The sequence below is a fragment of the Cellulomonas soli genome, assembly GCF_052036975.1.
Taxonomy (GTDB): domain Bacteria; phylum Actinomycetota; class Actinomycetes; order Actinomycetales; family Cellulomonadaceae; genus Cellulomonas; species Cellulomonas soli_A.
Genome location: NZ_JBQIAR010000005.1, coordinates 1 through 56759 on the forward strand (window position 1 = coordinate 1; position 56759 = coordinate 56759).

53 protein-coding genes (1 of these 53 running past the window's edge) are annotated in these 56759 nt (G+C 73.5%); 16 read left to right on the forward strand and 37 right to left on the reverse strand.

What is annotated here, in order from left to right; translation table 11 throughout:
• The 5 genes from ACTHAM_RS06765 to ACTHAM_RS06785 all read right to left on the reverse strand — a co-directional run.
• Positions 1-451: DUF1801 domain-containing protein (locus tag ACTHAM_RS06765; RefSeq protein ID WP_440685665.1), on the reverse strand; the 451-nt coding region annotated here is incomplete at its 3' end.
• Between the two features lie 19 nt (positions 452-470).
• Positions 471-1340 carry an aminoglycoside phosphotransferase family protein gene (locus ACTHAM_RS06770; protein ID WP_440685669.1) on the reverse strand — a complete coding sequence of 290 codons (870 nt, stop codon included), beginning with the start codon at positions 1338-1340 and terminating at the stop codon, positions 471-473.
• A gap of 1 nt (position 1341) precedes the next feature.
• Positions 1342-2022 (reverse strand): NUDIX hydrolase, encoded by a 681-nt coding sequence (locus ACTHAM_RS06775; RefSeq protein ID WP_440685671.1) that lies wholly within the window; start codon positions 2020-2022, stop codon positions 1342-1344.
• Complete coding sequence (locus tag ACTHAM_RS06780) at positions 2019-2714, reverse strand: type 1 glutamine amidotransferase (RefSeq protein WP_440685673.1); 696 nt, start codon at positions 2712-2714, stop codon at positions 2019-2021. Before ACTHAM_RS06780 ends, ACTHAM_RS06775 begins: the two co-directional genes overlap by 4 nt.
• 54 nt (positions 2715-2768) lie before the next feature.
• Positions 2769-4223 carry a GuaB1 family IMP dehydrogenase-related protein gene (locus ACTHAM_RS06785; RefSeq protein ID WP_440685675.1) on the reverse strand — a complete coding sequence of 485 codons (1455 nt, stop codon included), beginning with the start codon at positions 4221-4223 and terminating at the stop codon, positions 2769-2771.
• Between the two features lie 214 nt (positions 4224-4437).
• Here ACTHAM_RS06785 and dxs point away from each other — a divergent pair, with 214 nt between their 5' ends.
• From dxs to pflA, 3 genes are all read left to right on the forward strand, one after another.
• Positions 4438-6321 (forward strand): 1-deoxy-D-xylulose-5-phosphate synthase, encoded by a 1884-nt coding sequence (gene dxs, locus ACTHAM_RS06790; protein ID WP_440685677.1) that lies wholly within the window; start codon positions 4438-4440, stop codon positions 6319-6321.
• 159 nt (positions 6322-6480) lie between these two features.
• On the forward strand, positions 6481-8754 hold the full coding sequence (gene pflB / locus ACTHAM_RS06795; RefSeq protein WP_440685679.1) for a formate C-acetyltransferase: 2274 nt from the start codon (positions 6481-6483) through the stop codon (positions 8752-8754).
• Positions 8755-8797: 43 nt separating this feature from the next.
• Entirely contained in the window at positions 8798-9679 is an 882-nt protein-coding gene (pflA, locus tag ACTHAM_RS06800; protein ID WP_440685681.1) for a pyruvate formate-lyase-activating protein, read from the forward strand.
• Positions 9680-9796: 117 nt separating this feature from the next.
• Here pflA and ACTHAM_RS06805 read toward each other — a convergent pair whose 3' ends face one another.
• From ACTHAM_RS06805 to ACTHAM_RS06825, 5 genes are all read right to left on the reverse strand, one after another.
• Entirely contained in the window at positions 9797-11998 is a 2202-nt protein-coding gene (locus ACTHAM_RS06805) for a 3-hydroxyacyl-CoA dehydrogenase NAD-binding domain-containing protein (RefSeq protein WP_440685683.1), read from the reverse strand.
• Positions 11995-13254 (reverse strand): thiolase family protein, encoded by a 1260-nt coding sequence (locus ACTHAM_RS06810; RefSeq protein ID WP_440685685.1) that lies wholly within the window; start codon positions 13252-13254, stop codon positions 11995-11997. The genes ACTHAM_RS06805 and ACTHAM_RS06810 overlap by 4 nt, the downstream gene beginning before the upstream one ends.
• A 203-nt stretch (positions 13255-13457) precedes the next feature.
• Positions 13458-14732: an HRDC domain-containing protein gene (locus ACTHAM_RS06815; RefSeq protein WP_440685687.1), complete on the reverse strand. Its 1275-nt coding sequence runs from the start codon at positions 14730-14732 to the stop codon at positions 13458-13460.
• A gap of 125 nt (positions 14733-14857) precedes the next feature.
• A complete protein-coding gene (locus ACTHAM_RS06820; protein ID WP_440685689.1) occupies positions 14858-15379 on the reverse strand; it encodes a response regulator transcription factor in 522 nt (173 codons plus the stop codon).
• Positions 15380-15496: 117 nt separating this feature from the next.
• A complete protein-coding gene (locus ACTHAM_RS06825) occupies positions 15497-16081 on the reverse strand; it encodes a DUF3000 domain-containing protein (RefSeq protein ID WP_440685691.1) in 585 nt (194 codons plus the stop codon).
• A 175-nt stretch (positions 16082-16256) separates the two neighbouring features.
• On the opposite strand from ACTHAM_RS06825, the gene gndA reads away from it, so the two are divergent.
• A complete protein-coding gene (gndA, locus tag ACTHAM_RS06830) occupies positions 16257-17699 on the forward strand; it encodes an NADP-dependent phosphogluconate dehydrogenase (RefSeq protein WP_440685693.1) in 1443 nt (480 codons plus the stop codon).
• A gap of 97 nt (positions 17700-17796) precedes the next feature.
• Here the strand turns inward: gndA and ACTHAM_RS06835 are convergent, their stop codons facing one another.
• Positions 17797-18852 carry a lipid II:glycine glycyltransferase FemX gene (locus tag ACTHAM_RS06835; protein ID WP_440685695.1) on the reverse strand — a complete coding sequence of 352 codons (1056 nt, stop codon included), beginning with the start codon at positions 18850-18852 and terminating at the stop codon, positions 17797-17799.
• Positions 18853-19014: 162 nt separating this feature from the next.
• Here ACTHAM_RS06835 and ACTHAM_RS06840 point away from each other — a divergent pair, with 162 nt between their 5' ends.
• Both ACTHAM_RS06840 and ACTHAM_RS06845 read left to right on the forward strand, forming a co-directional pair.
• Complete coding sequence (locus ACTHAM_RS06840; protein WP_440685697.1) at positions 19015-20184, forward strand: DegT/DnrJ/EryC1/StrS family aminotransferase; 1170 nt, start codon at positions 19015-19017, stop codon at positions 20182-20184.
• A 1-nt stretch (position 20185) separates the two neighbouring features.
• Complete coding sequence (locus ACTHAM_RS06845) at positions 20186-20521, forward strand: sulfurtransferase TusA family protein (protein WP_440685699.1); 336 nt, start codon at positions 20186-20188, stop codon at positions 20519-20521.
• Here the strand turns inward: ACTHAM_RS06845 and ACTHAM_RS06850 are convergent.
• The 10 genes from ACTHAM_RS06850 to ACTHAM_RS06895 form a co-directional block, all read right to left on the reverse strand.
• Positions 20511-21743, reverse strand: coding sequence for a carboxylate--amine ligase (locus tag ACTHAM_RS06850; RefSeq protein ID WP_440685701.1), 1233 nt, complete (start codon positions 21741-21743; stop codon positions 20511-20513). The genes ACTHAM_RS06845 and ACTHAM_RS06850 overlap by 11 nt on opposite strands.
• A gap of 58 nt (positions 21744-21801) precedes the next feature.
• Positions 21802-22539 carry an aspartate/glutamate racemase family protein gene (locus ACTHAM_RS06855; protein WP_440685703.1) on the reverse strand — a complete coding sequence of 246 codons (738 nt, stop codon included), beginning with the start codon at positions 22537-22539 and terminating at the stop codon, positions 21802-21804.
• A gap of 64 nt (positions 22540-22603) precedes the next feature.
• A complete protein-coding gene (locus tag ACTHAM_RS06860) occupies positions 22604-23089 on the reverse strand; it encodes a hypothetical protein (protein ID WP_440685705.1) in 486 nt (161 codons plus the stop codon).
• Entirely contained in the window at positions 23086-23892 is an 807-nt protein-coding gene (locus tag ACTHAM_RS06865; protein WP_440685706.1) for a dihydrofolate reductase family protein, read from the reverse strand. The genes ACTHAM_RS06860 and ACTHAM_RS06865 overlap by 4 nt, the downstream gene beginning before the upstream one ends.
• A gap of 9 nt (positions 23893-23901) precedes the next feature.
• Positions 23902-25191: a uroporphyrinogen-III C-methyltransferase gene (gene cobA / locus ACTHAM_RS06870; RefSeq protein WP_440685708.1), complete on the reverse strand. Its 1290-nt coding sequence runs from the start codon at positions 25189-25191 to the stop codon at positions 23902-23904.
• Positions 25188-26657: a sulfate adenylyltransferase subunit 1 gene (locus tag ACTHAM_RS06875; protein ID WP_440685710.1), complete on the reverse strand. Its 1470-nt coding sequence runs from the start codon at positions 26655-26657 to the stop codon at positions 25188-25190. The genes cobA and ACTHAM_RS06875 overlap by 4 nt, the downstream gene beginning before the upstream one ends.
• A complete protein-coding gene (gene cysD / locus ACTHAM_RS06880; RefSeq protein ID WP_440685712.1) occupies positions 26657-27577 on the reverse strand; it encodes a sulfate adenylyltransferase subunit CysD in 921 nt (306 codons plus the stop codon). Before cysD ends, ACTHAM_RS06875 begins: the two co-directional genes overlap by 1 nt.
• Complete coding sequence (locus tag ACTHAM_RS06885) at positions 27574-28284, reverse strand: phosphoadenylyl-sulfate reductase (RefSeq protein WP_440685714.1); 711 nt, start codon at positions 28282-28284, stop codon at positions 27574-27576. Before ACTHAM_RS06885 ends, cysD begins: the two co-directional genes overlap by 4 nt.
• Positions 28281-28472 (reverse strand): hypothetical protein, encoded by a 192-nt coding sequence (locus ACTHAM_RS06890; protein WP_440685716.1) that lies wholly within the window; start codon positions 28470-28472, stop codon positions 28281-28283. Before ACTHAM_RS06890 ends, ACTHAM_RS06885 begins: the two co-directional genes overlap by 4 nt.
• Positions 28469-30127, reverse strand: coding sequence for a nitrite/sulfite reductase (locus tag ACTHAM_RS06895; RefSeq protein WP_440685718.1), 1659 nt, complete (start codon positions 30125-30127; stop codon positions 28469-28471). The genes ACTHAM_RS06890 and ACTHAM_RS06895 overlap by 4 nt, the downstream gene beginning before the upstream one ends.
• A gap of 404 nt (positions 30128-30531) precedes the next feature.
• Between ACTHAM_RS06895 and zapE the strand changes: the two genes are divergently transcribed.
• Entirely contained in the window at positions 30532-31545 is a 1014-nt protein-coding gene (gene zapE, locus ACTHAM_RS06900) for a cell division protein ZapE (protein WP_440685720.1), read from the forward strand.
• Here the strand turns inward: zapE and glgX are convergent.
• Complete coding sequence (glgX, locus tag ACTHAM_RS06905; RefSeq protein ID WP_440685722.1) at positions 31482-33671, reverse strand: glycogen debranching protein GlgX; 2190 nt, start codon at positions 33669-33671, stop codon at positions 31482-31484. The genes zapE and glgX overlap by 64 nt on opposite strands.
• 696 nt (positions 33672-34367) lie before the next feature.
• Between glgX and ACTHAM_RS06910 the strand changes: the two genes are divergently transcribed.
• On the forward strand, positions 34368-35696 hold the full coding sequence (locus ACTHAM_RS06910; protein WP_440686141.1) for a DUF6421 family protein: 1329 nt from the start codon (positions 34368-34370) through the stop codon (positions 35694-35696).
• Positions 35697-35908: 212 nt separating this feature from the next.
• Entirely contained in the window at positions 35909-36130 is a 222-nt protein-coding gene (locus ACTHAM_RS06915; protein WP_440685724.1) for a hypothetical protein, read from the forward strand.
• 7 nt (positions 36131-36137) lie between these two features.
• Here the strand turns inward: ACTHAM_RS06915 and ACTHAM_RS06920 are convergent, their stop codons facing one another.
• From ACTHAM_RS06920 to ACTHAM_RS06935, 4 genes are read right to left on the reverse strand one after another with little or no spacing between them, the layout of a single operon-like run.
• Positions 36138-36818, reverse strand: coding sequence for an ABC transporter ATP-binding protein (locus ACTHAM_RS06920; protein WP_440685726.1), 681 nt, complete (start codon positions 36816-36818; stop codon positions 36138-36140).
• Positions 36815-37657, reverse strand: coding sequence for a molybdate ABC transporter permease subunit (modB, locus tag ACTHAM_RS06925; protein WP_440685728.1), 843 nt, complete (start codon positions 37655-37657; stop codon positions 36815-36817). The genes ACTHAM_RS06920 and modB overlap by 4 nt, the downstream gene beginning before the upstream one ends.
• A gap of 2 nt (positions 37658-37659) precedes the next feature.
• A complete protein-coding gene (modA, locus tag ACTHAM_RS06930; protein WP_440685731.1) occupies positions 37660-38487 on the reverse strand; it encodes a molybdate ABC transporter substrate-binding protein in 828 nt (275 codons plus the stop codon).
• Positions 38484-38876 (reverse strand): TOBE domain-containing protein, encoded by a 393-nt coding sequence (locus ACTHAM_RS06935; RefSeq protein WP_440685733.1) that lies wholly within the window; start codon positions 38874-38876, stop codon positions 38484-38486. The genes modA and ACTHAM_RS06935 overlap by 4 nt, the downstream gene beginning before the upstream one ends.
• A 227-nt stretch (positions 38877-39103) precedes the next feature.
• Here ACTHAM_RS06935 and moaC point away from each other — a divergent pair, with 227 nt between their 5' ends.
• Positions 39104-39679 carry a cyclic pyranopterin monophosphate synthase MoaC gene (gene moaC / locus ACTHAM_RS06940; protein ID WP_440685735.1) on the forward strand — a complete coding sequence of 192 codons (576 nt, stop codon included), beginning with the start codon at positions 39104-39106 and terminating at the stop codon, positions 39677-39679.
• 19 nt (positions 39680-39698) lie between these two features.
• Here the strand turns inward: moaC and ACTHAM_RS06945 are convergent, their stop codons facing one another.
• Both ACTHAM_RS06945 and ACTHAM_RS06950 read right to left on the reverse strand, forming a co-directional pair.
• Positions 39699-40925: a ThiF family adenylyltransferase gene (locus ACTHAM_RS06945; protein WP_440685737.1), complete on the reverse strand. Its 1227-nt coding sequence runs from the start codon at positions 40923-40925 to the stop codon at positions 39699-39701.
• A 14-nt stretch (positions 40926-40939) separates the two neighbouring features.
• Positions 40940-41713 (reverse strand): ABC transporter ATP-binding protein, encoded by a 774-nt coding sequence (locus tag ACTHAM_RS06950; RefSeq protein ID WP_440685739.1) that lies wholly within the window; start codon positions 41711-41713, stop codon positions 40940-40942.
• Positions 41714-41931: 218 nt separating this feature from the next.
• Here ACTHAM_RS06950 and ACTHAM_RS06955 point away from each other — a divergent pair, with 218 nt between their 5' ends.
• The 5 genes from ACTHAM_RS06955 to ACTHAM_RS06975 all read left to right on the forward strand — a co-directional run bounded on the left by ACTHAM_RS06955 (position 41932) and on the right by ACTHAM_RS06975 (position 47522).
• Positions 41932-43728, forward strand: a complete 1797-nt coding sequence (locus tag ACTHAM_RS06955) for an FAD-dependent oxidoreductase (RefSeq protein ID WP_440685741.1) — start codon at positions 41932-41934, stop codon at positions 43726-43728.
• A complete protein-coding gene (locus tag ACTHAM_RS06960; RefSeq protein WP_440685743.1) occupies positions 43725-44102 on the forward strand; it encodes a rhodanese-like domain-containing protein in 378 nt (125 codons plus the stop codon). Before ACTHAM_RS06955 ends, ACTHAM_RS06960 begins: the two co-directional genes overlap by 4 nt.
• 52 nt (positions 44103-44154) lie before the next feature.
• Positions 44155-44529, forward strand: a complete 375-nt coding sequence (gene trxA, locus ACTHAM_RS06965; protein ID WP_440685745.1) for a thioredoxin — start codon at positions 44155-44157, stop codon at positions 44527-44529.
• Positions 44530-44577: 48 nt separating this feature from the next.
• Entirely contained in the window at positions 44578-44874 is a 297-nt protein-coding gene (locus ACTHAM_RS06970) for a metal-sensitive transcriptional regulator (RefSeq protein WP_440685747.1), read from the forward strand.
• Positions 44875-44987: 113 nt separating this feature from the next.
• On the forward strand, positions 44988-47522 hold the full coding sequence (locus ACTHAM_RS06975) for an FAD-dependent oxidoreductase (protein WP_440685749.1): 2535 nt from the start codon (positions 44988-44990) through the stop codon (positions 47520-47522).
• 70 nt (positions 47523-47592) lie between these two features.
• Here the strand turns inward: ACTHAM_RS06975 and ACTHAM_RS06980 are convergent, their stop codons facing one another.
• From ACTHAM_RS06980 to ACTHAM_RS06990, 3 genes are all read right to left on the reverse strand, one after another.
• Entirely contained in the window at positions 47593-48282 is a 690-nt protein-coding gene (locus tag ACTHAM_RS06980; RefSeq protein ID WP_440685751.1) for a response regulator transcription factor, read from the reverse strand.
• Positions 48279-49628, reverse strand: a complete 1350-nt coding sequence (locus tag ACTHAM_RS06985; protein WP_440685753.1) for a sensor histidine kinase — start codon at positions 49626-49628, stop codon at positions 48279-48281. Before ACTHAM_RS06985 ends, ACTHAM_RS06980 begins: the two co-directional genes overlap by 4 nt.
• A gap of 116 nt (positions 49629-49744) precedes the next feature.
• Positions 49745-50191, reverse strand: coding sequence for a methylglyoxal synthase (locus tag ACTHAM_RS06990; RefSeq protein WP_440685755.1), 447 nt, complete (start codon positions 50189-50191; stop codon positions 49745-49747).
• Between the two features lie 190 nt (positions 50192-50381).
• Between ACTHAM_RS06990 and ACTHAM_RS06995 the strand changes: the two genes are divergently transcribed.
• Positions 50382-50597, forward strand: a complete 216-nt coding sequence (locus tag ACTHAM_RS06995; protein WP_440685757.1) for a hypothetical protein — start codon at positions 50382-50384, stop codon at positions 50595-50597.
• Between the two features lie 60 nt (positions 50598-50657).
• Here ACTHAM_RS06995 and ACTHAM_RS07000 read toward each other — a convergent pair whose 3' ends face one another.
• The 6 genes from ACTHAM_RS07000 to ACTHAM_RS07025 all read right to left on the reverse strand — a co-directional run.
• Complete coding sequence (locus ACTHAM_RS07000; RefSeq protein WP_440685759.1) at positions 50658-51065, reverse strand: rhodanese-like domain-containing protein; 408 nt, start codon at positions 51063-51065, stop codon at positions 50658-50660.
• Positions 51066-51109: 44 nt separating this feature from the next.
• A complete protein-coding gene (locus ACTHAM_RS07005; protein ID WP_440685761.1) occupies positions 51110-51748 on the reverse strand; it encodes a hypothetical protein in 639 nt (212 codons plus the stop codon).
• Positions 51703-52569, reverse strand: a complete 867-nt coding sequence (locus ACTHAM_RS07010) for a CHAD domain-containing protein (RefSeq protein ID WP_440685763.1) — start codon at positions 52567-52569, stop codon at positions 51703-51705. Before ACTHAM_RS07010 ends, ACTHAM_RS07005 begins: the two co-directional genes overlap by 46 nt.
• Complete coding sequence (locus ACTHAM_RS07015) at positions 52566-53984, reverse strand: hypothetical protein (protein ID WP_440685765.1); 1419 nt, start codon at positions 53982-53984, stop codon at positions 52566-52568. Before ACTHAM_RS07015 ends, ACTHAM_RS07010 begins: the two co-directional genes overlap by 4 nt.
• A 102-nt stretch (positions 53985-54086) precedes the next feature.
• The gene (locus ACTHAM_RS07020) at positions 54087-55385 is read right to left on the reverse strand and encodes an APC family permease (RefSeq protein ID WP_440685767.1); all 1299 of its coding nucleotides are present in this window, start codon (positions 55383-55385) and stop codon (positions 54087-54089) included.
• A gap of 59 nt (positions 55386-55444) precedes the next feature.
• A protein-coding gene (locus tag ACTHAM_RS07025; RefSeq protein ID WP_440685769.1) for a M20/M25/M40 family metallo-hydrolase crosses the window boundary here: on the reverse strand, positions 55445-56759 show its 3' portion. It continues 41 nt past the right edge of the window; the window shows 1315 of its 1356 coding nt (coding positions 42-1356); its start codon lies off the right edge, out of view; the stop codon is at positions 55445-55447.

The window sequence follows — 56759 nt, forward strand, 5'->3', positions numbered from 1 at the left end:
GGGGGGCGCGGGCGCTCGCGCCCGCGCCCCCGTCGTCGTCCGAGGTCATCGTCGCGTAGGAGCGGCGGACGGCCTGCTCGAGCACGGACAGGTCGACGTCGTCGAGGTCCTTGACGTACAGGCAGCTCCTGCCGACCGTGTGCGGGCCCAGGCGGGCCAGCAGCTCGGCGTGCGCCTCGACGCCGTCCGGGAAGTAGATCGTGGTGGCCGCCTTGCGCGGCGAGAACCCGGCCGCGGCCATGTCGCCCTCGCGGCCCGAGGGATACCTGTAGTGGTACGCGCCGAAGCCGACGATGCTCGGACCCCACAGGCGTGCCGGCTCACCGGTGACCTCGCGCATCAGGGCGAGCAGACGCTGCGCGTCACGGCGCCGGACCGGGTGATCGACAGCCGCGAGGAACGCCTCGACGTCCGCATCCGTCACGACGGTCTTGTTCGCTGCGTGCGCCATCGCGTCAGTATCGCGCCGCTCAGTCCGCCAGCGCCTGCGCGAGGCCGTGGCGGCCGATCGGCACCAGGTGCGGGTGGTCCACGGGGTGCAGCAGCATCACCACGGCCAGGGACAGGGCCCACGCCTGCGCGCGCCGCCACGTCGCCTCGTCGTACGCCAGCCGGTCCCGCAACGCCGCGCGCCCTTCGGCGTCGAACGTGAGCCACGCGGTGGACAGGTCCGAGGCAGGGTCACCCGAGGTCACGTCGCCGAAGTCGATGACGGCACGCAGCCGTCCGCCGTGCACCAGCAGGTTGGCCGGGTGCGGGTCGCCGTGCAGCCACAGGGGTGGCCCGTCCCAGGCCGGTGCACCGGCCAGGTCGCGCCAGCGCTCGAGGATGCGGTCGGCGTCGGCGAGGCCGAGCTGGTGCACACGGTCGGCCAACGTGTCGCCGCGCGGACCGAGCGGGCCGCCGCGGAACGGGTTGTCCGGGGCGTCGGCGGGTGCGGGCCTGTGCAGGGCGTGCAGCACCTCGGCCAGCTGCGGTGCCCACGCCGACCGGTGCGCCACCGGGGTGCGGTGTGCGGCGTCGGCCTCGAACCACGGCACGACGCTCCACGCCCACGGGTAGCTCGCCGAGGCTGCGCCGCGCCGGACCGGTGCCGGGACGTCGACGGGCAGACGGGGGGCCAGCACCGGCAACCATTGCTGCTCGTGGACCAGCAGGTCCGCTGCGGCCGCCCGGACGGGGAACCGTGCGGCCAGGTGCTCGCCGACGCGCCACAGCGCGTTGTCCCACCCGGCGCCCGCCCACGTCAGGGGAAGGTCGGCCAGGTCGGGGTGCTGCTGCTGCAGGAGCGTGCGTACGAGGTCCTCGGTGATGTCGACCTCGGGGACGGGACCGAGCACGTCAGCGCACCTCGACGACTCGGGAGGGGTCGTACGGCACGCTCCAGCCGAGTGCGTCGAACATGCGGGCCAGGACGATCCCGGTGAACCCCCACACGAGCATGCCGTCGACGGTGAACGCGGGTGTGCGGACGGTGCGGCCTCGGCGCGTGTGCTCGACGCTGGCGCGGTTGCCCGGGTCGAGCAGGTCGGCGACGGCGACCCGGAACACCTCCACGGTCTCGGCGTGGTCGACGGCCGCCACCGTCGAGGGCAGCGTCCACCACGCCGGGACGGGCGTGACCAGGTGGTTGCTGACAGGGACGGGCAGGGGCGGCAGCGTGCCGAGCACCTCGACGCCTGCCGCGTCCAGGCCGACCTCCTCGACGGCCTCGCGCAGCGCCGCCTCGCGCGGCCCGGCGTCGGTGGGCTCCAGGCGCCCGCCGGGGAACGCGATCTGACCGGCGTGGTGGCGCAGCGCGCCGGACCGTCGCTGGAGCAGCACGTCGAGGTCGCGGGCGACCGCCGGTGCGCCGGTGCGGGCCGGTGCGGCGTCGAGCGCGCCGAAGAGCACGAGCACGGCCGCCGGTCGGGCAGACGCGGCGTCGTCGAGGACGCGCACGGGGTCGATCCGCCAGTCGAGGCCTCGTGCGCACAGCTCGACCAGCTCGGCGCGCGCGCCGCCCGCAGCCGGCGCGGTCATCCCCGTGCCCTGACGAGCTCCCCGAACCCGGTGACGAGCGCCTGCGTCGCAGGGACCAGGGCGGGCAGGTGCCGGGCGCCGTCGACCCGGATCTGCTCGACCTCCTCGGGTGAGAGCCCGTCGAGCATGTCCGGCGTCGACAGCCACAGGTCGAGCATCCCGGTGTCGAGCTCGGGGTGGAACTGCAGTCCCAGGGCGCTGCCGGCACGGAAGGCCTGCACGGGCGTGGCCCCGGTGGAGGCCAGCAGCGTGGCCCCGTTCGGCAGGTCGACCGTGTCCGAGTGCCAGTGCAGCACCGTCGGGCGCGGGCCGAAGGCCGCCAGGACGGGATCGTCGGCGACGACGTCGATCGGGGCGAACCCGATCTCGGTGGCGGCGCGCAGGTGCAGGCGGGCGCCGAGCGCCAGCGCCAGCAGCTGCATGCCCAGGCACACGCCCAGCACGGGGACCTCGGCGTCGACCGCGGCCGCCAGTAGTGCCTGCTCGGCGGCCAGGCCGGGGTGCCCGGCGACGTCGTCGGCGTCCATCGGGCCGCCCATGACGACCACGCCGGACAGCTCCTCGAGCGGGGGCAGCCGCGCGTCGGTCAGGTCGAGCACGGTACGCACCCTGATCGGCGCGTCGAGCGCGCGGGCGATCAGCCCGGGTCCCTCGTGCGGGGCATGCGTCAGGACGAGGACGGGACGGCTCACACCGGCGAGCCTAGTTGCTCGCCGGGGGCCGTCCCCGTCCGCGTCCGGGTCCGCTCACCACCCGTCGGGCAGCGGGCGTCCCTCCTCGTAGCCGGCGGCGGACTGGATGCCGACCGTGGCGCGCTCGTGCAGCTCCTCGAGCGTGGTGGCACCGACGTACGTCGCTGCCGAGCGCACACCGGCCGTGATGTGGTCGATGAGGTCCTCCACACCGGGACGGCGGGCGTCGAGGTACATGCGCGAGGACGAGATGCCCTCCTCGTACAGCGCCTTGCGGGCCCGGTCGAACGCCGACCCGCCACGGGTGCGGGCGGCGACCGCACGGGCCGAGGCCATGCCGAAGGACTCCTTGTAGAGCCGACCGGAGCCGTCCTCGTGCAGGTCGCCGGGGGACTCGTGCGTGCCGGCGAACCACGAGCCGACCATGACCTGCGAGGCGCCGGCGGCCAGCGCCAGGGCGACGTCGCGCGGGTGGCGAACGCCACCGTCGGCCCACACGTGGCGGCCGAGCCGGCGGGCCTCGGCGGCGCATTCGAGCACCGCGGAGAACTGCGGGCGACCGACCGCGGTCATCATGCGCGTGGTGCACATGGCACCGGGGCCGACGCCGACCTTGACGATGTCCGCACCGGCCTCGATGAGGTCGCGTGTACCGGCTGCCGTGACCACGTTGCCGGCCACGACGGGCACGTGCGGGTCGAGCGATCGCACCGCGGCCAGCGCGTCGAGCATCTTGCGCTGGTGGCCGTGCGCGGTGTCGACGACCAGCGTGTCCACACCCGCCTCGAGCAGCTCGGCGGCCTTGGCCTTGACGTCACCGTTGATGCCCACGGCGGCGGCCACACGCAGGCGGCCCGAGGCGTCGAGCGCCGGTGCGTAGATGGACGAGCGCAGCGCGCCGACCTGGGTGAGCACGCCGACCAGTGCGCCGTCGCGCACCACGGGGGAGAACTTGCGGCGCGAGGCGTGCAGCTTCTCGAACGCGGCCTCCAGGCCACGCGTGCCGCCCTGCTCGACGACGTCGAGGTCCACCGTGGTGGGGTTGGCCGTCATGACGTCGCCGACCTGCGTGAAGCGGTCGACACCCTGGCAGTCGGCCTCCGTCACCACGCCCACCGGACGACCGTCGACGGCGACGACCGCGGCGCCGTGCGCGCGCTTGCCGATGAGGGTCAGGGCCGTGTGCACGGTGTCGTGCGGCGTGACGACGACCGCGCTCTCGACGACCGTGTGCCGGGCCTTGACGGAGGCGATCACGTCGGCGACGACATCGGTCGGGATGTCCTGGGGGATCACCGTCAGACCGCCCCGGCGGGCGACCGTCTCGGCCATCCGGCGGCCGGCGACCGCGGTCATGTTGGCCACGACGACGGGGATCGTGGTGCCGGTGCCGTCGACCGAGGACAGGTCGACGTCGAACCGGGAGGTGACCTCGGAACGCGACGGGACGAGGAAGACGTCGCCGTACGTGAGGTCGGAGGTGGCCGTGTGGCCGGGCAGGAAGCGCATGGGTTTCCCCCTTTCCGCCCCATGATAGGTGGTCCTGGGTCGCGCCCGGTCCCCGGCTGCGCCCACCCCCGGGCCTTCACCAGGCCTGCACGTGCGCGACCCGGCACCCGGCGGTGCGTCGCCGGTCGGCGTCCTAGAGTGGGTGCAGCCTTCGGCGCACCGCACCGTGCGGCATCGTCGCCGCACGTGGGCCGTCTGGAAAGGGTTGTTGCGCATGTCACTGCTCGACGGGATCGGATCGCCGGCGGACGTCCGGGCGTTGGACCAGGAGCAGGTCGGCGAGCTGGCCGCGGAGATCCGCCGGTTCCTGGTCGAGCAGGTCTCACGCACCGGGGGGCACCTGGGCCCCAACCTCGGTGTGGTCGAGCTGACGATCGCGCTGCACCGGGTGTTCGACTCGCCGCGGGACACCCTCGTGTTCGACACCGGTCACCAGGCGTACGTGCACAAGCTGCTCACCGGACGTCGGGACTTCTCGGCGCTGCGCCGGCGCGGCGGTCTGTCCGGCTACCCCAGCCGCGCCGAGTCCGAGCACGACGTGGTCGAGAACTCGCACGCCTCGACGGCCCTGAGCTGGGCGGACGGCATCGCCAAGGCCAACGAGCTGCGTGGTCGGGGCGAGCGCCACGTGGTGGCCGTCATCGGCGACGGTGCGCTCACCGGCGGCATGGCCTGGGAGGCGCTGAACAACATCGCCGCGGGCCAGGACCGTCGTCTGGTCATGGTCGTCAACGACAACGGGCGGTCGTACGACCCGACGATCGGCGGCCTGGCCCATCACCTGACGACGCTGCGCACCACGCGCAGCTACGAGAACGTGCTGCTGTGGGGCAAGCGCACGCTGCGGCGGTCCGGCCCGCCCGGCCGGTTCGCCTACGAGGCGCTGCACGGCCTGAAGAAGGGCATCAAGGACGTCGTCGCGCCGCAGGGCATGTTCGAGGACCTGGGCCTGAAGTACGTGGGTCCGGTCGACGGGCACGACGAGGCGAGCGTCGAGCGAGCGCTGCGTGCGGCCAAGGCCTTCGGCGGTCCGGTGATCGTCCACGTCATCACCGAGAAGGGGCGCGGCTACACCCCCGCCGAGCAGGACGTCGCGGACCGCTTCCACGCGGTCGGGCAGATCCACCCGGAGACGGGTCTGCCCGTGGCTCCTTCCCGGTTCGGCTGGACGGGTGTGTTCGCCGACGAGATGGTCCGCATCGGTCGGCGCCGCCCCGACGTGGTGGCGGTCACCGCGGCGATGCTGCAACCGGTGGGCCTGGCGCCGTTCGCCAAGGCGTTCCCGACCAGGGTGTTCGACGTCGGGATCGCCGAGCAGCATGCGGCCACGAGTGCGGCGGGCATGGCTTTCGCCGGTCTGCACCCCGTGGTGGCGGTGTACGCCACGTTCCTCAACCGTGCGTTCGACCAGGTGCTCATGGACGTCGCCCTGCACCAGGCGGGTGTCACGTTCGTGCTGGACCGTGCCGGTCTGACCGGGGACGACGGCGCGAGCCACAACGGCATGTGGGACATGGCGATGCTCGCGGTGGTTCCCGGGCTGCGTCTGGCTGCCCCGCGTGACGAGCCGACGCTGCGCGAGGCGCTGCGCGCGGCCGTCGACATCGACGACGCACCGACCGTGGTGCGGTACCCCAAGGGTGCGATGGGGGAGGCGGTCCCGGCGCTGGAGGACGTCGACGGCATCGACCTGCTGGCCCGGCACGACGCGCCGGAAGGCGCGACGTCGGTGCTGGTCGTGGGCGTGGGGGCGATGGCTCCCACGGCGCTCGAGACCGCTCAGGTCCTGGCGGCGCACGGTCTGCGGGTCACGGTCGTCGACCCGCGCTGGGTCCTGCCGGTGCCGAGCGCGCTGACCAAGATGGTGGGGGAGCACGACCACGTGGTGACGATCGAGGACGGCGTCGTCGACGGCGGCATCGGCACGCTGGTCGGTCAGCGGGCGCGCGAGGCGGGGATCGCCACGCCCGTGCAGGCCATCGGGATCCCGCGCACGTTCCTCGAGCACGCCACGCGCGACCAGCTCGTGGGTGCCCTGCGGCTGCGCCCGCAGGATGTCGCCCGTGACGTGCTCACGGCGCTGGGGCAGCGGGTCTGACCTGGCATCGGGTACCCCTCGTCGGCGGGTGGTGCTGCGGCATGACGGACACGCAGTGACGGGAGTCACGTGGCGCTCGGGCCCCTCGGGGCCCTAGGTCCCAAGACATCCCATGACTTCGTCCCTAGTGTCGTGAGTACCGACTCCCGAGGAGAACAGATGTCCACCACCTCAGTTCCCGCCAGCGACACCGCTGAGACAACCTCTCAGCCTGCCTGGAGCGGGTTCGTCGCCGGTCCTTGGGTCGACCGGATCGACGTCCGCGACTTCATCCAGCGCAACTACACGCCGTACCTCGGCGACGACAGCTTCCTGGCCGGCGCGACGGAGCGCACCACCGGCATCTGGGCCAAGCTGTCGGCGATGTTCCCCGCCGAGCGCGAGAAGGGCATCTACGACGTCGACCAGCACACGCCGTCGACGATCACGTCGCACGCCGCGGGCTACATCGACCAGGACAACGAGGTCATCGTCGGCCTCCAGACGGACGCCCCGCTCAAGCGCGCCATCATGCCCAACGGTGGGTACCGGATGGTCGAGAAGTCACTGGAGACCTACGGCTACGAGCCCGACCCGATCGTCTCGGAGATCTTCACCAAGTACCGCAAGACGCACAACGACGGCGTCTTCGACGTGTACCCGCCGGCCGTGCGCGCCGCGCGCTCGTCGCACATCATCACCGGCCTGCCGGACGCCTACGGCCGCGGCCGCATCATCGGTGACTACCGCCGCGTGGCCCTGTACGGCGTCGACGCCCTGATTGCCGGCAAGAAGCTCGAGCGGGCAGAGCTCGACATGGAGCGCTCGTCGGCCGACGTCATCCGTGACCGCGAGGAGAACGCGGAGCAGATCCGCGCGCTCAACGAGCTCAAGGCCATGGCGAAGACCTACGGCTACGACATCTCGGGCCCGGCCACGACCGGTCGCGAGGCCGTCCAGTGGCTGTACTTCGGCTACCTCGCCGCCGTGAAGGAGCAGAACGGCGCGGCCATGTCCCTCGGTCGCACCTCGACGTTCCTGGACATCTACCTCGAGCGCGACCTGCAGTCCGGTGCGATCACCGAGGAGCAGGCGCAGGAGATCATCGACGACTTCGTCATCAAGCTGCGCATCGTCCGGTTCCTGCGGACCCCGGAGTACGACGCCCTGTTCTCGGGCGACCCGACCTGGGTGACCGAGTCCATCGGTGGCATCGGCGAGGACGGGCGTCCGCTCGTCACCAAGAACTCGTTCCGGTTCCTGCAGACGCTGTACAACCTGGGCCCGGCCCCCGAGCCGAACATGACGGTCTTCTGGAGCGAGCGCCTGCCGCAGGGCTTCAAGGACTACTGCGCCAAGGTCTCGATCGACACCTCGGCCGTGCAGTACGAGTCCGACGACCTCATCCGCGGCTCCTGGGGCGACGACGCAGCCATCGCGTGCTGCGTCTCCCCGATGCAGGTCGGCAAGCAGATGCAGTTCTTCGGCGCCCGCGTGAACCTGGCCAAGACCCTGCTCTACGCCATCAACGGTGGCCGCGACGAGGTCTCGGGCAAGCAGGTCGCCCCGAGCAGCGCACCGGTCGAGGGCGACGTCCTCGACTACGACGACGTCATGGCCAAGTTCGACGTGATGATGGACTGGCTGGCCCAGACCTACGTCGACGCGCTCAACTGCGTGCACTACATGCACGACAAGTACGCGTACGAGCGCATCGAGATGGCGCTGCACGACCGCACCATCCTGCGCACCATGGCCTGCGGCATCGCCGGCCTGTCGGTCGTGGCGGACTCGCTGTCCGCGATCAAGTACGCGACGGTCACCCCGCTGCGCAGCACCGACGGTCTGATCACCGAGTACGCCGTCTCCGGCGACTACCCGGCCTTCGGCAACGACGACGACCGTGTCGACGAGATCGCGGTCGGCATCGTCAAGTCGTTCATGGAGAAGATCCGCAAGACCCCGACGTACCGCGAGTCGCTGCACACGCAGTCGGTGCTGACGATCACCTCCAACGTCGTCTACGGCAAGGCCACCGGCTCGACGCCGGACGGTCGCAAGGCCGGCCAGCCGTTCGCCCCGGGTGCCAACCCGATGAACGGGCGCGACAGCCACGGCATGCTCGCCTCGGCGCTGTCGGTCGCCAAGCTGCCGTACTCGGAGGCCATGGACGGCATCTCGCTGACCAACTCCGTGGTCCCCTCGGGTCTGGGCCGCACGAAGGAGGAGCAGGTGACCAACCTGGTCGGTCTGCTCGACTCCTACGTGATGTCCTCCGGCTACCACATGAACGTCAACGTGCTGAACCGCGAGACGCTCGAGGACGCCATGGAGCACCCCGAGAACTACCCGCAGCTCACCATCCGGGTCTCCGGCTACGCGGTGAACTTCGTGCGGCTGACGCGCGAGCAGCAGCTCGACGTCCTCTCGCGCACGTTCCACGGCGCGGTCTGACGCTCGTAGCAGAGTCGATCCGGACCGGAACGAGGAGCAGACGATGACAACCGTCGACGAGCGGCAGGACGGCGCACCCGTGGTGTCGCTGGGTATGCCGCTCGTCGGCGGTTCTCACGTGCGCGCCCACGCCGGCACGGAGGGTCTGGAGGCCACTGAGCAGGAACGGTCCGAGCGCCTCGCGGCGGTCCGGGCCGGTCAGGTCGGCTCGGTGCACTCCTGGGAGCTCGTCACGGCCGTGGACGGGCCGGGCACGCGCATGACGGTGTTCCTGTCGGGATGCCCGTTGCGCTGCCTGTACTGCCACAACCCCGACACCATGGAGATGCGTCGCGGGACCGACGTCAGCGCTCAGGAGATCCTGAGCAGGGTCGCGCGGTACCGCGGTGTGTTCAAGGCGACCGGTGGTGGTCTGACCATCTCCGGTGGTGAACCGCTCATGCAGCCCGCGTTCGTGCGCAGCTTGCTGCGCGGGGCCAAGGCCATGGACATCCACACCACCGTCGACACCTCGGGCTACCTCGGCGCGCAGTGCACCGACGAGATGCTCGACGACATCGACCTGGTGCTGCTGGACGTGAAGTCCGGCATCCCGGAGACGTACAAGAAGGCCACGGGCCGTGAGCTGGCGCCCACGCTCGACTTCGGTCGGCGGCTGGCCGCGCACGGCACCGAGATCTGGATCCGGTTCGTGCTGGTCCCCGGGCTGACGGACGCGGTGGAGAACGTCGAGGCGGTGGCCGACTACGTCGCGACCCTCTCGACCGTGACCCGCGTCGAGGTGCTGCCCTTCCACCAGATGGGCCAGGACAAGTGGGCCGAGCTCGGGATGCGTTACGAGCTCGCCGACACGCAGCCGCCCACGCCCGAGCTGGTCGCCCGGGTGCGCGAGCAGTTCCGCTCTCGCGGGCTGGCGACCTTCTGACCGACCGCGCCGCGACCGCGCACCGGCGCCGTGGGGGTGTGCGGGCGGTCGCGGCGTGGTCTTGACCGAGGCCGGTCCGACGGATACTCGTCGGACCGGCGTCGGTCGTCTGTCGGGTCAGACCCGCACGGTCGGTCCTGCGGTCGGCACCGCGGCGCCGGGCACGTTCGCCAGGCCGTCCGGCAGCAACCGCCGACCCAGCACCCGCTCGCTGTAGCCCGTGCGATCCAGGTACGGCGTGAGCCCGCCCAGGTGGAACCCCCACCCGGCGCCCAGGATCATGCACAGGTCGATCTGCTGCGGTGTGCTGACCACGCCCTCGTCGAGCATGTGACCGACCTCGACGGTCAGGGCCGTGAGGACCGCGTCCAGGACACCCGCGGCGTCGAGTGCCGCGGGGGCGTCGTCCCACGCGCCGGCGTCGCCGGCCCGTGAGCTGCGCGCGTCGTCGAAGACCGCCTGCACGGCCGGGGACACCGGGCGTGGCAGGCCAGCCGCCGGTGCCGGACCGACCACGACCACCGCGTCCGCGACCAGCTTCTCCAGCCCCGGCGACCGCGGGAAGCGCTCGCCCAGGTCCTCGCGCAGCGAGGTCAGCACGTGCAGACCCACGGCCGGACCGACCAGGTCGAACAGCTCGAACGGTCGCATGGGCAGCCCCAGCGGGTCGAGCGCGAGGTCGGCCACCTCGACGGGGGTGCCGTGCTCGACGGCGTCGACCACCACGCCGAGCAGCAGCACCAGCAGCCGGTTGACCACGAAACCGGGCCGGTCACCGACCAGCACCGCGGTCTTGCGCAGCGCCACGGCCACCTCGACGGCCGTGGCCACGGCCTCGGGGGTGGACTGCTCGGCGCGCACCACCTCGACGAGCGGCATCGCGGCCACCGGGTTGAAGAAGTGCAGGCCGACGACCCGTCCGGGGTGCTGCAGGTCGGCCGCCATGGCGCTCACCGACAGGGCCGAGGTGTTCGTCGCGAGGATCGCCGTGGGCGCCACCACCGTCTCCAGCTCGGCGAACACCCGCTTCTTCAGCGCGAGGATCTCGGTGACCGCCTCGATGACCAGGTCGCACGAGGCGAGGTCGTGCAGGTCGGTGGTGCCGGTGACGGACGCGAGCAGCCGTGCTCCGGCCGCCTGGCTCATCCGGCCCGACGAGGTCTGCCGGTCCACCGACGCGCGGACCGCGGCCAGTCCGTGCGCCACCCGGTCCTCGTCCAGGTCACGCATGACCACGGGCACGCCGAGGCGCTGCTGCACGAGCATCGCGATCTGTGCCGCCATGAGGCCCGCCCCGACGATGCCGACCCGTGTGACGGGCTGGGCCAGGGCGCGCTCGGGTGCGCCGGTCGGCTTCTTGCCGCCGGAGACCAGGCCGAAGGAGTAGACACTGGCGCGCATCTCGTCGGTGCCGATCAGGTCGGCCAGCGCCTCGTCCTCGGCCGCGAACGCGGCGTCCCGGCTGATGTCGGGTCCCAGGGAGAGCAGGTCGAGCGCGCGGTAGGGCGCCGGACGCGAACCGTGGATCACCGCGTGCAGGCGTTGGCGGGCGGCGGCGACCGCGCCGTCCCACAGCGGGGCCGGGTCGAGCGCGCGGCGCTCGACGACGACCTCGCCGCGCAGGACCTGCTCGGCCCACGCGATCGACTGCTCGAGGAAGTCCGCGGGGTCCAGCAGCACGTCGGCCAACCCGATGGCGGTGGCCTCCTGCGCGCTGTACGGCTTGTTCGCGGCGGGGCGCGTGAGGATCACCTCGAGGGCCTTCTCGATGCCGACGAGCCGGGGCACCAGGTACGCGCCGCCCCAGCCGGGCACGAGCCCCAGGCTCGTCTCGGGCAGCGCCAGGGCGCGCACGTCGCCGGCGACCGTCCGGTAGTCGCAGTTCAGCGCGAGCTCCAGCCCGCCGCCGAGGGCGACACCGTTCACGAAGGCGAACGTGGGCACACCCATCTCACCCAGCAGGCGGTAGGCGGCGTGGCCGCTGTGGCCCAGGCGCAGGGCGGTGTCGCGGTCGGCCACCGAGGTGACCTGGAGCAGGTCCGCACCGGCAGCCAGGTAGTACGGCTTGCCGGTGACGGCCACGGCGACGATCTCGCCCGCCCGGGCCCGCGCCTGCAGCGTGGCCAGGGCGGCGTGCAGCTCGGCGATGCCGAGAGGGCCGAGCGTGGTCGGCTTGGTGTGGTCCAGGCCGTTGTCGACCGTGACGAGCGCGAGCGTGCCCGTGCCACCGGGCAGCGTGATGTCGCGGACCAGGGCGTGGCTGACTCTCTCGGCGCGCGGGGCGCCGGTGGAGGCTGCTGCGGGATCGGTGGCGCTCATCGGGCGCTCCCCTCGGTGGTGGTGGGCCGGTAGTCCTCGTGATGCGGGTTCTCCCAGATGACCGTGCCGCCCTGGCCCAGCCCGACGCACATGGTCGTCAGGCCGTACCGGACCTCCGGGTGCTCGGCGAACTGCCGTGCCAGCTGGGTCATGAGCCGCACGCCCGAGGAGGCCAGGGGGTGACCGACGGCGATCGCGCCGCCGTACGGGTTGACGCGCGGGTCGTCGTCGGGCAGGCCGAACGCGTCGAGGAAGGCCAGCACCTGCACGGCGAACGCCTCGTTGATCTCGAACAGGCCGATGTCCTCGATGCCCAGGCCAGCACGCTCGAGGGCCTTGTGCGTCGCGGGGACGGGTCCCAGGCCCATCACCTCGGGCTCCACACCGGCGTACGCGAACGACACCAGGCGCATGCGGACGGGCAGGCCGAGGTCGGCGGCGGTGTCCTCGGCGGCCAGCAGGCACGCGGCCGCACCGTCCGTGAGCGGTGCCGCGGTGCCCGCCGTCACCCGCCCACCCGGCCGGAACGGGGTGGGCAGCGCCAGGATCGCCTCACGGGTGGTCCCCGGACGGGGCGGCTCGTCGGCGGTCGCCAGGCCCCAGCCGCGCTCCGGGTCACGCAGCGCGACGGGGACCAGGTCGGGGGAGATCTTCCCGGCGGCCAGTGCCGCGGCGTACTTGTCCTGGCTGGCCACGCCGTACGCGTCGGCGCGCTCGCGGGTCAGGGCGGGATACCGGTCGTGCAGGTTCTCGGCGGTCACGCCCATGTTGAGCGCGTCGGGTGCGACGAGTCGCTCGGAGACGAACCGGGGGTTGGGTTCGGCGTCGAAGCCCATGGGGTGGTGGCCCATGTGCTCGACGCCGCCGGCGAGCAGGACGTCCTGGGCGCCTACGCCGATGCTGGCCGCGGCCGTGGTGACCGCCGTCATCGCCCCGGCGCACATGCGGTCGATCGCGAAACCGGGCACGCTGCGGGGCAGCCCTGCCAGCACGCCGACCGTGCGGCCCAGGGTGAGGCCCTGGTCGCCGGTCTGCGTGGTGGCGGCGATCGCCACGTCGTCGATCCGCTCCGGCGGCAGCTGCGGGTGACGGCGCAGCAGCTCGCGCACGGTGCGCACCGCGAGGTCGTCGGCGCGTGTGCTGGCGTACAGGCCGTCCTTGCGGGCGCGGCCGAACGGGGTGCGGACCCCGTCGACGAAGACGGCGCGGCGCACGGGCGGTGCCGGGCGGGACGGGCGTGTCGGTTCGGTCGTCATCGACCCTCCAGGGGCTGGGACGTCGGTGTCCTGGCTCGAGCCCTCGGCACGTCGGTGTGCGGGGCCGTCTACCGACCGGTAGGCCCGGGACCTTGGTCCTGACCGGTCGAAGTTACCGCAGAGTAACAGCGGCGGACGGCATGCGACAGAGCGGGCCGGGGCCCGGCACCGCGCCCCCGGAGGCGGCCACGCGAACGCGCAGGTCAGCGTCCGGCGGCGAACGCCTCCGCCAGACGCGGGGCGACCAGGCCCACCTGCCACGCACGGGCACCGCCGGCCTCCAGCACGCCCGCGATCGACGCCTCGTCGAGCGTCGGCGGCGGCGACCAGCACAGGCGTCGCAGCAGATCCGGCTGGAGCAGGTTCTCCACCGGCACGCTGTGCTCGACGGACAACGCCGTGACCGCCTCGCGGGCCGCCGACAGCCGGGCCGCGGCAGCGGGGTCACGATCGGCCCACGCCCGGGGCGGCGGCGGTGCGTCGGACTTCGGCCCGCGCACCGAGGGCAGCTCGGACTCGGGCAGTGCCAGACCGCGGTCGATCGCCGACTGCCACAACGTCGCGCGGCGCCGCGTGCCCTTCCCGGCGAACGCCGGCAGCGCCGTCAGCTGCGGGACCGCACGCGGCAGGGCCTGGGCGGCGGCGACGATGGCGTGGTCGGGCAGCACCCGGCCGGGGGAGATGTCGCGCTGGCGGGCGTTCGTGTCGCGGGTCTGCCACAGCTCGCGCACGACGGCCAGGCGCCGGGCGTCGCGGATCGCGTGCAGACCGGAGACCCGACGCCACGGCTCGACGCGCGGGGGTGCCGGTGGTGCGGTGCGCACCGCCTCGAACTCCTGGGCGGCCCACTCGGCCTTGCCGGCCACGGCGAGCCGCTCGGCCAGGACGGTGCGCAGCTCGACGAGGACCTCGACGTCGAGCGCGGCGTACCGCAGCCACTCGGTGGGCAGCGGACGGGTCGACCAGTCGACCGCCGAGTGCTCCTTGGCCAGGCCCAGCCCGAGCATCTCGGCCACGACGGCCGCCAGGCCCACCCGCTCCAGCCCGAGCAGCCGTGCGCCCAGCTCGGTGTCGAAGATCCGCGACGGGCGCATGCCCTGCTCGACCAGACCCGGCAGGTCCTGCGACGCGGCGTGCAGCACCCACTCGACACCGACCAGCGCCTCGGAGAGGGCCGACAGGTCAGGCAGGGCGGACGGGTCGATCAGGGCGGTGCCGGCACCCTCGCGCCGCAGCTGTACGAGGTAGGTGCGCTGCCCGTACCGGTACCCGGACGCACGCTCGGCGTCGACGGCCACCGGCCCGGTGCCCGCGCCGAAGGCCTCCACGACGGCGGCCAACGCCTCCGGGGTGTCCACCACCGGCGGGATCCCGTCGGCGGGCTCCGTCAGCGGGATCACGGTCGGCTGGTCACCGGCGGCCGGGTCCGGCGCCTCGACGGCGTCCGGTCCGGGTGTGGTGGCGGCCGTGTCGTGCATGGGGTCCACGGTAGGCGACAGCGCGGTCCACCCCGTGCAGGCCGCGCGGGGGAGGGCCGCACCCGCGGTGTGATCCGCCCCTCAGGCGAATCGGAACGGCCGCGCGTCGGGTCGTGGTCGCCGGATCAGTCGAGTAGACCTGCGCGGAAGGCGATGGCGACCAGCTCGGCGCGGTCGCCCGTGCCGAGCTTGCGCGAGATCCGCGCCAGGTGACTCTTGACCGTCAGGGCGGACAGCCCCAACGCCTCGCCCACGAGCCGGTTGCTGCGTCCGGCGGCGACGAGCTCGAGCACGCCGATCTCCCGCGCGGTCAGCTCGGGCAGGCTCCGGCGGGGCACCGGCACCACCACGGCAGGACGGGACACGGCCTGCTCGACGGCCCCGGCCACCGCACCGCGCAACCCACCGGCGAGCATCGCGTTGAGCTCGTCGCGGCCGGCCCGCCGGGTCAGGACCACCACGCGGTGCGCGCCGCGGCGGCGCAGGTTCCGCACGAGGGCCTCACCCTCGCCGTCGGCGACCTCAGGCACCACGAGGCACATCTGCGGGACGGCCGAGGCTCCGCGGGGCGTGCTCGGCTGGGGAACCGATCGGGCGGCGGGGCGCGCGGCCGTGCTCACCTCACGGCGCAGCGGCTCGATGCTCACATGGCCCCTATCGGCATGCGTCGCAGAGCACTTGAGTCCCGGGTGCGCCACGGCCGGGTGAGGCGTGGGAGCGCGTGCACGGTGTGCCGGTGCGGTGCACGGGCGCGCGTGCAGGGGTCAACGGCGCGGCGCGAGGGCGACCACGCCCTCCGGCAACGGAGGCAGCCCGGCGACGGTGCACAGCAGCGTGGTCCACGCCCGCAGGTGCGGTCCGAGGTCCTCGCCGCGTGCCGTCCACGACGCCCGCACCTCCAGCTCGGACTGCTCCTCACGGACCTCGAGCGCCCCGAAGCTCTGCGAGAGGACACGGGTGACCGTGCCGCCGGCCGCGTGGGCGTCCAGGCCCGCCGAGGCGAGCGCGTCGTGGAACCAGCTCCAGGCGACCTCGGCCAGCATCGGGTCGGCGCCCACCTCGTGCTCGAGGTTGGCCCGTACGAGCGTCACCAGGCGGAAGCGGCCCTCCCAGGCCTCCTGCCCGGCAGGGTCGTACAGCACGACGAACCGGCCCGAGGCGAGCTCGGTGGCGGCCACCGACCTGCGGGCGGTGCGCACCTCCGCGGTCAGCGCCGCGGAGTACGGGGCGATGCGGGCAGGCCCGGAGACCTCGTCCAGGACCACCTCGGGGCGCACGGTCACGTTCCGCAGCGAGCGCAGGGCGCGGATGAACTCGGCGGGGACGTCCTCCGGACCTGCGGGTGTCACGTCGGCGAGCGTACGGCGCGCGGGGTGCCGTCTCGGGTTGCGGCACGCCGACCGTGCGCCTGCGGTGCGAGGTTAGGCTGACCGGGCACATCACCCTCGGGGCCCGCGACGACTGCGTGCGCAGGTGCGCGGTACGTCGGTGCGCGGCCCCATGGCCCGAAGGAGCACGTCGCGCATGGTCGCCACTGGAGCCGCGCAGATCGGTGTGACCGGTCTTGCCGTGATGGGCAGGAACCTGGCCCGCAACTTCGCCCGGAACGGTTTCACCGTCGCGGTGCACAACCGCTCGTTCGCCCGCACGGCGTCGCTGGTGGCCGACCACGGCGAGGAAGGCACGTTCGTGCCCTCGGAGTCGGTGGAGGACTTCGTGGCCTCGCTGGCCCGGCCGCGCAAGATCGTCGTGATGGTCAAGGCCGGTGCGGCCACGGACGCCGTGATCGACGAGCTGGTGCCGCTGCTCGACGAGGGCGACATCGTCATCGACGCCGGCAACGCGCACTTCCCCGACACGCGCCGCCGAGAGGCTGCGCTGCGGGAGAAGGGGCTGCACTTCGTGGGCACCGGCGTGTCCGGCGGCGAGGAGGGGGCGCTGAACGGCCCCTCGATCATGCCCGGCGGCACCCGCGAGTCGTACGAGGTGCTCGGACCGATCCTCGAGGCGATCTCGGCGAAGGTCGACGGCGTGCCGTGCTGCACGTACGTCGGGCCCGACGGCGCGGGGCACTTCGTGAAGATGGTGCACAACGGCATCGAGTACGCCGACATGCAGCTGATCGCCGAGGCCTACGACCTGCTCAAGCAGGGGCTGGGTGCCAGCGCGGCCGAGATCGGGCAGATCTTCGCGCAGTGGAACACCGGGGACCTGGAGTCGTTCCTCATCGAGATCACCGCCGACGTGCTCGCGCACGTGGATGCGGCCACGGGCGCGGCGTTCGTCGACATCGTGCTGGACCAGGCCGAGCAGAAGGGCACCGGCCGCTGGACCGTGCAGAACGGCCTGGACCTGGGGGTGCCGATCACCGGGATCGCCGAGGCGACGTTCGCCCGCGCGCTGTCCGGCTCCGTGCCGCAGCGTGAGGCCGCCCGCGCGGTGCTGCCCGCCGCGACGCAGCCGTGGGACGTGGCCGACCGCGAGGCGTTCGTCGAGGACGTGCGTCAGGCGCTGTACGCCTCCAAGGTGGTGGCCTACTCGCAGGGCTTCGACCAGATCGCGGCGGCGTCGGCGGAGTTCGGCTGGGACATCGACCGCGGCGCCATGGCCCGCATCTGGCGCGGTGGCTGCATCATCCGGGCCCGGTTCCTCAACCGGATCACCGAGGCCTACGAGCGCGACGCGCACCTGCCGCTGCTGCTGGCCGACGAGTACTTCACCGCCGCGGTCGGCGACGGGCTGGCGGCCTGGCGGCGGATCGTGGCCGGTGCCGCCCAGCACGGCGTGCCGGTGCCGGCGTTCTCCTCGTCGCTGGCCTACTACGACGGCGTGCGCGCGCCCCGACTGCCGGCCAACCTGATCCAGGCGCAGCGCGACTTCTTCGGCGCGCACACCTACCGGCGCACCGACCGGGAAGGCACGTTCCACACCCAGTGGTCCACCGACCGCACCGAGCAGGACGCCTGAGCGGAGGGTGCGGGCGTCGTCCGAGGACGATGCCCGCACCCCACCGGTTCACCGCGGTCGATGCCTGTCCGCACGCCCGCTGCGCGGGGCGTGAGGGTCAGCGGCGCACGATGCGCTTCGCCGCGGGCAGGGCCCGCACCCACAGGCCGTACAACGGCGAGAACGGCACGTCCAGCGTGCCGACCAGCTGGTCCTCGTGGTCGGCGAACGAGCGCTTGAAGTCCGAGATGCCGTCGTTCAGCAGACCGTTCATGTCGTAGCGCAGTGCCCCGGCCTGCTGGGCGAGCTGGGCGGCGTGCCACTTCACCGGGGCGTTCGCCCGCGCCTTGCGACCGGTGTCGTCGACGCCGCCGTACAGCTCGAAGGCGGTCGTGGCGGAGATCGCGTTCCACACGAACGAGCACGGGCGGCCTTCACGGAACGCGGCCACCAGCAGGGAGGCCTCACCCAGCTCGCGGTGCACGGCCAGGTAGTACTCGTCGGTGTGCAACGCGAACCCGGCGTGTGCCGCGGTGTCGCGGTAGACGTCCAGGACGGCCCGGACCTCGTCCTCCTCGCGCACCCGGCGGATCTCGACGTCGCGACCGCCCTTGCGCACGTCGGAGCGTGTGGTGCGGCCCATCGTGGCGATGAGCTCCTCGGGGGTGCGGGTCAGGTCGAGGATCAGGGTGCTGGCCAGCAGGATCGGCTGCTGGCCGGTGACCATACCGGGCACGGTCACGGTGGTGCCGGCCGGCCAGTCGGGCTCGAAGCTGATGCCGACCCCGCCGACGTGGCGGCGGGCCCACTGCGCCACGGCCGTGCAGACCAGCGAACGCATCGCTTCGTCCCCGACGCCGTACCCGACCGGTGCGTCGGCGTCGGCCGGGGCGACCGCCGGGCCGCGCGGGACGTAGCTCAGCGCCCGGAACGGGAACGGCAGGTGCCGCACGAGGACCTGTGCCGCGCCGACGGCCCGGCCCTCGAGGCTCACCTGGAGTCGGTGGGCCTGCCAGGAGCCTGTGGCTTTCACCTGACCCCAGCCCCACCGCTGCAGGGGGTGCCCGCCGAGGGAGTCGACCAACGCGTCCCAGGCGACCGGGTCGGTGATCTGCTCGACGAGCGGACCGGCGGGGTGGGCAGGGGGCACGGAGGAGGAGGGGGCGGCTGGCACGTCGGCCATGATAGCGACGGCGTCCGACTCGCCCTGGTGCGTCCGTCCTCGTCACAGCCCCGGCGGGGCGCTCGAGCGAGGCCGGTTGGTAGGCTGCACGGACCGCCGCGGGACCCCGGGGCACCCTCTCGTCCGCCCCTCGTCCGTCCCGCTGGGAGTGCCATGAGCAGCCACGACGCCGCCGTTGTCACGGATCTGCTCGCGCAGCGCACCGGCACCGACCCGGCCGACTGGTTCCTGGTGCTCAAGGCCCGCTACGGCATGCAGGTCGTGCTGCAGGCGCTGGCGGACGACCGTGGGCCCGGCGAGGTCGTCACGCAGATCTTCACCTGTGCCACGGCGGTCGACCCGATCCTGGTGGCCGGGCTGCGGCCCGTGCACGCGGAGGTCTCGCCGCGCTCGGTCTCGATCGACCCCGACCGGCTGGTCGTCGGGGACCGGACACGCGCCGTGGCGTTGCAGCACACGTTCGGCATCCTCGACGAGCCGGCCGCGGTCAGGGTTGCCGAGCGTGCCCGTGCGGTCGGCGCGCTCGTGCTCGAGGACAGCGCCCACTGCGTGACCCGCATGGCCCGCGACCGTGCCGGTGCGCCCCTGGCCGACGTGTCGGTGCACTCCTTCGGGGTGGAGAAGATGCTCCCCACCCGGTTCGGCGGTGCGGTGTGGGTGAACCCGGCGTTGCCCGACCGTGCGCTGCGCGAACGCATCGTGCGTGACCTGGCGGGCCTGCCCGTCGCCGGTCGGCGACTGGACCTGGCGGTCCGGACCTACCGCACCCAGCTGCGTGTGCTGACCCGGCTGCCCGGGGCCGCCTCGAGGTGGCTGCGCGACCTGCTGACACGTGCCGGGCTGTTCGAGCCGGCCATCGCGCCGGTCGAGCTGCGCGGCGGGCTCGCCCACCCACCCTTGCGGCCCTCGGCGTGGGTCCTGTCCCAGATGGCCGCCAGGTTGCCGGGTCTCACGCAGGACGAGTCCCGCCGTGCCCAGGCCGTGGCCGTCTACCTGCACGAGCTTGCCGACCTGGTGGAGGTGCCCGGCGCGATCACGGCGGGCAGCGCCCTGGTGCGGTTCCCGTTCTTCGCGGCCGACGGCCAGAGCGCCGAGCGCGTGCTGGACGCGTTGGCCCGCGCCGGGGTCTACGCGGGCCGCTGGTACCGGCCGGCGCTGTTCCCCGGTGTGCAGGACCCCGGCCTCTACGGGTACACGCCCGGTGACGGCACGCAGGCGGTCACCGAGGACCTCATCGCGCGCGTCGTGAACCTGCCCACCGGGGTGGACGCCGACCGTGCGCGGCACGTGGCAGGTGTGGTCCGCACGGCACTCGGCCGCTGACGTGACCGACGCCCCCGGGGCGCCCAGCGATCCCGCCGACCATGTCCACCACCTCGACGGCGGCGACCTGGGGTGCGCACGGCTGCTCGTGCTGCTGCGCAACCGCGCCGCCCAGCTGCCGGGCGGCACGGTCGTGCACCTGACCACCGGTGACCCCGTCGCGCCCATCGACCTGCCGGTGTGGTGCCGGATGACCGGTCACACCTACCTCGGGCCGGTCACCGGCACGGACCGCCCGACCTACGCCGTGCAGCTCGCGGCACGGCCGGTGCCCACCGACCCCGACCGGCCCTGGCACACCGTGGCCGAGCAGGACCCGCCGGCCGCTACCGGTTGAACCGGGTCGCGGAGTGGCGCACGTAGTCCAGCGTGTGGCGCAGGTCGATGCGGGCCACCTCGAGCCGGCGCCGCAGGCCACGGTCGCCCGCGTAGCGCAACGTGTGGGTCACACCGTGCCGGGCAGCGGCGCGCAGACGAGGACGCATCGAGGCAGGAGCGAACCGGGACACCACCGGGTAGGGCGCGTTGACCCACAGCCGTTCCTGCGTGGTGACCGTCTCGGGCAGCTCGGTGCCGTGCACCAGGTCGTCCACGTAGCAGCGGGTGAGGTTGCCGCCCGCGGCCATCGTGAAGAAGCTGCACGCCCCCTGACGCAGGTTGACCTCGAGGATCTTGGCCAGGCCGTCACGCGGGTCGACCATGACGTCGAAGTTCGCCGGCCCGACGTACCCGACGCCGTCGAGCAGACGTCGGATCGACTCCGTGAGCTCCTCGTCGTGCACCGTGAGCACGGCGTTGTAGTTGCCCACCAGGTTCGGGTCGGGCTCGGCCAGCGCCACCTGGGCGACGGACAGGAACCGCATCCGGCCGTGCCGGTCCGAGTAGCTGTTGGCCACGCGCATGACCGTCTCGTCGCCGGGGATGTACTCCTGCACGATGAGGTCGTCGGTGTACCCGGCGGCGTAGATGCGACGGGCGATCGTGCGCAGCCCGGCGGCGTCGTCGACCAGGTACACCTTCTGCTTGCCCTCGAACCGCAGGCGCGGGTACGTGTCGGTGTCGGCGGGCTTGAGGATCACCGGGTACGCGAACGGCAGGTCCGCCCCGAGGTGCTCGTCCTCGACGTCGGACGGCCCCACGACGACCGTGCCTGGGTGCGGCACGCCGAGCTCGGCGCACGTGCGGGCGAAGTCGCGCTTGTTCATCAGCCGGGCCGCCAGCGAGGCGTCGACCAGCGGGATCAGGTAGTCCTGCTCCAGCTCGGCGCGGTGCTCCAGGACCACCCCGGCGTAGAACTCGATGTTCGGCAGCAGCAGGCGCTTGCGCCCGGGCAGCTCCGCGGCGAGGTCCTTCAGCGTGGACACGATGAACTCGGGCGTGTCGAAGCGCGGGTAGGCGCGCACGTCGAGGATCGCCGAGTGCGCGGTCTCGCGCAGCGGGAACCGGCCCAGGGCAAGCGAGCGGACCCCGAACGCCTCGTGCAGCGACCGGGCCTGGTTGTAGGTGTTGAGGTTCGTCCCCAGCATCACGGGGACGAAGTCGTCGTTGCCGTACCGCATCCGGGCGGTGTCTCCGTTCGTCAGGCGCACCCGGGCCGGTCGGCCCGTGAGCAGGTGGTCAGTCGCGCAGCGTGTGCCCGGCGCGCAGCACCGTGCACCGGGCCAGGACGTCGAGGGAGTCGACCAGCTCGGGGCGGTCGAGCAGCTCCGCCTCGTCGGCCACGACGGACAGCTCGGTGCAGCCCAGCACCACCCGGTCGGCGCCCCGCGCCACCAGGGCGGCCACGACCTGCAGCAGCGTCGGCACGTCGGCGGGGCGGCCGGCCTTCACCTGGTCGTAGATGATCCCCATGACCCGGGCCTGGTCGTCGTCGTCCGGCTCCAGGGTGCGCAGCCCGCGGGCGTCGGCCGCGCGCTGGTAGACACCCGAGGCCAACGTGCCGCTGGTGGCCAGCAGACCGACGGTGCGCACCGTGCCGTCCCGGGCGACCTCGTCGAGCGTCTCGTCGACGATGCTCAGCACGGGCACGCTCGAGGCCGCCTCGACCTCGGCGGTGAAGAAGTGCGCCGTGTTGCACGGGACGACGATGAAGTCCACGCCCAGCGACGACAGCCGCCGCGCGTCCTGCGCCATCACCGGGCCGGGGTCCTGCGTGGACGTCTCGAGGATGAACGCCGTGCGGTCGGGGATCGAGGAGTGCTGGAGCACGACGAGCTCGACGTGGTCCTGGTCCTTGTCCGCCGCGGTGAGCCGGACGATCTTGTCGAGGAAGCACACGGTCGCGGCCGGCCCGACACCGCCGATCACCCCGACCAGCCCGCGTGCAATGGCGTTGCCGGAGGCCGAGGAGGTCACATCTCATCCTAGTGTCGTGCGAACGCCCAGGTGGGCGCGGGCGCATATGGGGCGAGCGGTCGGCTCAGCCCAGTGCGCTGGTCCCGGCGTACAGGTGCAGCACCGGGACCTGCAGCTCCTCACGGGCGCGGGAGGCCCAGTCGCGGTGGAACGTGTCCTCGACCGCGTGCGGGTACGTCACCACCGCGACCTCGCGCACCTCGCCCGCGGCGACCGCGGAGCGCAGTGCAGGCAGCGGGTCGTCGTCGATCACCTGGCCGGTCGCCGTGCGGCCCGCGGCGGTGAATGCAGCGACGGTCTCGCTCACCTGCTCGGCGGCCGTGCGGGTGGCCTGCGACGCGCTCGGCTCCTTGCCCCGGGCGTGGTCGAGCGCCTCGCGGAGCCCACCCAGGCTCAGGTCGTCGATGATCGCCACGAGCAGGTTGCGCTCGGTGTCGGCGGGCACCAGCACCCGGTAGTCGAGCACCTCGTCCGGGTGCAGGGCGAGCAGGTGCTCGACGTCGGTGGGGCTCAGCGCGTCCTCTGCGAGGACCAGGATCGTGTCGGTCACGGCGTGAGCCTATCGATCACCCAGCGGCCCAGCAGCGTGCCGTCGGCGTGCAGCAGGTGCCGGGGACGGGCATGGTGCACCGGCTCGAACCAGTCGTCGGTGCGCGTCGCCCGCGGTGCCGGGCCACCCACCACCAGGGGCGTCCACGTCAGGCACAGCTCGTCGACCAGGTCCGCCGCGAGCAGGTCGCTGAGCAGACGGGGTCCGCCCTCGGTCAGCACGTGCACCAGACCACGGTCGGCCAGCAGGTCCAGCGCCGTGGGCAGGTCCACCTGGTCGTCGCCGGCCACCAGCACCCGGTGCGGCCCGATGCGGGAGCGCAGCAGCTCCAGGCTCGGGCACGCGGACACGGTCAGCACGAGCGGCGGCCGCGCGGCGTCGAGCAGTACCTCGGGCACGGCGCCGGAGGCGGTGACCAGGGCGAGCTCGAGTTCGTCGGTGCGTCCGTGGGCCCGGCGGGTGCTCTGCAGGGCGTCGGGTGTGCGCAGGGGCTCGTACCGTTCGGTGCGCGCCGTGCCCGCACCGATGAGGACCACGTCGGCCAGCGCGCGCAGCGCGGTGAACACCCGGTGGTCGGCCTCGTCGTTGATCGACCCGGAGCGCCTGTCCGGGCCGGTCGCGGCGCCGTCGAGCGTGCTGACCATGTTGGCGCGCACGTGCACGCGTGCGTCCGGTCGCACGGCGGCGTCGGCGAACAGCGCGACCAGCTCGGACTCGTCCTCGCGCGGGGCGAGGCGAACCGCGCCGGTGTGGCCGGTGGGCAGCAGCACGTCGAGGGTCGGGGGCGTGTGGTGGCGGGGCACGCGGCCAGGCTAGGCCTGCTCGTCGTGCGCGGCCCGGGGGAGCGGCGCCGGGGTGGTGACCGTGGCGAGCCCCGCGACAGCGCCCACCACCACGACCGCAGGGTTGGTGACCCCGCGCTCGGCCGCGCGGTCGGCGATGTCGGCCAGCGTGCCGGTGGTGGTGCGCTGGTCGGGCAGCGTGCCGCGCTCGACGACCGCCACCGGTGTGGCCGGGTCCATGCCGTGCGCGACGAGCACCGCCGTGTGCGTGCGCAGCCGACCCACGCCCATCAGCAGCACCAGTGTGCCGTCGAAGCGCGCCAGCGCCGCCCAGTCGGTGTCGTCGTCGTGCGCGGACACCACCGCGAACGCCCGGGCCAACCCCCGGTGCGTCACGGGGATCCCCGCGGCGGCGGGCACCGCGACGGCACTGGTCACCCCCGGCACGACCTCGACCGGCACCCCGGCGTCCACGCACGCCTGCACCTCCTCGGCACCGCGGCCCAGCACGAACGGGTCACCGCCCTTGAGGCGCACCACGCGCAGACCCGCCTGGGCACGCTGCACGAGCAGCTCGTTGATCTCGGTCTGGGTGAGCGTGTGCGCGTGCGGGGCCTTGCCGGCCTCGACGACCTCGACCTGCTCGTCCAGCTCGTCCAGCAGCGCTCGCGGTCCCAGGCGGTCGACGACCACCACGTCCGCCTCGGCCAGGGCGCGTCGTCCCCGGGTGGTGATCAGGCCGGGGTCTCCCGGGCCTCCGCCGACGAGTGTGACCGTCCCCGCCACCGGTGTCCCGTCGCGGTGCGCACCGGCCACGGGATGCCGGTGGTGGCGCAGCGGCAGGGCACCGGTGTCCAGCAGCACGGCGATCGCGTCACGCAGCGCGACCGCCCGGCGCGGGTCGCCCCCTGCGCCGACCGCGACGCTCACCTCGCCCGACCGGGCCACCGCCGGGGTCCAGGCGCTCGACGCGGACGCGTCGTCGGCGCGCACGCACCAGGTCCGCGAGGCCTCGGCCTCGGCGGCCACGGCCGCGTCGGTGGCCCGGTCGCCCGTCGCGGTGTGCACCAGCCACGCCTGGGCCAGATCGCCGGGCCGGTACTCGCGGGCGTGCCAGGTGACCGTGGCCTCACGTGTCTCGTCGCGCACCAGGGCCGCGAGGTCCTCGCACACGGCCGGGGCCACGACGTGCACGTGCGCGCCGTCGCCCACCAGCGCCGCCACCCGGCGTGCCGCCACCGGACCGCCGCCGACCACCACGACGCGCCGACCCCGCACGTCGAGCAGCACCGGGTGGCGCGAGGTGGCCGGCACGCTCATATGCCCGCCCCGGCCAGCCAGTCGCCGGCCTCGTCGTCGTCGGCGGGCACCAGGGCGTCCAGCAGGGTCGGGCCGACCATGCCCGCGGCGAGGGTGGCACCGTCGACGGGGTCGACCAGCAGGAACCCGCCCGTGCGGCGGTGCTCGGCGTAGTCGTCGAGCACGACCGGTTCGGCCAGCCGCAGCCGCACACGGCCGATGGCGTTCAGGCCCAGCGTGCGCGGGACGGCCGGCGAGGTGTCGAGGGCGTCGAGCACGTGCGCGGTGTCGACGGAGGCGAGCGTGCGCACCGTGAGCGTGTCCACGTCGAGGATCGCGTCGACCTCACGCAGCAGCGCCCGCACCGTGCGGGTGCCCACCCGCACCAGCAGCCGGGCACCCAGCACGCTGTCGCGCTCGGCGAGCCAGCACACCGTCCCGGTCAGGTCGAGCCCCGTGGTGACGGGCTCGTCGGCCGGGACCAGCACGTCGCCGCGCGCGACGTCGACCTCGTCGGCCAGGCGCAGCGTGACGGACTGCGGCGCGTGCGCGAGCTCGAGCGGGCCGTCGAACGTGTCGATGCCGACCACCCGGGAGCGGCGCCCGGACGGCTGCACGGCGAGCTCGTCGCCCACCCGGACCACACCGGCGGCGACCCGTCCGGCGTAGCCGCGGTAGTCGGGGTGCTCCGGGGTGCGTGGACGGATGACGTGCTGCACGGGGAACCGGAACGTCTCGGCGTGCACGTCGCGCTGCACCGGCACCTGCTCGAGGTGCTCCAGGAGCGTGGGGCCCGTGTACCAGGGGGTGCGGGCCGAGGCGTCCACGACGTTGTCGCCGTCCAGGGCGGAGACCGGCACGGCCTGCACGTCGGTGAGGCCCAGGCCGGTGGCGTACACGGCGAACTCGTGCGCGATCGTGTCGAACCGGGTCTGGTCGAAGTCGACGAGGTCCATCTTGTTCACCGCCAGCACCACGTGCGGCACACCCAGCAGGGCCGTCACGGTGGCGTGCCGACGGGTCTGCTCGAGCACCCCCTTGCGGGCGTCGACCAGCACGATGGCCAGCTCGGCCGTCGAGGCGCCGGTCACCATGTTGCGCGTGTACTGCACGTGCCCGGGGGTGTCGGCCAGCACGTAGGCGCGCGTGGCCGTGGAGAAGTACCGGTACGCGACGTCGATCGTGATGCCCTGCTCCCGTTCGGCGCGCAGGCCGTCGGTGAGCAGCGCCAGGTCGGGCGCACCGGAGCCGGCTCCGCCGTCGCGGGCCGCGGTGGCGCGCTCGACCGCGCTGAGCTGGTCGGCCAGCACCGACTTGGTGTCGTACAGCAGGCGGCCGATGAGCGTGCTCTTGCCGTCGTCGACGGAGCCGGCGGTGGCCAGGCGCAGCAGGTCGCGCCGGGCGTGCTGCGGCAGGTGCGGGTCCCGGTCCGCGGGCTGCACTCCCGCCGCGGTCGTCGTGGGCTGGGGGTCGGTGGTCGTCGTCATCAGAAGTAGCCCTCGCGCTTGCGGTCCTCCATGGCGGCCTCGGAGGCCCGGTCGTCGGCGCGGGTGGCGCCCCGTTCGGTCAGCCGGCTGGCGGCGACCTCCGCGATGACCTCGGCGACGCTCGTCGCGCCTGAGTCCACCGCCCCCGTGCAGCTCATGTCGCCCACCGTGCGGTAGCGCACCAGGCGGTGCTCGAGCGGTTCGGTCGGTCGCGGCCCGCCCCACTCGCCCGGGGCGAGCCACATGCCGTCCCGGGCGAAGACCTCGCGGGTGTGCGCGTAGTAGATCGAGGGCAGCTCGATGCGTTCGCGCTCGATGTAGCGCCACACGTCCAGCTCGGTCCAGTTGGACAGCGGGAACACGCGCACGTGCTCACCGGGGCGGTGCCGGCCGTTGTACAGGTCCCACAGCTCGGGGCGCTGGCGGCGTGGGTCCCACTGGCCGAACTCGTCGCGCAGCGAGAACACCCGTTCCTTGGCGCGCGCCTTCTCCTCGTCGCGGCGACCGCCGCCGAACACCGCGTCGAACCGGTGCGCGGTGATCGCGTCGAGCAGCGGCACGGTCTGCAGCGGGTTGCGGGACCCGCCCGGGATCGGCGTGACGCGGCCGTCGTCGATGGCGTCCTGCACGCTGGCCACGACCAGGTGCAGGCCCAGCTCGGCGACGGTGGCGTCGCGGTAGGCGATGACCTCGGGGAAGTTGTGCCCGGTGTCCACGTGCATCACGGGGAACGGCACCGGGGCGGGCCAGAACGCCTTGCGGGCCAGGTGCAGCATGACGATCGAGTCCTTGCCGCCGGAGAACAGCAGCACAGGTCGTTCGAACTGGCCGGCGACCTCCCGCATGACGTGCACGCCCTCGGACTCCAGCGTGTCCAGCTGGGTCAGGCGTGGGGTGGTGGTGTGGGTGGTCGTGCTCATGTGTGCAACCCGCATTCCGTCTTGGAGGTTCCCGACCAGCGCCCGGCCCGGGGGTCCTCCCCGGGGGCCACGGCACGTGTGCACGGCGCGCAGCCGATCGAGGCGTACCCGGCCTCACGCAACGGGTTGAGCACCACGTGGTGCTCGGCCACGTAGGTGTCCAGGTCGTGCTGGGTCCACGCCGCCAAGGGGTTGAGCTTGACCTTGGCGCGTCGCTCGTCCCAGCCGACGACCGCGATGTCGGTGCGGGTCGGGGCGTCCTCGCGGCGCATCCCGGTGACCCACGCGCGGTACGGGGCCAGACCGCGTTCGAGCGGCTCGACCTTGCGCAGCGCGCAGCACCGGTCGGGGGCGCGTTCGTGCAGCCGGGGCCCGTGCGTGGCGTCCTGCTCGGCCACGGTGGCCAGCGGCAGCACGGTGCGCAGGTGGATGTCGGTGAACTGCGCGTAGTAGTCGCGCGTGCCCAGCGTCTCGGCGAAGTGGTACCCGGTGTCCAGGAAGATCACGTCGATGCCGGGCACCGCGGCGGCGGCCAGGTGCACGAGCACCTCGTCGCCCATCGAGGACGCCAGCACGAGGTCGTCGCCGAACGTGCGCCCGGCCCATTCCAGGACCTGCCGGGGGTGCGCGCCCTCGAGTGTGCGCCCGGCCTCGATCGACAGGGTTCGCAGCTCCTCGGTCGACGCCGCGCCGAGCGTGCCGGTCATCGTGTGCCTCCGGGGGTGCTGGTGGGTGTGGGGAGCTGCGCGCCGGCCAGACCGACGAACCGCACCGTGAAGACGCGGGCGCACGTGCGGCACTCCCACTGCCCGTGCGTGTCGCCGGCCGGCCACAGGTCCTCGCCGGCGCAGAACGGGCAGTGGTACGGCACGGCACGCTGCGGGTTCTCGCTCATCGCAGGTCCTCCTCGGCGGCACGCTGCACCCAGGTCGCGAACTGCTCGCCGTCGGTGCGCTGGGCGTCGAACCGTCGGGCAACCCGCTCGACGTAGTCGGGCAGCTCGTGCGCGGGCACCCGCAGGCCGCGCAGCGTCTTGCCGAGCCCGCTGGTCAGGCCCAGGCCGCCGCCCAGGTGCACCTGGTAGCCGTCCTCACGGCCGGCGAGCGCACCCTTGAGGCCGATGTCGGCCACCTGGATGCGTGCGCACGAGTTGGGGCAGCCGTTGAGGTTGACGGTCAGCGGCGCGTCGAACGTGGGCAGCCGCTCCTCCAGCTGGAAGACCAGGTCGCGGGCGCGGGCCTTGGTCTCGACGATGGCGAGCTTGCAGTACTCGATGCCGGTGCAGGCCATGGTGCCGCGGCGGAACGTCGAGGCGTCCCGCACGGCGAGACCGAGCGCCTCGAGCCCGTCGGCCAGGGCGTCGACCTGCCCGGCGGCCACGTCGAGCACGACGAGCTTCTGCTCGGCGGTCAGCCGGACGCGGTCCGAGCCGGCGGCCTCGACCAGGTCGGCGACCTGCGCGAGCAGCGGGCCCGAGACCCGCCCGACCACCGGTGCGGCCCCGACGTAGAACCGGCCGTCGCGCTGCGGGTGCACACCGACGTGGTCGCGCCGGCCGAGCGGTGGCGGGGGCGGTGCCGGGCCGTCGGCGAGCGCGAACCCCAGGTACTCGCCCTCGAGCACGTCCCGGAACACCTGCGGTCCCCAGTCGGCCACCAGGAACTTCAGACGAGCCCGGGTGCGCAGGCGCCGGTAGCCGTAGTCGCGGAAGATCCCGATGACGCCCTGCCACACGTCGGGCACCTGCTCGAGCGTGGCGAACGCGCCCAGGCGCACGGCCAGGCGGGGGTTCGTGGACAGCCCTCCGCCGACCCACACGTCGAACCCCGCTCCGAGCTCGGGGTGCACGACGCCGATGAACGAGACGTCGTTGATCTCGTGCGCGACGTCCTGGTGCGGGGACCCGGAGATGGCGGTCTTGAACTTGCGCGGCAGGTTCGAGTAGGCGGGGTCGCCGATGAAGGTGCGGGCGATGTGCTCGACGGCGGGAGTGCCGTCGATGATCTCGTCGGCCGCGACCCCCGCTACGGGCGAGCCGAGGATGACGCGCGGGGTGTCGCCGCACGCCTCCTGCGTGCTCAGCCCGACGGCCTCCAAGGCCTGCCAGATGCGGGGGACGTCCTCGATGCGCACCCAGTGCAGCTGGATGTTCTGCCGGTCGGTCAGGTCGGCGGTGCCACGGCCGAACTCGATCGAGACCTGCGCGATGGTGCGCAGCTGGGCGGCGGTCAGGGCGCCACCGTCGCAGCGCACGCGCAGCATGAAGTACTCGTCGTCGAGCTCGTGCGGCTCGAGCGTGGCGGTGCGCCCGCCGTCGATCCCGGGGCGGCGCTGCGTGTACAGGCCCCACCAGCGCATGCGGCCACGCAGGTCGTCCGGGCTGATCGAGGCGAAGCCCTCACGGGAGTACACGTCCTCGATGCGGGCCCGCACGCTCAGGCCGTCGTCCTCGAGCTTGAACCGCTCGTTGGCGTTGAGCGGCTCACGTTCGTCGAGGGCCCACTGGCCTTCGGGGCGTGCGGGGGGCGGGGCGATCCTCGTCTGCGCCATGCGGCGCACCTCCGGGTGGGGACGAGGGCGTACGGCTGCTCCCACCGCCGGGTCGTCGGCGGCTCATCCGGGGCGCAGACCGCGCGCCCGGGTGTGGACGGGCGGGGTCAGATGCTCCGCAGACAGCACGCACGGGTGTCCGCAGGCACGGCGCACGGCCGACACATGCTCACGAACCCGAGGTTATGCACGGGGTCGAGGCTGACAGATCGGCCCGACCACCGGGAGAGGGTGTCCGGATCGTGAGAATGCACGGCCAGGATGTGGGACACGTGTCCAGGTCCAGCCCCCCGACGCCCGCACGGCAGCGCCCGGACCAGACCACGGCGCGGTTAGGCTCGACGACCGTGACCACCCCCGAGCAGGCCACAGCCACCGGCGCACCGGGAACAGGACGGCCCCCCGTGCCCAGCCTGACCGACCGCCACCCCGTCGTGGCCAGCGACCGCCTGCTCGCCGAGCTCGTCCCTCCACGCCACTTCGCCGCCGAGACCTTCGACACCTACCGCCCCGACCCCGCCCACCCCACGCAGGCCGCCACCGTCGAACGCCTGCGGGTCGCCGCGCAGCAGGTGCTCACCGCCCGCCGCGGGCACTGGTGGCAGCGCTCGCGGCCCACCGCGCCCGTCGCGGTGTACCTCGACGGCGGCTTCGGCGTCGGCAAGACCCACCTGCTCGCCTCGCTCGCGCACGCCGTCGGCACCCACGAGGCCGCGTACGGCACGTTCGTGGAGTACACGAACCTCGTCGGCGCCCTCGGGTTCGCCCCCACCGTCGAGGCCCTGGCCACCCGGCGCCTGGTCTGCATCGACGAGTTCGAGCTCGACGACCCGGGCGACACCGTGCTCATGTCCCGCCTGCTGCGCGAGCTCGCCGACCGCGGCGTCGCGCTCGCGGCCACCTCCAACACGCTGCCCGGCTCGCTCGGCGAGGGGCGGTTCGCCGCCGAGGACTTCCTGCGCGAGATCCAGGCCCTGGCCGCCCGGTTCGAGGTGCTGCGCGTCGACGGCGAGGACTACCGGCACCGATCGGCCGTCACCGATGCCGACGGCCTGCCCGAGGACGTGGTGCGCGCCGCGGCCGCCGCCCGGCCCGACGCCACGCTCGACGACTTCGGTGCGCTGCTGGCCCACCTGGCGACCGTGCACCCCAGCCGCTACGGCACCCTGCTCGACGGCGTCGGCCTCGTCGCCCTCACCGGGGTGCGCCCCGTGCGCCGTCAGGACGTCGCGCTGCGGCTCGTGGTGCTCGTCGACCGCCTCTACGACCGGGACGTGCCCGTGCTGCTCGGTGGCGCGGGGGAGCGCGACCTGTTCTCGCCGGAGATGCTGCGCGGCGGCTACCGCAAGAAGTACTACCGGGCGCTGTCCCGGCTCGGCTCGCTCGCCGCCGACGGGGCCGACCTGCTGGCCCGCTGACGCTCCGGGGTCGCCGGGTGCGTCCGGCGCGTCAGGATCACGATCGACCGGTCCGAGAGGTCCACCGCGCGCCCCGCACGCAGCGTCGTCCCCGTGGTGAACCGCGAGTCGGTGTCCAGGACCACCGACCACCACGGGCCGAACTCGACCGGGGGAAGCCGGAACGTCGTCGGCTCCGGCTCGGCGTTGAACAGCACCAGGAAGCTGTCGTCGACGATCGGCGCACCCCGCGGGTCCGGCTCCGTGATCGCGTCGCCGTTGAGGAAGACCATCACCGACGAGGCCTGCTCGTCACGCCAGGCCTGCTCCTGCATGTGCTCACCCGCCGGGGTCAACCACGCGATGTCCCCCAACGAGGACTCCCCGCCGTGATCGGGCGCCCCCGCGAAGAACCGGCGACGGCGGAACACCGGGTGGTCGCGACGCATCCGCACGACCCGCCGCGTGAACTCCAGCAGCGCCGCACGCTCGTCGTCCAGGTCCCAGTCGACCCAGGACAGCTCGTCGTCGTGGCAGTACACGTTGTTGTTGCCCTGCTGGGTGCGGCCCAGCTCGTCGCCGTGCGCGAGCATCGGCACCCCCTGGGACACCAGCAACGTGGCCAGGAAGTTGCGTTGCTGACGGGCGCGCAGCGCCAGCACGGCCGGGTCGTCCGTGGGGCCCTCGACGCCGCAGTTCCACGAACGGTTGTGGCTCTCGCCGTCCGCGTTGCCCTCACCGTTGGCCTCGTTGTGCTTCTGGTCGTACGAGACCAGGTCGCGCAACGTGAAACCGTCGTGCGCGGTGACGAAGTTGACGCTCGCCTTGGGGCGGCGCCCCGTGTGCTCGTACAGGTCCGCCGAGCCGGACAGCCGGGACGCGAACTCCCCGAGGGTGGCCGGCTGCCCGCGCCAGAAGTCGCGCACGGTGTCGCGGTACTTGCCGTTCCACTCCGACCACAGCGGCGGGAAGCCCCCCACCTGGTAGCCGCCGTCGCCCAGGTCCCACGGCTCCGCGATCAGCTTCACACGGGAGATCACCGGGTCCTGCTGCACCAGGTCGAAGAACGCCGACAGGCGGTCGACCTCGTGGAACTGGCGGGCCAGCGTGGCCGCCAGGTCGAACCGGAAACCGTCGACGTGCATGTCCTGCACCCAGTAGCGCAGCGAGTCCATGATCAGCTGCAGCACGTGCGGGGAACGCATCAGCAGCGAGTTGCCGGTGCCCGTGGTGTCGAAGTAGTGCGACGGGTCGTCGTCGACGAGCCGGTAGTAGTTGGCGTTGTCGATGCCCCGGAAGCTCAGGGTGGGACCCAGGTGGTTGCCCTCGGCGGTGTGGTTGTACACCACGTCGAGGATCACCTCGATGTCCGCCTCGTGCAGCGCCTTGACCATGAGCTTGAACTCCTGCACCTGGCGCCCGCCGCCGGGGAACGCCGAGTACCCGTTGTGCGGCGCGAAGTACCCGATGGTGTTGTAGCCCCAGTAGTTCGACAGGCCCTTGGCCTGCAACGAGGGGTCGTTGACGAACTGGTGCACCGGCATCAGCTCGACGGCCGTCACCCCCAGCGACGTGAAGTGGTCGAGCATCACCGGGTGGCCCAGCGCCGAGTACGTGCCGCGCAGCTCCTCGGGGATCTTCGGGTGCAGCTGCGTCATGCCGCGCACGTGCGCCTCGTAGATCACCGACTCGTGGTACCCGTGGCGCGGCGGGCGGTCGTGCTCCCAGTCGAAGTACGGGCTGACGACCACCGAGGTCATGGTGTGCGGTCCGGAGTCCTGCTCGTCACGCTGGTCCGGGGCGTCGAACCGGTAGGAGTACAGCGCCTGGTGCCCGTCGACCTGCCCGTCGACGGCCTTCGCGTACGGGTCGAGCAGCAGCTTGGCGGGGTCGCAGCGGTGGCCGTGCGCCGGGTCGAACGGACCGTGCACCCGGTACCCGTACCGCTGCCCAGGCACCACCGCCGGCACGTACACGTGCCACACGAACCCGTCGACCTCGGGCATGTCGATGCGGGACTCCGTGCCGTCCTGGTCGATCAGGCACAGCTCCACCCGGTCGGCCACCTCCGAGAACAGCGCGAAGTTGGTGCCCGCGCCGTCGTAGGTCGCACCGAGCGGGGCGGGCTTACCAGGCCAGATCCACATGCCCACACCATGCCAGCACCGCGGGTGCGGTGCCGGGTACCGGGTGAACCGTTGACCGTCCGCGGGGCCGACCGTACGGTGCAGTAACGCTGCCGTCCGAATGGTGAGAACCACATGAGGCTCTTCCCGCACGTGCACCTGACAGTCGAGCTCGACCCTGCGCTGGTCGAGCACCTCCTCCACCACGGCCTGCGCCTGGTCGGCCCCGAGGACGACCCCGACGTGGTCGTCGGCGGCTCCGATCACGGACGCACCGGGACGGCCGGGCTCGTCGTGCTCCTCGACGGGGCACCGGAGGAGTCGCTCGGGGCGCTGCTGGGCTCCGTGGGCGTGCACGCGCGGGCTGCCGACCCGGGGGAGCCCCTCACGCTGGGCGGCCCTGCGACGGACCCGGCGGCCGCCCCCGCGGAGGACCTGCTGGCCTGGGCGGGGACCCCCGCGCTGCCGGTGCGCGCCACCCTGCAGGTGCAGGCGCCCGCCGTGCCGGCGCTGTGGGTCGGTGGGCCGCAGCAGGGCAGCGTGCGCGACGCCCCGGTCGTCGCCGCGCTCGCGCTGAGCCCGACGCCCGTGCCGGCGGGCATGCCCCCGCGGGTGGCGGTGCTGGGTGTCGACGTCGGGGACCCGCAGCTGCCCGGTGCGGCGCAGGTGCTGCTCAACGCGGTGCTCTGGGCGGCCCGCCGTGACCCGACCGGCCCCGTGCGCCCGGCGGCCGACGACCTGCCCCGGCACGCGTCCTGGCTGGCGCTCAAGGACGCCGTGACCGCGCTGCAGGGATGGCAGGGGCACGACGGGTCGATCGCCGACCCGGGTGACCATGCGGCAGCGCAGGCACGGGTCGCCACCGCCGTCGACGCCCTGACCGTGCTCGGCACGGTGCTGCCGCACGACCAGGAGCACCTGGCGGCGACCGCCAAGGACCTGCTGCGGTGGGCCGAGGGTGGGTTCGGCGTGCCGGACTTCCTGGACTCCCTGACCGCGTTCCACCCCGAACGTCAACGCGTCGACGGACGGGTGCACCTGGTGCTCTTCCCGATGTACACGCAGAACGGCTCGACGGACCGCCACCTGGAGGCCGTGCTGCTGCAGGTCCGCTGGCCGCAGGTGGTCGCCGAGCTCGAGGCGCAGCAGTTCTCCAACCCGATGTTCGTGCCGGTGACGTTCCTGGACTTCACGGCCGGGTACGACACGAACTCCGCGGTGCTGTTCCCCGAGACGGTGGCGGTGCGCGAGGTGCCGACGTTCACGTGGGGGGCGATCTTCGCCGACCGGGAGGCCGCCAGGTTCCGGCGCGTGGTGCAGGCCGCGGCCGACACGACCCGCCTGGCGCTGCCACCGGACGCGGCACGCCTGCTGGTCGACCAGACCCTGGCCGAGGAGACGTTCGTGCTGTGGGACCTGGTGCACGACCGCACCCACATGCGCGGCGACCTGCCCTTCGACCCGTTCATGATCAAGCAGCGCATGCCGTACTTCCTGTACTCGCTGGAGGAGCTGCGCTGCGACCTGACGGCGTTCCGGGCGGCCGTGCGGCTCGAGGCCGAAGGGGTGCCGCACGCACGGCTCGTGCAGTACGCGGTGCTGTTCGACCGGCTGTTCCGGTTCCCCGTCACCGGCACGCGGGTGCGCAACTACGACGGGCTGGGTGGGCAGCTGCTCTTCGCATGGCTGCACCGGCACGGGGTGCTGCACTGGACGGACTCGCGGCTCACGCTCGACTGGCCGCGCGTGCCGCAGGCCGTGCTCGCGCTGGGTGAGCAGATCGAGCAGCTGTACTGGCGCTCGATCGACCGCCCCAAGACCGCGCACTGGTTGGCCGCCTACGCGCTGGTGGCCGGCACGCTCGAACCGCACCCGGCCTCGGTGTGGGCCCAGGGGCCGCCCGCGCTGCCCGTCGACGGCCCACCCAAGGGCCTGACCGACGCAGTGCTGCCCGACGAGTTCCCGCTGTCGATGTTCTACGAGGCGCTCGCGCGCAAGCTGGGCGACGTCGTGGCCTCGACGCGGGGGATCGTCGGCTCCGCGTGAACGGGCTGTGAGCCGCCGGTACGTCACCGGTGCGTCGGTGGGGTGGCACCTGGGTGACGCACCGCGCAGCCCGGTGCCACGCGTGCCCTCGAGAGTCGGACGAACCGGATGACCAGGGCAGGTCCGACTCGCCACACGGGCGCTGCTGAGCCATCCTGTCTGTGATCGCACCGGTGCCCGCAAGGGTGACGTGTGCCCGAAAGGAGTGCGCAGTGCGCAGCGCGAGGCCGTCCGACGAGGGTGCCGACCGTGGTCGACGCCCCGCGGTGAGCCCTGCCCGCACGTACGGCGTGCCGGAACCCGGCGAGTCCTTGGAGGACTACGAGCGGGCGATCGCGGAGGCCGAGGACGCGCTCGAGCTCGAGATGTGGCGGGCGGTGCTGCTGGAGGCGCTCGACGAGGTCGAGCTGGACGACGAGGGCACCGTCCGCTAGCCACCGCTCAGGCAGGTGCCAGCCGTCCCTCGTGCAGTCGCACGACCCGGTCGGCCAGGTGGTCGGCGTCTGCGGCGTCGTGCGTGACCAGGACCGTGGGCAGCCCGTGCTCGGTCACGTGCCGGCGCACCAGCGCACGCAGCGCGTCGCGGCCTGCGGCGTCCAGGGCGGCGAACGGCTCGTCGAGCAGCAGGGCGCGAGGGTGACCTGCCAGTGCGCGGGCCAGGGCGACACGCTGCGCCTGCCCACCCGACAGCCGTGCGGCACGGCGCCGGGCGACGTCGGCGGCACCGACCCGGTCCAGCCACTCCTGCGCATCGTGGCGCGCCTGCCCGGCAGGCTCTCCGCGCGCCCGGCGGGCGAACGCGACGTTCTCCCACGCGCTCAGGTGGGCGAACAGCCGGTGGTCCTGGAACACCACGCCCAGGTGCCGGTGCTCGGGGTGCACGCGCAGGCCGGGCAGGTCCTCGAGCACCGCCTCGCCCAGCACGACACGTCCGGCGTGCAGCGGGATCAGCCCCGCCAGGGCGTGCAGCGCGGTCGACTTGCCCGCCCCGTTGGGGCCGACGAGCGCCACGACCTCACCCGCCGCGACGTCCAGCCGCAGGTCCAGGTCGAGCCCGGGACGGCGCACGGCCAGGTGCGCCTGCAGACCGGTCGCGGCCACGGCCGGCTCCGCGGCCCTCATGCCGGTGTCCGGGTGAGCCAGCGCCCCCGCAACGCCAGCAGGATCACCAACGACACCACCACGAGCACCAGCGACAGGGCGATCGCCGTGTCGGGGTCCTGCTCGAGCGCCAGGTACACGGCCAGGGGCATCGTGCGGGTGGTGCCCGGGAAGTTGCCGGCGAACGTGATCGTCGCACCGAACTCGCCCAGTGCCCGGGCGAAGCACAGCACCGCCCCCGCGGCGATGCCCGGGGCCACGTGCGGCAGGGTGACGCGGCGGAACGTGTACCAGCGGGACGCGCCCAGGGTCGCCGCGGCTTCCTCCAGGCGCAGGTCGCTGCTGCGCAACGCCCCCTCGACCGAGACGACCAGGAACGGCATGGCCACGAACGTCGCGGCGATGACCACCGCCAGAGTCGTGAACGGGATCGTCACCCCGAACCACGTCTCCAGGTGGCGCCCGAGCAGACCGCGCCGACCCAGCAGCATCAGCAGCGCGACACCGCCGACCACCGGCGGCAGCACCAGGGGCAGGGTGACCACCGCGCGCAACGCCCCGGCGCCGGGGACGTCGCCGCGGGCGATGACCCACGCGAGCGGCACCCCGAGCAGCACCGAGATCACCGTGGCCGCGGTCGCGCTCTGCAACGACAACCACAGGGCCTCACGCACCGCCGGCGACGCGACCAGGCCCGGCAGGGCCGACCACGGTGCCGCGCCGAGCAGGGCGGCGAACGGCAGCACCAGGAACACGAACGCCCCCGCGGCGGGCACCGCGATGCCCAGCGGTGGCACCCGCCGAGCGGGACGTGCCTGGTCCGTGCCCCGGGATCCCGGGGCCAGTCGGGGTGTGCGCATGCTCACCGTCCGGCGAAGCCGGCCGCGGTCAGCACGCCCTGACCTGCGTCGGAGAGCACCAGGTCGACGAACGCCTGCGCGGCGCTCGGGTTGCCCGACTGGGTCAGCACCGCGATCGGGTAGTCGTTGCGGGCCTGCGCGGCCTCGGGGAACGCGAACGACTCGACGGCCTCACCGGCTGCCCGCGCGTCCGTCAGGTACACCAGGGCACCGTCGACCTCACCGAGCACGACCTTGGTGAGCGTCGCCGTCACGTCCGCCTCGTACGTGTCCGGTGCTGGGGTCAGGCCCGCCGCGGCGAACACGGCCTGGCTGGCCGCACCGCACGGGACCTCGACCGCGCACAGCGCCACCGTGCGACCCGGGTCGGCCAGGTCGGCCACCGTGCTCACGTCCCCGGGGTTGCCCGCCGGGACGACCACCACCAGCGAGTTGTGCGCGAACACGGTCGGCTCGCCCCGGACCGCGGCCGCGGCGTCCTGCATGGTCGAGGAGCTCGCCGTGGCCAGCACGTCGGCGGGCGCTCCCGCGACGGCCTGCCGGGCCAGCGTCGAGCTGGCGGCGAAGCTGAACGTCACCTCCAGGCCGGGGTGCTGCTCCTCGAGCCGGTCGCCGAGCACCTCGAAGGTCGTCTGCAGGGAGGCGGCGGCCAGCACGACGAGGTCGCCGGTCAGCGACTCGCCCGAGGCTGCCGCCGACGCCGACGCCGACGCCGGCGATGCGGTGCGCGACGACGGGCTCGAGGCGGCCGACGGCGTGCAGGCCACCAGCAGCAGCGCGCACGCAGCGGTCGCCCCCGCCGTGCCCGCCGACCACCGGGTGCGCCTCACGGGGTCTCCACGACCAGGTGCGTGGCCTTGATCACGGCCACGGCGCGCACACCCGGTTCCAGGCCGAGCTCGTCGGCGGCCTCCCGGCTCAGCAACGAGACCAGGCGGTGCGGACCGGCCTGGATCTCCACCTGCGCCATCACGGTGTCCCGCACCACGCGGGTCACGATGCCCGGCAACCGGTTGCGCGCCGACACCGACGCGGCACGTGCGTCGGGTGCGGACGTGGCCAGCTCCTGCGCGAGGGCCGCCACGTCGACGCCGTCGACCGTGCGTCGGCCCGCCTCGTCACGCGCGGCGGGCAGGCGACCGGCCTCGACCCATCGGCGCACGGTGTCGTCGCTGACACCGAGCAGCTCGGCGACCTCGGGAACCCGGTAGGCAGGCATGAGGCGAGTGTAGGGGTCAGTGCTCCGCATGTGCGGTGTCAGAGCGAGCGAAGAACCGCAGATGCGGCACGGTGCAAAGGCCTCCACCGGCCCGTCCTGAGCCGGCGCGCCCCCGCTGCCCGTCCTGGCCCGGCGCACCCCAGCGCCCTCGGCGGCCGGCGCTGTACCGTCGCCGGGTCGCACGGGCCGCCCGAGCCCCACGCCCCGCCAGCACAGGGAGCACACGCATGAGCACCGCACACCCCGCGGACGGCGCACAGCACGCCGCGGACGCCGAGGCCGCCGCAGCCCACGGCACCGCCGACCCGGCCACCCCGGCACCGGTCCGTCTGACCCACCAGGACGAGCACGGTGCCGCGCACATGGTCGACGTCGCCGACAAGCCCGTGACCGCCCGCTCGGCCACGGCCTCCGGCGTCGTGCGTCTCTCCCCGCAGGTCGTCGCCCTGCTGCGCGGCGAGGGAGTGCCCAAGGGGGACGCGCTCGCGGTGGCGCGCATCGCGGGGATCCAGGCGGCCAAGCGCACGCCGGACCTGGTGCCGCTGTGCCACCCGATCGCGATCCACGGCGTGCGGGTCGAGCTGGAGGTCGTCGACGACGGTGTGCAGATCGCCGCGACGGTCCGCACCGCCGACCGCACGGGGGTCGAGATGGAGGCCCTGACGTGCGTGAGCGTGGCGGCGCTGACGCTGGTCGACATGGTCAAGGCCGTCGACAAGGGCGCCGTGATCACCGACGTGCACGTCGAGGAGAAGACCGGCGGGCGCAGCGGGACCTGGCGGCGGGCGGTGCCGACCTCGTAGCGGGCCGCCGACCGCCGGTTCAGTAGCGGGGGAGCGAGGGGTCGACCTGGTCGATCCAGGCCAGGATGCCGCCCTGCAGGTGGCGCACGTCGGTGAAGCCGTGCTGGTGCAGCACCTGCAGCGCCTGGGCGGAGCGCTGACCGCCCTTGCAGTGCAGCACCAGGGGGCGTGACGGGTCGAGCGAGGTGAGGCCGCCGCCGGTGCGCAGCGCGGACAGCGGGAGCAGGCGGGCCCCGGGGATCGAGACCAGCTCGTGCTCGGCCGCCTCGCGCACGTCGAGGAGCTCCAGGTCGCTCTCGCCACGGGCGCGTGCCGCCAGCAGCGCGGCCAGCTCGGGCGCCGTCAGTGTCCTCGACCCGACCGTCCCGCGCTCGCTCGCCTCGCCGGGGGGCGTCGGGGCGCCGAGGTCGGTCGGTGGCACGGCGCAGGTCGCGTCCAGGTCGCTCAGCGCGGTCACGCGGTGGGCGTGCGGGTCTGGCCGGACCGGGACCTCGCGCCACCGGGCACGCAGCGCGTCGTAGGTGGCCACCCGTCCCAGCAGCGGGTCGCCGAACCCGACGATCAGCTTGAGGGCTTCGACGGCCATGGCCGAGCCGACGGCGCCGCAGACCGCCCCCAGCACGCCGGCCTCCGCGCACGAGGGCACCTCGCCGGGTGCCGGGGGGTGGGCGAACACGTCGCGGTAGGTGACCGCCGGGTACCCGTGCCCGGCCGGCGGGTCCGACCAGAAGACCGCGACCTGCCCGTCGAAGCGCAGCACCGACCCCCACACCAGCGGCGTGCCGGTCAGGGTGCAGGCGTCGGCCACCAGGTAGCGCGTGGCGAACGTGTCGGTCCCGTCGACGACCAGGTCGTAGCCGTCCAGCACCTGCAGCGCGTTCGAGGCGTCCAGGCGCAGGTGGTGCGTGACGACGGTGACGGACGGGTCGGTGCGGCGCACGGCGTCGGCGGCGCTGTCCACCTTGGCGCGGCCCACGGCGTCGGAGGCGTGGACCACCTGGCGTTGCAGGTTCGACTCGTCGACCACGTCGTCGTCGGCGATGCCCAGGGTGCCCACGCCGGCCGCGGCGAGGTAGAGCAGCACGGGGGAGCCGAGGCCGCCCGCGCCGACCACCAGCACCCGGGCGTTGCGCAGCCGACGTTGGCCGAGCTCGCCGATGCCGGGGACCAGCAGGTGTCGTGAGTAGCGGGTGCGCTCGGCCGCCGTGAGCGGTCCGGCGGGCTCGACGAGCGGGGGCAGCGGCATGGCCGTGGGGGTTCTCAGGCGGGGATCTGGACCGTCGGGGCGAGGGCTGCGACCAGTGCGCGGGTGTCCTCGTGCTGCGGGTCGGCCAGCACCTCGCGCAGCGGTCCTGACTCCACGAGCCGGCCGTCGGCCAGCACGTGCACGTGGCGGGTGAGGCGGTCGAGCAGGCGCATGTCGTGCGAGGCGACGAGCAGGCCGATGCCTTCGGCGGCGACGAGCTCGGCGAGCCGGTCGGCAAGGTCGTCGCGCATGCCGGGGTCGACGGCGGTCAGGGGTTCGTCGAGCAGCACCAGGTCGGGGCGGGTCGCCACGGCGTGCGCGAGTGCCAGGCGCTGGCGTTCGCCGCCGGACAGCGTGCCCACGCGGCGGGTGGCGTACGCGATGGGCAGGTCGAGCAGGGACAGGACCTCGTCGACGTCGCGGCCGGTGGAGCGTCCGGCGCTGCGGGCGTCGCCGAGTGCGCCCGTCAGGACGCGTTCGACGGTGTGCAGGGCGTCGATGCCGACCAGGGCGTTCTGGTGCACGGTGCGCAGGCGGGCGCGGACGGCCTTGCGGTGGCGCAGCGGCGGCTTGTGGGTGGTGCGCCCGGCGAAGGTCACCGTGCCCTGGTCGGGGCGGGCCGCGCCGGCGAGCAGCTCGACGAGGGTCGACTTGCCGATGCCGGAGCGCCCGAGCAGCCCGATCGCCTCACCGGGCCGCAACGTCAGGTCGATGCCCTGCAGCACGGGCGTGCTGCCGTACGCCGCCCATACCCCGCGGGCCTCCAGGACCCCGTCCGTACCGCTCATCCGTGCGTCACCGCTTCTCGTCCCGTGCGTGCCGTGCCCGTGCCAGGTGCCGTCCGTGCGCACGCACCCCTTGGGTGCGGTCGACCGTGCGGCGTTCTGGCGTCCTGTGCCCAACGTACGGGACGGCCGGATGGATCCCGCGGGCCGTGGGGCCTGCGGGCCGCCGGTGCGGGGGCGCACACTTGGCATCTGGATACCCCCGGGGGTATGGTCTTCGTGTGGATGCGAACCTCGAAGCCAGCAGCGACCAGAACCCTGCCTCCTCCTCGGCCGCCCCGTCCGGCGCGGCACGGCGGATCGTCATCGTCGGCGGTGTCGCCGGCGGCATGAGCGCGGCGGCACGCGCCCGCCGCCAGGACGAGCATGCGCAGATCGTCGTGCTCGAGCAGTCCGGGTACGTCTCGTTCGCCAACTGCGGCCTGCCGTACCAGCTGGCGGGGGAGATCACCCGCCGCGACGACCTGCTGCTGCACACCCCCGACTCGCTGGCCGCCGCGCTCGCGCTCGACGTGCGCATCGGCAGCCGGGTCACGGCCGTGGACCGCGTGGCCCGGACCGTCACGGTGCGCACGGCCGACCAGGAGTACCAGCTCGGGTACGACGCGCTGCTGCTCGCGCCCGGCTCGGTCGCCGTGCGCCCGCCGATCGAGGGCCTGGACCTGCCTGCCGTGCACGCCCTGCGCACGATCCCCGACCTGGACGCCCTGCGTGCCCGCGTCGACCGTCTCGTGGTCGAGCATCCCGGTGCGGGTCGCGCCGTCGTGGTCGGCGCCGGGTTCATCGGGCTGGAGGCCGTCGAGGCGCTGGTCACCCGCGGGCTGCAGGTCGACCTCGTCGAGCTCGCCGACCACGTGCTGCCGCCGCTGGACGCCGAGCTGGCACCGCTGCTGGCCGACGAGCTGACCGCGCACGGCGTGGGCCTGCACCTGGGCGTCTCCGCGCGGTCGGTGGCCCCGACGGGTCTGGACCCCGACGGACCGGTGATCGTCACGCTGTCCGACGGCACGGTGCTGGACGCCGACGTCGTCGTCGTCAACGTCGGCGTGCGCCCGGCGAGCGAGCTGGCACGGGAGGCAGGCCTCGAGCTGGGGACCGCCGGGGCGATCCGGGTCGACGCCGACCAGCGCACCTCCGACCCGCACATCTGGGCGGTCGGTGACGCCGTCGAGGTCACGCACGCGGTGACCGGTTCCGTCGGGCCCGTGCCGCTGGCCGGTCCGGCCAACCGGCAGGGTCGTCGTGCCGCCGACGCGATGCTCGGTCGGCGTACCACCCCGCAGGCCTCCGTGCTCGGCACCGCGATCGTGCGCGTGTTCGGGCTGACCGCGGCCGTCACCGGCGCGAGCCAGGCGACGTTGACGCGGGCCGGGATCGCGCACGAGGTCGTCCGGATCCACCCCGGTCACCACGCCGGTTACTACCCGGGCGCCGAGCAGGTGCACCTGGTGGCCAGCTTCGCGCCCGACGGGCGGCTGCTGGGCGCGCAGGGCGTGGGTCGTGCGGGGGTCGACAAGCGGATCGACGTGCTGGCCACCGCGCTGCGCGCGGAGATGACCGCTGACGACCTGGCCGAGCTCGAGCTGGCCTACTCCCCGCCGTTCGGCTCGGCCAAGGACGCCGTCAACATGCTCGGCTTCGTCGCGCAGAACGTGCTCGACGGGGTGCTGCCGCAGTGGCACCCGGCGGACCTGGACGCCGCGCGGGCGGACACGCTCGTGCTCGACGTGCGTTCGGTCGCCGAGTACGACCGCGGCCACCTGCCCGAGGCGCTGAACATCCCGCACACGCAACTGCGGGAGCGCCTGGCGGAGGTGCGCGAGGCGGCTGCCGGTCGCCCGGTGAGCGTGCACTGCCAGAGCGGGGTGCGCTCCTACCTGGCCACGCGGGTGCTGATCGCCGCCGGGTTCGACGCCCGCAACCTGTCCGGCGGCTGGCTGAGCCTGTCCAGTGCCCGCCCCGATCTGTCGACGCTGGCCCGCAGGACCCCCCGTTCCCAGGAAGAGGTGCTCGTATGACCGCCACCACCGACTCGTTCGCCGGCCGCCTGCGCAGGATGTTCGGCCGCGGGGAGGACGACGGACGTCTGCGCGCCAGCGTCGAGGCCACCCGGGCGCTCGAGCTCGTGCGGGAGGGCGCCGCGGTGCTCGACGTGCGGGAGCGCTCGGAGTGGAAGACCGGGCACGCGCCGCAGGCCGTGCACGTGCCGCTCGGTGAGATCGAGACCGCACCGCGGCGGCTGCGGCAGGGCACGCCCGTGGTCGTGATGTGCGCCAGCGGCATGCGTTCGCGCACCGCGGCCAAGCGCCTGCGCAGCCTCGGCTACGACGCCACGAGCCTGTCCGGCGGCATCGCCGCGTGGCAGCGCGCCGGCGGGGCCGTGCGCCGCTGAGGCGACCGTCCCGTCCCGTCCTTCGATCCTGACTCCCGAGGAGGAGCACAGCATGGCCACCACCACTCTCACCGGTGCCACGTTCATGGACACCGTCCAGGGCGAGGGCATCGTCCTGGTCGACTTCTGGGCTGCTTGGTGCGGTCCCTGCCGGATGTTCGCGCCGGTCTTCGAGAGGGCGTCGCAGGCGCACCCGGACATCGTGTTCGGCAAGGTCGACACCGAGGCCGAGCAGCAGCTGGCCGCGCAGGCCGGCATCACCTCGATCCCCACGCTGATGGCGTTCCGCGACGGTGTGCTGGTGTACGCCGAGCCGGGTGCGCTGCCGGCACCGGCGCTCGAGCAGATCGTGCAGGCCGTGCGTGACCTGGACATGGACGACGTGCGGCGCCGGCTCGCCGAGCAGGCGTCCCAGCCTGCCGGCTGACCGGCGGAGCACAGGGTGCCCGTGCGGGCACCTGACGAAGGAGGGGCCGTGGAGCTCGACAAGGACGACACGCAGGCGGTGGCCCACCGGCTGCGCCGCGCGCAGGGACAGTTGGCCGCCGTGGTGCGGATGCTCGACGAGGGTCGCGACTGCGAGGCGGTCGTCACCCAGCTCTCGGCCGTCTCGCGCGCGCTGGACCGTGCCGGGTTCGCGCTGATCGCCGCGAACATGCGTCAGTGCCTGATGCCTGCGGCGCAGGGCGACCCGGAGGCGGCAGCCGCCGGCGCGGGGGAGCCGGCGCTCGACGTGCGCCGGCTCGAGAAGCTGTTCCTGTCGCTGGCCTGAGCTGCGGGCGGGACGAGACGAAGACCGGGACCCCGGACCTGGGTCCCGGTCTTCGCGCGTCCGGCTCCCGTAGCGTCGTGGAATACCACCCGGGGTATCAGAAGGAGTGCACGGTGAAGATCGTCGTCGTCGGTGGAGTGGCAGCAGGGGCATCGGTCGCAGCACGTGCGCGGCGCCTCGACGAGTTCGCGGAGATCGTCGTCCTCGAACGCGGCCACCACGTCTCGTTCGCCAACTGCGGGCTGCCGTACCACATCGGTGAGGTCATCACCGAGCGCAGCCGCCTGCTCCTGCAGACCCCGCAGAGCCTGCGCGAGTCCCTCGACATCGACGTGCGCGTCGGCGCCGAGGTCGTCGCCATCGACCGCCAGGCCCGCACCGTGACCGTGCGCGAGGTCGACAGCGGCCGCCAGTACACCGAGAGCTACGACGCCCTCGCCCTGTGCCCCGGATCCGAACCCGTGCGCCCGCCGCTGCCCGGCATCGACCACGACGCCGTGCAGGTGCTGCGCCGCATCGGCGACATGGACACCATCAAGGCCCGGCTCGACGCCGCCCTGGCCTCCACGAAGGCCGGTGAGCGCGGCCCCGTGCGCGCCGTCGTCATCGGCGCCGGGTACATCGGCCTGGAGATGGCCGAGAACCTGCACCACCGTGGCGCGCAGGTGCACGTCGTGGAGATGGCCGACCAGATCCTGCCGCCCCTCGACCGCGAGATGTCCGTGCCCGTCGAGCACCACCTGCGCAGCCGCGGCATCGAGCTGCACCTGAGCACCGCCGCCGCCGCGTTCGCGCCCCGGCCCGACGGCGGCGTCACCGTCGAGCTGACCAGCGGCCAGTTCCTGCCCGCCGACCTGGTCATCCTCGCCGCGGGAGTGCGGCCCAGCACCGGCCTGGCCGTCGCCGCAGGCCTCGACCTGGGCGAGCACGGCGGCATCGCCGTCGACGAGCACATGCGCACCTCCGACCCGCACATCTGGGCCGCCGGCGACGCCGTCGAGACCCCCCACACCGTGCTGCCCGGCAGCGCCCTGGCGCCCCTGGCCGGCCCCGCCAACCGGCAGGCCCGCGTCGCCGCCGAGAACATCTGCGGCCGCGACACCCGCTACCGCTCCACGCAGGGCACCTCGATCGTCAAGGTCTTCGACATGGTCGCCGGCGGCACCGGCGCCACCGAGCGGCAGCTGATCGCCGCCCAGGTGCCCTACCGTGCCGTGCACGTGCACCCCTCGGGTCACGCCGGTTACTACCCGGGCACCGCGATGATGAACCTCAAGGTGCTCTTCGCCCCCGAGACCGGTCGCATCCTCGGTGCGCAGGCCGCCGGGTTCGACGGCGTCGACAAGCGCCTCGACGTCCTGGCCGGTGCCCTGCGTGCCGAGCAGAGCGTGTACGACCTCGAAGAGCTCGAGCTCGCCTACGCCCCGCCGTTCGGCTCCGCCAAGGACCCCGTCAACATGGCCGGGTTCGTCGCCTCCAACGTGCTGCGCGGCGACCTGACCCTCTGGTACGCCCAGGACTACCCGCACGCCACCGCCGGGGCCCGCATCATCGACGTGCGCACCCCCGAGGAGTTCTCCATCTGGCACCTGCCGGGCGCCGAGAACGTCCCGCTGGCCGTGCTGCGCGAGCAGTGCACCACCTGGGACACCAGCACCCCCGTCCGGCTGTACTGCGCCGTCGGGTTCCGCAGCTACCTGGCCCACCGCGCCCTCGTGCAACGGGGGTTCGCCGACGTGGCCACCCTGTCGGGCGGGTCGACCACGTTCCGCGCCTGGCACGAGCTCGAGCCCGACGCCGACGAGGCCCCCGCACCCGTCATCGCCTACGCCGAGTCGCTCGCCGTCGTGGAGCAGATCCGCAAGGCCGACGCGCTCGCGGCCGGCACCGGGGTGTCCCTCGACCTGGACTGCACCGGCCTGGCCTGCCCCGGTCCGATCATGAAGCTCGCCGAGAGCATGCGGGGCCTGGCCGACGGCGACGAGGTCGTCGTCACCGTCTCCGACCCCGGGTTCGCCAACGACGCACCCGCCTGGGCCCGCCGCAACGGCCACCAGCTCGTCGCGCTCGAACCGCACGGCCCCGGGTACGTGGCCACGTTCCGCAAGGGCGCCGCCGCGGCGCCGTCGGCCGCGGCACCGGGCACCGTTCCCGCCGTGCACCCCGCCGCGACCGGTCCCGGCAAGACCTCGTTCGTGGTGTTCTCCGGTGACCTCGACAAGGTCCTGGCCGCGTTCATCATCGCCAACGGCGCCGTCGCGATGGGCGAGGACGTCTCGATGTTCTTCACGTTCTGGGGCCTGAACACCCTGCGCCGCCAGGACCCGCCGGCCCGCGAACGCTCCGTCATGGACAAGATGTTCGGCGCGATGATGCCCCAGGGCGCCGACAAGCTCACGCTCTCCCAGATGCACATGGCCGGTGCGGGCACGGCCATGATCAAGAAGGTCATGCGTGAGAACGCCGTGCCCACGCTGCCCGAGCTGATCGCCTCGGCGCAGGCCGGGGGAGCGCGCCTGATCGCCTGCACCATGACCATGGACCTGCTGGGCATCGCCGCCGGGGACCTCCTCGACGGTGTGGAGCTCGGCGGGGTCGCCACGTTCCTCGGCGAGGCGAACGAGTCGGGCACCACGCTGTTCATCTGATGGTCCCGCACGCCCCCGCACCCCCGTACCCCACGCCCGCACTGGCGGCCCGCGGGTGCGGGGGTGTCGTTCAGCCGGCGACCTGCAGGTACCGCAGCACCGCCAGCACCCGCCGGTGGTCACCCGCGTCAGGAGCCAGGTCGAGCTTGCCGAAGATCGAGGTCACGTGCTTCTCCACGGCCCCGTACGTGAGCACCATCGCCTCGGCGATCGCACCGTTCGAGCGGCCCTGCGCCATCAGCTCGAGGACCTCGCGCTCGCGGACGGTCAGGCGCGCCAGGCCGGCGTCGACGGGCGCGGCACCCAGCAGCTGCCCGACGACGTCGGGGTCGAGCACGGTCTGCCCGGTCGCGATGCGCTCGAGTGCGTCGAGGAACTCCCCGACGTCCGCGACCCGGTCCTTGAGCAGGTAGCCGACCCCACGGGCGTCCCCGGCCAGCAGGCGGGCCGCGAACCGGGTCTCCACGTACTGGGAGAACAGCAGCACCCCGACCTGGGGGTGCGCCGCACGGATCCGCAGCGCAGCGCGCAGGCCCTCGTCGGTGTGCGTCGGGGGCATCCGCACGTCCACCACAGCCACGTCTGGCGGCGACCCCGCGGTCACCAGGCGGTCCACCTCGGCGACCAGCGACTCGCCGTCACCCACGGCGGCGAGGACCTCGTGGCCGCGGCGGCCCAGCAGCGCCACGAGCCCGTCGCGCAGGATCACCGAGTCGTCGGCGACCACCACCCGGCGGGGCGTGGCGCCGGCGGGGCTCATCCGGCCACCCGGAGGGGGAGGTGCACGGTCACCACCGTAGGCCCGCCGACAGGGCTGTCCACCGACAGGCGTCCGTCGACGGCCGCGACCCGTTCGTGCAGGCCGACGAGCCCGCTGCCGCCGCGGGCCGAGGGCACGCGCAGGTGTGCACCGCCGACCCCGTCGTCGCGCACGCGCAGCCGCAACGAGCCGTCCTGCTGCTCGACGCGCACGTACGCGCCGCTGGCCTGCGCGTGCTTGGCCACGTTGGTCAGCAGCTCGGCCACGCAGAAGTACGCGATGGTCTCCACCTCCGGCCCGGGCGCCTCGTGCACGTCGACGTCCACCGTGACCGGCAGCGGGCTGCGTGCGGCCAGGGAGTCCAGGGCGACGGCCAGACCGTTGTCGAGGGCCGGCGGGTGGATGTTGCGCGCGATCTCCCGCAGCTCGGTCATGGCGTCCTTGGTCGAGGCGTGCGCCGTGTCGAGCAGGGCGAGGGCCTCGGCGGGGTCCCCTCCGCCGGCCAGCTGCTCACGGGCCTCGCCGAGCTGCATCGCGACCGCGACCAGACGGGCCTGCGTGCCGTCGTGCAGGTCCCGTTCGATCTGCCGTAGCCGGGCGTCGCCCTCGGTGACCACCTGACCGCGGCTGCGCTCCAGGTGCTGCACCCGGGCCGAGGTGCGGGTGGGGCCCAGCAGTGCGCGGGTCAGCAGCCGGAACAGGTGACCCAGGCCGAGCGTCACCTGCGCCCACAGCAGGGCGAACAGCACCCCGAGCGCGGCCAGCGCCGCCTGACGCGGGGCGGTGTCCACGAACCAGCCGCTACCGAGCTGGGTGCCCCGGTGCCACGTGCCGTCGGCGGTCTGCTGTGCCGGCAGCCAGCGTGACCAGTACCAGTGCGTGACCGCACCGAGGGCGACCGCGAGGAACGTCACGCTGACCGTGAACGCGGCGATCGCCAACGGGAACGCCGCCGTGACGAACGCCAGCGCACGCCAGCCGGGCGCGTCGGCGAACAGGGCGCCCAGGCGGCGCCAGAATCCCCGCCCGGGCGTGTGCGGCGCGGGCGCCGGCACGTCCACACCCAGCAGGCCGCGCCCCAGCGCCCGGAAGCACGCACCCCAGCCCCGCGCACCCACCACGAGCCACCCGCCCAGGAACAGGCCCACGACGGTCACCGCGATCCCGGCCGTGAACGAGACCGTGAACACCGCGTACGTGAAGCCGAACGGCGTCAGCAGCAACGCGAGCAGCAGGTAGCCGAACTCCTGCCAGGTGCGACGGGCGAACGGTGCGGTCAGGGGCTGCACCGGTGGGCGCGTGTCGGTGACCGCCTCGGCGCTCGCGGGCGGTGTCGTGCTGGGCATGGTGCTCCTCGGCTCGGTGGCCCGGTGCGGGCACGTTCCCATGCTCGCGTGGGGGCGCGCCCGAGCGGCATCCGGCGCACCTGTCGGTCCGACAGGGGGGACATCCCCCGGTCGGCTCAGGTGGCGGGCTGCTCGCCGTCCCAGGTGCGCGGCGTGAAGTCGGGGCGACCCGTCCACTCCTCGGCCAGCATCGGGGAGCTGATCAGCATGTCGGCCGTGGCGGAGTTGCACGCCATCGGCACGTTCCACACCGCGCCGATGCGCAGCAGGGCCTTGACGTCGGGGTCGTGCGGCTGCGGCTCCAGCGGGTCCCAGAAGAACACGAGCATGTCGATGACGCCCTCGGCGATCTTCGCGCCGATCTGCTGGTCGCCGCCCACGGGGCCCGACAGCAGCCGGGTCACGGGCAGCCCGAGCTCGAACTCGAGCATGGTGCCGGTGGTGCCGGTCGCGTACAGGTGGTGCCGTGAGAGGGTGCCGCGGTTGAACTCGGCCCAGCGCAGCAGGTCGACCTTCTTGTTGTCGTGCGCGACCAGGGCGATGTGGTGCGTGACGGGGGGCATCGCGGACTCCTTCCACACCGGGCGGTCGGGGGCGCCGTCCGGTCAGGCTCACCCTAGGGGCCCGGCCTGTCCGTGGTGTGCAGGTGCGCGCCGCCCGGCAGCAGTTCGCCCGGTGTCGCCCGGTGTCGTGCGGTGGCGGTCGGCGTGCAGGTGAGCCCACGATGGGAGCCCACGACCAGGGAGGACGACCATGTCGAACGGCAGCGGGCGCACGAGCGGCAGCGCGGCGGCGGGTGCGGCGGGCACCGGCGGGGCGGGGGCGGTGTACGGGCTGGGGCTGATCGGCGCGCTGGTCTACTTCTGGCAGCAGGCCGACGGGTTCGTCGAGTACGTCGTGGCGGTGCTCAAGGCGCTGGTCTGGCCCGCGTTCCTGGTGTACGAGGCGTTCGCGGCGCTGCTGGGCTGATCGTCGGTGTGCACGCCGGCGAGGGGGTGGGGACCAGTGGGTGCGGACCGGTGGGAGGGCTCAGTCGGTGACGAGCGCGCCGCCGGCGTCGACCCAGGCCACGACCCCGCCGTCGAGGTCGTTGACCTGCGTGAAGCCGAGGTCGGCCATCTGGGCCGTCGCGACGCCGGACCGGTTCCCCGACCGGCAGTACACCAGGTAGGTGTCCTCCTCGGGCAGGGCCACCACGAGGCTGTCGAACGAGCCACCCTCGATGTCGATGTTGACGGCGTCGGACAGGTGCCCTGCCGCGAACTCCTCCGGTGTGCGCACGTCGATGACCGTGACGTCCTGCTCGGTCAGGAGCGTGGCGGCCTGCGCGGGTGAGACCAGGGTGACTTCGCTCGCCGGGGTGGAGCAGGCGGTCAGGGTCGCGGTGGCGATCAGCGCGACGGCGAGGGGCGAGAGGCCACGCAGAGTCATCGACATACCCCCTAGGGTATCAGGTCGGTGCGGGCGCGACCGGCGCACCCTCAGTGGACCAGCACCTTCAGCACCAAGATGCACAACCCGAACGAACCGGCCACCAGCGCATTGAGCACCGTGCGTGCCCAGCTCAGCCGCTCCTGCCGACCGATCACGTACCCGTAGGTGAACAACGCGCCGATCCCCACCGCGGTGGCCACGTCGACCGACCGGTACGGGTCGATCACCTCCAGCCGACCCAACCCCAGCACGAGCAGGATCGGCCAGCTGGACTGCAGCATCGGCCACTCGGCACGGGCCAGCTCCCCGAGCTCGCGCGCGTGCAACGCCCGCCGGGCCACCACGCGCGCCGCCAACCCCCGGGCGTACACGTGCGCCATCCAGAACACCACCGAGGTCCCCGCGACCAGCACCAACGCCCGGTCCAGGTTCTCCGGGTGGTTCCCGATCGTCACCACGACCGTGGTGGCCAGGATCGTGCCGTAGATCGCCCCCGCCAACCGGTGCACGGCCAGCTCGAGCGGTGCCTCCTCGTCCTGCGCCTCAGCACCCGGCCCTTGGTCGTCGCGCCCCTGATCGTCGCTTCCCTGCTTGTCCGGCACCGGCGAACGCCGCGCGGGGTGCCACCCGTGCCGCCCCGTCACCGCAGCCGCCCCCACGCCGCCGCCGAGCGCACCTGCGCCCACACCGAGTCCACCCTCGCACCCGTCCGCGTCAGCTCACGTTCCTGCCGGGCGTCCAGACGCCCGCACACGAACGCCACCGCGACATCGCCCCCGCGCGAGGCCAGACGCTGCACCCGCGCCCGGGTCGCCACCACGTCGTGGTGCTCGCCCAACGCGTCCTGCAGCTCCTCCAGCGCGACCCCCAGCGCGGTGGCATCGGGTCCGAGCACGCCGACCAGCGGCTCGAGGGCGTACCGGGTGCGCTTGGCCGCCTTGCGCGCCTCGTGCCACAACCGGTCACGCTCAGCGTCCGCCGCAGCCTGCGCCAGGTCCATCAGGGTCACCACCTCGGCGTAGCTGCGGGCCACCAGGCGCGGCAGCTCGACCGCGGCCGGGCGCTGCGCTCGCGGGCCGGCCGGTGGCGCGTCGGCGAACGTCGCCAGGGCCGAGGTGAGCCCGGCGTGCCGGGGGGAGTCCAGCGCGAGAAGCACCCGTTCACGTGCGGCCTGCCGATCCGCGGCGAGCCGGGCGTCCACGCGGGCGGCCGCGTCGGCGGGCCGCTCCCCGCGCAGGGCGTCGTGCACCCGGGCCTGCAGCACCTCGGCGTCGCGGGCACGGCCCAGCCGACGGCCCAGCCGGCGCAGGTCGCGGCGCAGGGACCGCACCGGTGCCGTGGCGAACAGCGGACCGAAGGTGGTCAGGTCCGATCGCACCCGTCGGGTCGTCACACGCATCCGGTGCACGGCGCCGGGCCGGTCGTGGCGCACCTGCGCCTCCTGGGCGTGCCAGAGGCCGAGCTGCTCGCGCAGGTGGGCGACGACGACGTCGCCGGCGGTGCTCATCCGGCACTCGCGGCCGCTTCCTCACCGCCCCCGGCGGGCGCCGGTGCACCCGGGGGCCGCGCCACGAGCTCGAGCAGTGCCACCAGGGCACCGGCCACCAGCGCGACAGTGACGACGAGCGGGGGAGTGGGCGTCGGTGCGAGCAGGACGACCAGCCCCGCGAGCGCCAGGATCACGACACGCACCAGACGCTTGTGCCTGAACAGCCACGAGCCCACCGGCCCGGTGGACACCCCGCGACCCTCGGCCCACCCGCGAGCCGCGGCGAACCCCCGGGCCGTCTCCGCCCGCAACGTGCGCGCCGACTCGGAGCCTCCGCCCAGGTACGCCGCGGCGGCCACCACGAGCGCGGCGACCCCGACGGTGCGCAGCGAGAGCCGGATGAACTCGACGAGCTGGTCGAACACCACCGCTGCGGCGTCCAGGCGCACGACCTGGTCGCTGAGGGCCCGCAGGTAGACCGTGCGACCGATGGCCAGTCCGAGGCCGAGCAGGAGCATCGCCCCGGCCAGGCTCAGACCCGCCACGACCAGCGCCCGGCTGCGGTGGCGGGCGGTGAGCACACCGGCGGCGATCAGCAGCAGGGCGATCCACGGCAGCCAGGTGCCGACCATGTCGAGCATCCGGTAGGCGTTCTGCACCCGGACCAGCTCGGAGGTCTGCACGAGCGTGAACGAGGCGTTCACCGTGGGGATGTTCGCGGCGATGCCGAACCCGCCCTCGACGAGCCGGGACTTGAGCATGTCGATCATGCCGGCCAGCTGGATCGTCAGCTGCCCCTCGCTGCCGATCTGCAGCACGGAGCCCGGCTCGCCCTCCATCACGGCGACCATCTGCTCGTGCGCCGTCCGGTTCGCCTCCACCCACGCGGTGCTGAACGCATCGGACTCGACCACCCGGGTCGCGGCCTTCAGCACGAACGAGCGCACCCCGTTGGTCAGGGGCACCTCCAGCGCCGACAGCGTCGTGGTCACCCGCGGTGGCAGGCCCTGCTCCTCGAGAGCGCCGACGGCGTCGTCCAGCAGTGCGCCGACGTCGATCTGGTTCATCACCTCGGTGGTGAGCCTGTTCGCGATCGCGGACTGGATGACGGGGTCCTGCGCGAGCGGGCCGACCGTGGCGACGTACTGGTCGGTGTCGGTCAGCTCACCCTGCGCCCACCCGACCACGACCGACACCGGTGCGAGCAGCACGCCGAGCACGATCAGCAGCGCGGACACGAACGCGCGCGCCCGGTGGTGCCGCACGGGTGGTTCGGCGGCCGCGGTCGCGGGGGGGACCGGCGGGGCCGCGGACAGCGCCGCGACCTGGGCGCGCAGGTCGGCGTTCTCACGGGTGAGCGCCGCAAGCCGTTCGGCCGCCGTCGGCGACGGCATGCGCCCCTTCGGTGCGTCCGGCGCGTCGTGCTCGGTCATCGAGGTGTCCTTCCGGGTGAGCGGGGCGCGGCGTGACCTGCGGGCCCATCGTCGACCCCACGACCGCCGTCGGCATCACGAACGGCCGCGTGGGTGGTCCGGTCAGCGCGCCGGTGCAGGGGGCGGAGCGGGCGGCTCGGCCAGGCGCCGGCGGCGGATCGCGCTCCACACCAGGTCGAGCACCACCGCCAGCACGAGGACCGCGACCATCCCGACGAACGTCTCGGGTGCGTCCTGCGCGGTCTGCACGCTGAACACGACGAGGACCACCGTGGTGGCGGCGATGCCGGTGAGCACCACCAGCGTGTTCGACCCGGTCTGCGTGCGCAGCCTCAGGGCGACGATCGACACGATCAGGAAGATGCCCAGGGCGACGACCGACCCGAGCGAGGCGATCGCGCTCAGGTCGACCAGGTTGGCCAGGCCGAGCACCAGGACGCAGGAGATCACCAGCCCTCGGGTGCTGCCCACGCGTGCCTTGGCGCCGAACACCGGCGGGAACTGACCGGTCTCGGCCAGCTTGGCCGTCGAGCCGACGGCCGCGTAGATGTTGGCGTTGACCGAGGACGAGGTGGCCAGCAGCGCCGCGACGGCCATCATCGCGAACCCCGCCTGCCCGAGGGCGGGCAGCGCCGCCACCGCCAGCGCCGTCTCACCGTTGTCGATGACCTCCTGCACGGTCAGCGTGCCGAACACGCCGAGCGAGACCAGCACGTACAGGCCGGTGGTGACCGCCAGCGCGAGGTACGTGGCGCGCGGCAGGTCCCGTCCCGGGTTCGGCAGGTCCCCACCGGTGAAGCTGATCACCGCGAACCCCAGGAACGCGAAGAACGTCAACGCGACGCTCGAGACGATGTCGGTGACCGGCGGGTACGTCGAGGGTGCCAGCAGCGCCGGGTCCATCTGCGCGAGCGTGACCACCACGAACACCGCGAACACGGCCAGCAGCACGAACACGATCCACGACTGGATCTTGTCGATGAACGTGGCCCCGGCGATGTTCACGGCGGCGACCAGCAGCACCACGGCCGTGGTCAGCACGTGCGCCCACAGGCTGTCCGGCGGGGCGTCGGCCAGCAGCGAGGCGCCGTACGAGCCGAACGAGACGGCCACCATGGACGTGACGATGATCGAGGCGAAGTACAGCAGCCACGAGGTGATCGCCGTCATGTGTCCCGGCCCGAACCCGTGCAGCAGGAACGTGATGATCCCCCCGCCCGAGGGGTAGCGAGCACCCAGCTTGGCCACCGAGTAGCCCAGCAGGGCCGCGACGATCCCGGCCAGCAGGAACGAGAGCCACGTGGCCGACCCGGCCACCGCACCGGCCTGACCGAGCAGGGCGAAGATGCCGGCACCGACCATCGCACCGATGCCGAGCACCGCGGCGCCCCGCATCGTCATGGTGCGTGATCCGCCGGGGTCGGACGCAGGGCCCGCGCCCGTCCCCGGCGCCGGCACGCTCACCAGGAACCCAGACGTTGCAGCAGCAACGCCTGCGCGGCGACGATCCCCGCGATCTCCGCCGGGTCGACGCTCTCGTCCGAGGCGTGGATGCGCGAACGGGCCACATCCTCGGGCCCCCACAGCACGAACTCCGCGCGCGGTGCCACCTGGGCGAGCGTGCGCAGCAACGGGATCGACCCGCCGCACCCGGCCTCCACGACCGGGCGCCCGAACGCCTCGGCCATCGCCTCCCGCGCCGCCGCGTACACGGGTCCGTCGGTGCGGCAGGTGAAGCCGGGTGCGGCCTTCGTGCGCTCCACCTCGACCTGCGCGCCCCAGGGGGCATGGCTGCGCAGGTGCGCGACGAGCGCGTCCAGCTCGACCTCGGGGTCGGTTCCCGGCACGATGCGCATCGAGACCTTCGCCGAGGCCTGCGGCACCAGGACGTTCGACGACCCGGCGACGCTGGTCATGTCCACACCGATCGCGCTGATCGAGGGCCGCGCCCACAGTCGGGCGGCGATCGGACCGGTCCCGGACAGCGCCACACCCTCGAGCAGGTCGGCACCCTGACGGAAGTCCGCCTCGGTGAACTCCCCGCCGCCCCAGTCGGTGCGCGTGACACCCTGCACCGCGACGTCCCCGGCCTCGTCCTGCAAGGACGACAGCAGCCGTGCCAGCGCCATCATCGCGTCCGGCGCCGGCCCGCCGAACACCCCCGAGTGCAGCGGGTGCTCCAGGGTGCGCACCGTGACCACGCACGCCACGTCGCCGCGCAGCACCGTCGTCAACGCCGGCTCACCGACATGCAGGTTGCCCATGTCGCACACCACGAACACGTCCGCGTCGAACAGGTCGGGGTGTGCCAGCACGAACTCCTCGAGGTTGGACTCGGTCTCCTCCATGCCCTCCAGCACCAGGCGCACCGTGCACGGCGGGGCGCCCTCGAACACCCCGAGCGTGCCCAGCAGGCTCACCACGCCACTCTTGTCGTCCGCGGCCCCGCGCCCGTAGATGCGACCGTCGCCCTTGCGGGTCGGTGTCCACGGGTCGCTCGTCCACCCCTGCTCCGGCGGGGCCGGCTGCACGTCGTAGTGCGCGTACAGCACCACCGTCGGCGACCCCTCCGGTCCGGGGATCTCGCCGTAGATCGGCGGGTACCCGTGCGGCACGGGCATCGGGCGTGCATCGGTGAACCCGACCTCGCGGAACATCCGCACGAGCGTGTCGACCATCTGCGTCATCGGCTCGGGCGGGCTGCCCGGGAAGGCCAGCGACGGGATCGCCACCAGCTCCTCCAGCTGCTCCAGCAGCCGCGGCATGAGCGCCGCC

Coding starts and splice junctions, on each gene's coding strand:
- ACTHAM_RS06985 (WP_440685753.1), bottom strand. CDS start 49,628: ATGCCCAGCACGACACCGCCCGCGAGCGCCGAGGCGGTCACCGACACG.
- ACTHAM_RS06890 (WP_440685716.1), bottom strand. CDS start 28,472: ATGAGCGAGAACCCGCAGCGTGCCGTGCCGTACCACTGCCCGTTCTGC.
- ACTHAM_RS06810 (WP_440685685.1), bottom strand. CDS start 13,254: ATGACGACCGAACCGACACGCCCGTCCCGCCCGGCACCGCCCGTGCGC.
- ACTHAM_RS06920 (WP_440685726.1), bottom strand. CDS start 36,818: ATGAGGGCCGCGGAGCCGGCCGTGGCCGCGACCGGTCTGCAGGCGCAC.
- ACTHAM_RS07010 (WP_440685763.1), bottom strand. CDS start 52,569: ATGAGCACCGCCGGCGACGTCGTCGTCGCCCACCTGCGCGAGCAGCTC.
- ACTHAM_RS07015 (WP_440685765.1), bottom strand. CDS start 53,984: ATGACCGAGCACGACGCGCCGGACGCACCGAAGGGGCGCATGCCGTCG.
- pflA (WP_440685681.1), top strand. CDS start 8,798: ATGACAACCGTCGACGAGCGGCAGGACGGCGCACCCGTGGTGTCGCTG.
- ACTHAM_RS07000 (WP_440685759.1), bottom strand. CDS start 51,065: ATGTCGATGACTCTGCGTGGCCTCTCGCCCCTCGCCGTCGCGCTGATC.
- dxs (WP_440685677.1), top strand. CDS start 4,438: ATGTCACTGCTCGACGGGATCGGATCGCCGGCGGACGTCCGGGCGTTG.
- ACTHAM_RS06950 (WP_440685739.1), bottom strand. CDS start 41,713: ATGAGCGGTACGGACGGGGTCCTGGAGGCCCGCGGGGTATGGGCGGCG.
- ACTHAM_RS06895 (WP_440685718.1), bottom strand. CDS start 30,127: ATGGCGCAGACGAGGATCGCCCCGCCCCCCGCACGCCCCGAAGGCCAG.
- ACTHAM_RS07020 (WP_440685767.1), bottom strand. CDS start 55,385: ATGACGATGCGGGGCGCCGCGGTGCTCGGCATCGGTGCGATGGTCGGT.
- ACTHAM_RS06980 (WP_440685751.1), bottom strand. CDS start 48,282: ATGAGCCCCGCCGGCGCCACGCCCCGCCGGGTGGTGGTCGCCGACGAC.
- pflB (WP_440685679.1), top strand. CDS start 6,481: ATGTCCACCACCTCAGTTCCCGCCAGCGACACCGCTGAGACAACCTCT.
- cobA (WP_440685708.1), bottom strand. CDS start 25,191: ATGAGCGTGCCGGCCACCTCGCGCCACCCGGTGCTGCTCGACGTGCGG.
- gndA (WP_440685693.1), top strand. CDS start 16,257: ATGGTCGCCACTGGAGCCGCGCAGATCGGTGTGACCGGTCTTGCCGTG.
- ACTHAM_RS06785 (WP_440685675.1), bottom strand. CDS start 4,223: ATGCGCTTCCTGCCCGGCCACACGGCCACCTCCGACCTCACGTACGGC.
- ACTHAM_RS06850 (WP_440685701.1), bottom strand. CDS start 21,743: ATGCGGTACGGCAACGACGACTTCGTCCCCGTGATGCTGGGGACGAAC.
- cysD (WP_440685712.1), bottom strand. CDS start 27,577: ATGAGCACGACCACCCACACCACCACCCCACGCCTGACCCAGCTGGAC.
- modB (WP_440685728.1), bottom strand. CDS start 37,657: ATGCGCACACCCCGACTGGCCCCGGGATCCCGGGGCACGGACCAGGCA.
- trxA (WP_440685745.1), top strand. CDS start 44,155: ATGGCCACCACCACTCTCACCGGTGCCACGTTCATGGACACCGTCCAG.
- moaC (WP_440685735.1), top strand. CDS start 39,104: ATGAGCACCGCACACCCCGCGGACGGCGCACAGCACGCCGCGGACGCC.
- ACTHAM_RS06775 (WP_440685671.1), bottom strand. CDS start 2,022: ATGACCGCGCCGGCTGCGGGCGGCGCGCGCGCCGAGCTGGTCGAGCTG.
- ACTHAM_RS06815 (WP_440685687.1), bottom strand. CDS start 14,732: ATGCACGACACGGCCGCCACCACACCCGGACCGGACGCCGTCGAGGCG.
- ACTHAM_RS06885 (WP_440685714.1), bottom strand. CDS start 28,284: ATGACCGGCACGCTCGGCGCGGCGTCGACCGAGGAGCTGCGAACCCTG.
- ACTHAM_RS06990 (WP_440685755.1), bottom strand. CDS start 50,191: ATGCCCCCCGTCACGCACCACATCGCCCTGGTCGCGCACGACAACAAG.
- ACTHAM_RS06945 (WP_440685737.1), bottom strand. CDS start 40,925: ATGCCGCTGCCCCCGCTCGTCGAGCCCGCCGGACCGCTCACGGCGGCC.
- ACTHAM_RS06935 (WP_440685733.1), bottom strand. CDS start 38,876: ATGCCTGCCTACCGGGTTCCCGAGGTCGCCGAGCTGCTCGGTGTCAGC.
- glgX (WP_440685722.1), bottom strand. CDS start 33,671: ATGTGGATCTGGCCTGGTAAGCCCGCCCCGCTCGGTGCGACCTACGAC.
- ACTHAM_RS06960 (WP_440685743.1), top strand. CDS start 43,725: ATGACCGCCACCACCGACTCGTTCGCCGGCCGCCTGCGCAGGATGTTC.
- ACTHAM_RS06840 (WP_440685697.1), top strand. CDS start 19,015: ATGAGCAGCCACGACGCCGCCGTTGTCACGGATCTGCTCGCGCAGCGC.
- ACTHAM_RS06875 (WP_440685710.1), bottom strand. CDS start 26,657: ATGACGACGACCACCGACCCCCAGCCCACGACGACCGCGGCGGGAGTG.
- ACTHAM_RS06995 (WP_440685757.1), top strand. CDS start 50,382: ATGTCGAACGGCAGCGGGCGCACGAGCGGCAGCGCGGCGGCGGGTGCG.
- ACTHAM_RS06805 (WP_440685683.1), bottom strand. CDS start 11,998: ATGAGCGCCACCGATCCCGCAGCAGCCTCCACCGGCGCCCCGCGCGCC.